Source organism: Burkholderia sp. LFS061, assembly GCF_047978125.1.
GTDB lineage: Bacteria > Pseudomonadota > Gammaproteobacteria > Burkholderiales > Burkholderiaceae > Burkholderia > Burkholderia pyrrocinia_C.
Genome location: NZ_JBFPFS010000028.1, coordinates 56,593 through 100,803, shown reverse-complemented (window position 1 = coordinate 100,803; position 44,211 = coordinate 56,593). Strand labels below are relative to the sequence as shown.

41 protein-coding genes and 1 pseudogene (1 of these 42 only partly in view) are annotated in these 44,211 nt (G+C 67.5%); 27 read left to right on the top strand and 15 right to left on the bottom strand.

Annotation, left to right across the window (positions count from 1 at the left end; translation table 11 throughout):
• The 3 genes from ACNQQL_RS23300 to ACNQQL_RS23290 form a co-directional block, all read right to left on the bottom strand.
• Positions 1 to 246, bottom strand: a 246-nt coding sequence (locus tag ACNQQL_RS23300) for an NAD(P)-binding domain-containing protein (RefSeq protein ID WP_347065985.1), incomplete at its 3' end; no start/stop codon positions are given.
• A 15-nt stretch (positions 247 to 261) separates the two neighbouring features.
• Positions 262 to 1,788 (bottom strand): CoA-acylating methylmalonate-semialdehyde dehydrogenase, encoded by a 1,527-nt coding sequence (locus ACNQQL_RS23295; RefSeq protein WP_347065983.1) that lies wholly within the window; start codon positions 1,786 to 1,788, stop codon positions 262 to 264.
• A 117-nt stretch (positions 1,789 to 1,905) separates the two neighbouring features.
• The gene (locus ACNQQL_RS23290; RefSeq protein WP_347065981.1) at positions 1,906 to 3,225 is read right to left on the bottom strand and encodes an MFS transporter; all 1,320 of its coding nucleotides are present in this window, start codon (positions 3,223 to 3,225) and stop codon (positions 1,906 to 1,908) included.
• 157 nt (positions 3,226 to 3,382) lie between these two features.
• On the opposite strand from ACNQQL_RS23290, the gene ACNQQL_RS23285 reads away from it, so the two are divergent.
• Positions 3,383 to 4,342, top strand: a complete 960-nt coding sequence (locus ACNQQL_RS23285) for a LysR family transcriptional regulator (protein WP_347065979.1) — start codon at positions 3,383 to 3,385, stop codon at positions 4,340 to 4,342.
• Positions 4,343 to 4,409: 67 nt separating this feature from the next.
• Here ACNQQL_RS23285 and ACNQQL_RS23280 read toward each other — a convergent pair whose 3' ends face one another.
• Entirely contained in the window at positions 4,410 to 5,132 is a 723-nt protein-coding gene (locus tag ACNQQL_RS23280) for a haloacid dehalogenase type II (protein ID WP_347065977.1), read from the bottom strand.
• 443 nt (positions 5,133 to 5,575) lie between these two features.
• Here ACNQQL_RS23280 and ACNQQL_RS23275 point away from each other — a divergent pair, with 443 nt between their 5' ends.
• The gene (locus ACNQQL_RS23275) at positions 5,576 to 7,825 is read left to right on the top strand and encodes a putative bifunctional diguanylate cyclase/phosphodiesterase (protein ID WP_347065975.1); all 2,250 of its coding nucleotides are present in this window, start codon (positions 5,576 to 5,578) and stop codon (positions 7,823 to 7,825) included.
• A 22-nt stretch (positions 7,826 to 7,847) separates the two neighbouring features.
• On the opposite strand, the gene ACNQQL_RS23270 is transcribed toward ACNQQL_RS23275, so the two are convergent.
• Complete coding sequence (locus tag ACNQQL_RS23270) at positions 7,848 to 8,915, bottom strand: diguanylate cyclase (protein ID WP_072436497.1); 1,068 nt, start codon at positions 8,913 to 8,915, stop codon at positions 7,848 to 7,850.
• 58 nt (positions 8,916 to 8,973) lie between these two features.
• Positions 8,974 to 9,978: a chemotaxis response regulator protein-glutamate methylesterase gene (locus ACNQQL_RS23265; RefSeq protein ID WP_347065973.1), complete on the bottom strand. Its 1,005-nt coding sequence runs from the start codon at positions 9,976 to 9,978 to the stop codon at positions 8,974 to 8,976.
• A gap of 344 nt (positions 9,979 to 10,322) precedes the next feature.
• On the opposite strand from ACNQQL_RS23265, the gene ACNQQL_RS23260 reads away from it, so the two are divergent.
• On the top strand, positions 10,323 to 10,751 hold the full coding sequence (locus tag ACNQQL_RS23260; protein WP_347065971.1) for a hypothetical protein: 429 nt from the start codon (positions 10,323 to 10,325) through the stop codon (positions 10,749 to 10,751).
• A gap of 49 nt (positions 10,752 to 10,800) precedes the next feature.
• On the opposite strand, the gene ACNQQL_RS23255 is transcribed toward ACNQQL_RS23260, so the two are convergent.
• Positions 10,801 to 11,025 (bottom strand): hypothetical protein, encoded by a 225-nt coding sequence (locus ACNQQL_RS23255; protein WP_072436500.1) that lies wholly within the window; start codon positions 11,023 to 11,025, stop codon positions 10,801 to 10,803.
• Between the two features lie 344 nt (positions 11,026 to 11,369).
• On the opposite strand from ACNQQL_RS23255, the gene ACNQQL_RS23250 reads away from it, so the two are divergent.
• The 5 genes from ACNQQL_RS23250 (at position 11,370) to ACNQQL_RS23230 (ending at position 15,847) form a co-directional block, all read left to right on the top strand.
• Positions 11,370 to 12,059 carry a DUF969 domain-containing protein gene (locus ACNQQL_RS23250; protein ID WP_034179849.1) on the top strand — a complete coding sequence of 230 codons (690 nt, stop codon included), beginning with the start codon at positions 11,370 to 11,372 and terminating at the stop codon, positions 12,057 to 12,059.
• Positions 12,056 to 13,006, top strand: coding sequence for a DUF979 domain-containing protein (locus tag ACNQQL_RS23245; protein WP_072436502.1), 951 nt, complete (start codon positions 12,056 to 12,058; stop codon positions 13,004 to 13,006). Before ACNQQL_RS23250 ends, ACNQQL_RS23245 begins: the two co-directional genes overlap by 4 nt.
• Positions 13,007 to 13,025: 19 nt before the next feature.
• Positions 13,026 to 14,048 carry a DUF2891 domain-containing protein gene (locus ACNQQL_RS23240; protein WP_347065968.1) on the top strand — a complete coding sequence of 341 codons (1,023 nt, stop codon included), beginning with the start codon at positions 13,026 to 13,028 and terminating at the stop codon, positions 14,046 to 14,048.
• Between the two features lie 121 nt (positions 14,049 to 14,169).
• Complete coding sequence (locus tag ACNQQL_RS23235) at positions 14,170 to 14,493, top strand: hypothetical protein (protein WP_347065966.1); 324 nt, start codon at positions 14,170 to 14,172, stop codon at positions 14,491 to 14,493.
• 289 nt (positions 14,494 to 14,782) lie between these two features.
• Positions 14,783 to 15,847 carry an asparaginase gene (locus ACNQQL_RS23230; protein ID WP_347065964.1) on the top strand — a complete coding sequence of 355 codons (1,065 nt, stop codon included), beginning with the start codon at positions 14,783 to 14,785 and terminating at the stop codon, positions 15,845 to 15,847.
• Positions 15,848 to 15,949: 102 nt separating this feature from the next.
• On the opposite strand, the gene ACNQQL_RS23225 is transcribed toward ACNQQL_RS23230, so the two are convergent.
• Positions 15,950 to 16,924 carry a LysR family transcriptional regulator gene (locus ACNQQL_RS23225; protein WP_347065962.1) on the bottom strand — a complete coding sequence of 325 codons (975 nt, stop codon included), beginning with the start codon at positions 16,922 to 16,924 and terminating at the stop codon, positions 15,950 to 15,952.
• A 142-nt stretch (positions 16,925 to 17,066) separates the two neighbouring features.
• Here ACNQQL_RS23225 and aspA point away from each other — a divergent pair, with 142 nt between their 5' ends.
• Together aspA and ACNQQL_RS23215 are read left to right on the top strand one after the other, a co-directional pair.
• A complete protein-coding gene (aspA, locus tag ACNQQL_RS23220; protein WP_310140171.1) occupies positions 17,067 to 18,473 on the top strand; it encodes an aspartate ammonia-lyase in 1,407 nt (468 codons plus the stop codon).
• 110 nt (positions 18,474 to 18,583) lie between these two features.
• Positions 18,584 to 20,095 (top strand): amino acid permease, encoded by a 1,512-nt coding sequence (locus ACNQQL_RS23215; protein WP_347065959.1) that lies wholly within the window; start codon positions 18,584 to 18,586, stop codon positions 20,093 to 20,095.
• A gap of 50 nt (positions 20,096 to 20,145) precedes the next feature.
• Here ACNQQL_RS23215 and ACNQQL_RS23210 read toward each other — a convergent pair whose 3' ends face one another.
• Complete coding sequence (locus ACNQQL_RS23210) at positions 20,146 to 20,829, bottom strand: phospholipase (RefSeq protein WP_347065995.1); 684 nt, start codon at positions 20,827 to 20,829, stop codon at positions 20,146 to 20,148.
• Between the two features lie 533 nt (positions 20,830 to 21,362).
• Between ACNQQL_RS23210 and ACNQQL_RS23205 the strand changes: the two genes are divergently transcribed.
• From ACNQQL_RS23205 to ACNQQL_RS23180, 6 genes are read left to right on the top strand one after another with little or no spacing between them, the layout of a single operon-like run.
• Positions 21,363 to 23,741: an MCP four helix bundle domain-containing protein gene (locus ACNQQL_RS23205; protein WP_347065957.1), complete on the top strand. Its 2,379-nt coding sequence runs from the start codon at positions 21,363 to 21,365 to the stop codon at positions 23,739 to 23,741.
• A 22-nt stretch (positions 23,742 to 23,763) separates the two neighbouring features.
• Positions 23,764 to 24,492: a methyl-accepting chemotaxis protein gene (locus ACNQQL_RS23200; RefSeq protein ID WP_347065994.1), complete on the top strand. Its 729-nt coding sequence runs from the start codon at positions 23,764 to 23,766 to the stop codon at positions 24,490 to 24,492.
• Positions 24,489 to 25,061 carry a hypothetical protein gene (locus ACNQQL_RS23195; protein ID WP_347065955.1) on the top strand — a complete coding sequence of 191 codons (573 nt, stop codon included), beginning with the start codon at positions 24,489 to 24,491 and terminating at the stop codon, positions 25,059 to 25,061. Before ACNQQL_RS23200 ends, ACNQQL_RS23195 begins: the two co-directional genes overlap by 4 nt.
• A 22-nt stretch (positions 25,062 to 25,083) precedes the next feature.
• Entirely contained in the window at positions 25,084 to 26,043 is a 960-nt protein-coding gene (locus tag ACNQQL_RS23190) for a chemotaxis protein CheX (RefSeq protein WP_347065953.1), read from the top strand.
• A 36-nt stretch (positions 26,044 to 26,079) separates the two neighbouring features.
• Complete coding sequence (locus ACNQQL_RS23185) at positions 26,080 to 26,445, top strand: response regulator (RefSeq protein WP_006486240.1); 366 nt, start codon at positions 26,080 to 26,082, stop codon at positions 26,443 to 26,445.
• A gap of 41 nt (positions 26,446 to 26,486) precedes the next feature.
• Positions 26,487 to 26,624 carry a hypothetical protein gene (locus tag ACNQQL_RS23180; RefSeq protein ID WP_347065951.1) on the top strand — a complete coding sequence of 46 codons (138 nt, stop codon included), beginning with the start codon at positions 26,487 to 26,489 and terminating at the stop codon, positions 26,622 to 26,624.
• 16 nt (positions 26,625 to 26,640) lie between these two features.
• On the opposite strand, the gene ACNQQL_RS23175 is transcribed toward ACNQQL_RS23180, so the two are convergent.
• Positions 26,641 to 27,522, bottom strand: a complete 882-nt coding sequence (locus ACNQQL_RS23175; RefSeq protein WP_347065949.1) for a LysR family transcriptional regulator — start codon at positions 27,520 to 27,522, stop codon at positions 26,641 to 26,643.
• Positions 27,523 to 27,654: 132 nt separating this feature from the next.
• Between ACNQQL_RS23175 and ACNQQL_RS23170 the strand changes: the two genes are divergently transcribed.
• The gene (locus ACNQQL_RS23170; RefSeq protein WP_347065992.1) at positions 27,655 to 29,064 is read left to right on the top strand and encodes an MFS transporter; all 1,410 of its coding nucleotides are present in this window, start codon (positions 27,655 to 27,657) and stop codon (positions 29,062 to 29,064) included.
• Between the two features lie 202 nt (positions 29,065 to 29,266).
• Entirely contained in the window at positions 29,267 to 30,061 is a 795-nt protein-coding gene (locus ACNQQL_RS23165; RefSeq protein WP_347065948.1) for an enoyl-CoA hydratase, read from the top strand.
• A 166-nt stretch (positions 30,062 to 30,227) separates the two neighbouring features.
• Here ACNQQL_RS23165 and alr read toward each other — a convergent pair whose 3' ends face one another.
• Positions 30,228 to 31,349: an alanine racemase gene (gene alr, locus ACNQQL_RS23160; protein WP_347065946.1), complete on the bottom strand. Its 1,122-nt coding sequence runs from the start codon at positions 31,347 to 31,349 to the stop codon at positions 30,228 to 30,230.
• A 301-nt stretch (positions 31,350 to 31,650) separates the two neighbouring features.
• Here alr and ACNQQL_RS23155 point away from each other — a divergent pair, with 301 nt between their 5' ends.
• Positions 31,651 to 32,022, top strand: coding sequence for an MAPEG family protein (locus ACNQQL_RS23155; protein ID WP_347065944.1), 372 nt, complete (start codon positions 31,651 to 31,653; stop codon positions 32,020 to 32,022).
• A gap of 43 nt (positions 32,023 to 32,065) precedes the next feature.
• Here ACNQQL_RS23155 and ACNQQL_RS23150 read toward each other — a convergent pair.
• Positions 32,066 to 32,308, bottom strand: a pseudogene (locus tag ACNQQL_RS23150) (LysR family transcriptional regulator); the annotation flags it as partial.
• A gap of 523 nt (positions 32,309 to 32,831) precedes the next feature.
• Between ACNQQL_RS23150 and glnH the strand changes: the two are divergent.
• The 7 genes from glnH to ACNQQL_RS23115 all read left to right on the top strand — a co-directional run bounded on the left by glnH (position 32,832) and on the right by ACNQQL_RS23115 (position 39,027).
• Positions 32,832 to 33,584 carry a glutamine ABC transporter substrate-binding protein GlnH gene (gene glnH / locus ACNQQL_RS23145; RefSeq protein ID WP_347065942.1) on the top strand — a complete coding sequence of 251 codons (753 nt, stop codon included), beginning with the start codon at positions 32,832 to 32,834 and terminating at the stop codon, positions 33,582 to 33,584.
• A 66-nt stretch (positions 33,585 to 33,650) separates the two neighbouring features.
• Complete coding sequence (gene glnP / locus ACNQQL_RS23140; RefSeq protein ID WP_175958852.1) at positions 33,651 to 34,307, top strand: glutamine ABC transporter permease GlnP; 657 nt, start codon at positions 33,651 to 33,653, stop codon at positions 34,305 to 34,307.
• Entirely contained in the window at positions 34,304 to 35,032 is a 729-nt protein-coding gene (gene glnQ / locus ACNQQL_RS23135) for a glutamine ABC transporter ATP-binding protein GlnQ (protein ID WP_048246371.1), read from the top strand. The genes glnP and glnQ overlap by 4 nt, the downstream gene beginning before the upstream one ends.
• 20 nt (positions 35,033 to 35,052) lie before the next feature.
• Positions 35,053 to 36,111 (top strand): C45 family peptidase, encoded by a 1,059-nt coding sequence (locus ACNQQL_RS23130; RefSeq protein WP_347065940.1) that lies wholly within the window; start codon positions 35,053 to 35,055, stop codon positions 36,109 to 36,111.
• A 15-nt stretch (positions 36,112 to 36,126) separates the two neighbouring features.
• The gene (locus ACNQQL_RS23125; RefSeq protein ID WP_347065938.1) at positions 36,127 to 37,461 is read left to right on the top strand and encodes an aspartate aminotransferase family protein; all 1,335 of its coding nucleotides are present in this window, start codon (positions 36,127 to 36,129) and stop codon (positions 37,459 to 37,461) included.
• Between the two features lie 35 nt (positions 37,462 to 37,496).
• Positions 37,497 to 38,051 carry a carboxymuconolactone decarboxylase family protein gene (locus ACNQQL_RS23120; RefSeq protein WP_347065936.1) on the top strand — a complete coding sequence of 185 codons (555 nt, stop codon included), beginning with the start codon at positions 37,497 to 37,499 and terminating at the stop codon, positions 38,049 to 38,051.
• 163 nt (positions 38,052 to 38,214) lie between these two features.
• Positions 38,215 to 39,027, top strand: coding sequence for an extensin (locus ACNQQL_RS23115; RefSeq protein WP_347065934.1), 813 nt, complete (start codon positions 38,215 to 38,217; stop codon positions 39,025 to 39,027).
• A gap of 76 nt (positions 39,028 to 39,103) precedes the next feature.
• Here ACNQQL_RS23115 and ACNQQL_RS23110 read toward each other — a convergent pair whose 3' ends face one another.
• Both ACNQQL_RS23110 and ACNQQL_RS23105 read right to left on the bottom strand, forming a co-directional pair.
• Positions 39,104 to 40,294 (bottom strand): M20 aminoacylase family protein, encoded by a 1,191-nt coding sequence (locus tag ACNQQL_RS23110; protein WP_347065932.1) that lies wholly within the window; start codon positions 40,292 to 40,294, stop codon positions 39,104 to 39,106.
• Between the two features lie 26 nt (positions 40,295 to 40,320).
• Complete coding sequence (locus ACNQQL_RS23105; protein WP_347065930.1) at positions 40,321 to 41,757, bottom strand: YfcC family protein; 1,437 nt, start codon at positions 41,755 to 41,757, stop codon at positions 40,321 to 40,323.
• A 169-nt stretch (positions 41,758 to 41,926) separates the two neighbouring features.
• On the opposite strand from ACNQQL_RS23105, the gene ACNQQL_RS23100 reads away from it, so the two are divergent.
• Positions 41,927 to 42,841 (top strand): LysR family transcriptional regulator, encoded by a 915-nt coding sequence (locus ACNQQL_RS23100; RefSeq protein WP_072436528.1) that lies wholly within the window; start codon positions 41,927 to 41,929, stop codon positions 42,839 to 42,841.
• Between the two features lie 128 nt (positions 42,842 to 42,969).
• On the opposite strand, the gene ahpF is transcribed toward ACNQQL_RS23100, so the two are convergent.
• Positions 42,970 to 44,211, bottom strand: partial view of an alkyl hydroperoxide reductase subunit F gene (ahpF, locus tag ACNQQL_RS23095; protein ID WP_347065929.1) — the 3' portion only. 357 nt of this gene lie beyond the right edge of the window; only the last 1,242 of its 1,599 coding nucleotides appear in the window; the start codon falls outside the window, past its right edge — the gene reads right to left on this strand; the stop codon is at positions 42,970 to 42,972.

Genomic DNA, 44,211 nt, shown 5'->3' with positions numbered 1-44,211 from the left:
GGCCAGCACGCCGTCGTCGCCGAGGTAGACGGCGCGCACGTGCTGCGCGGCCGGCAGCATCGTGATCACGACCGCCCCGCGCGCGGCCGCGTCGCGCGGCGAGCCGGCCGCCGTTGCGCCCGCGCGTACCGCGGCGTCGACCGCGTTCGCGTCGAGGTCGAACACCGTCAGCGCGTGGCCGGCCTTGAGCAGGTTGGCGGCCATGGGGCCGCCCATGTTGCCGAGCCCGATGAATGCGATTTCCATGTGCGAGTCCCTCAATCAACGCAGCGCGATCGTCGTGTTCACGCCGCCGGCCGTCGCATCGTCGTCGAACCAGCGCGCGGTGACCGTCTTCGTCTGCGTGTAGAACTGCACGACCTGCTTGCCGTACGGGCCGAGATCGCCGAGCTTCGAGCCGCGCGAGCCCGTGAAGCTGAAGTAGGGCACCGGCACCGGAATCGGGATGTTGATGCCGACCTGGCCGATGTCGATCTCGCTCTGGAACTTGCGCGCGGCCGCGCCGCTCTGCGTGAACAGCCCGACGCCGTTGCCCATCGGGTTGCGGTTGACGAGCGCGATCGCTTCGTCGAGCGTGTCGGCTTCGAGCACGATCACCACCGGCCCGAAGATTTCTTCCGTATAGATCGACATGTCGGTCGTCACGCCCGAGAAGATCGTCGGGCCGACGAAGTTGCCGCGCTCGTAGCCGGGCACCTTCACGTTGCGGCCGTCGAGTTCGAGCTTCGCCCCGGCCTTCACGCCTTCGTCGATCAGCGACAGGATGCGTTCCTTCGCGGCCTTCGATACGACCGGGCCGACGTCGGTGCCGGCTTCCGCGCCCGCATTCACCTTCAGAAGCTTCGCCTTCTCGACGAGCTCGGGCAGCCAGTCGCGCGCCTGGCCGACGAGCACGACGACCGACGTCGCCATGCAGCGCTGGCCGGCCGCGCCGAAGCCCGCGCCGACGAGCGCGTTGATCGTCTGCTCGCGGTGCGCGTCGGGCAGCACCACCGCGTGGTTCTTCGCGCCCATCATCGACTGCACGCGCTTGCCGTGCTGGCTGCCGAGGTTGTACACGTGCGTGCCGACGCGCGTCGAGCCGACGAACGAGATCGCCTTGATGTCCGGATGCGTGCACAGGCGGTCGACCGCGGTCTTGCCGCCGTGCACGACGTTCAGTACACCTTTGGGCACGCCGGCCTCGATCGCGAGTTCGACGAGCTGCATCGTCGACAGCGGGTCCTGCTCCGACGGTTTCAGCACGAACGTGTTGCCGCACACGATCGCCATCGGGAACATCCACAGCGGGATCATCCCGGGAAAGTTGAACGGCGTGATGCCCGCACACACGCCGATCGGCTGGCGCAGCGTGTAGGTATCGACGCCGCCCGCGACGTTCTCCGCGAATTCGCCTTGCTGCAGCGTGCCGATCGAGCAGGCGTGCTCGACGACTTCGAGGCCGCGGAAGATGTCGCCCTGCGCGTCGGGCAGCGTCTTGCCTTGCTCGGCCGTCAGCGTGTGCGCGATCCGTTCGAGATTGCGGCGCACGAGATCCTGGAACTTCAGCATGATGCGCAGCCGTGCGCCGATCGGCGTCGTTTTCCACGTCTGGAATGCGCGCTGCGCGGACGCGATCGCGGCGTCGATCTCGTCGAGCGTCGCATACGGCACGCGGCCGATCGTTTCCTGCGTCGCGGGGTTGACGATGTCGCCCCATTCGGCGCTTTGCGATTCGACGAACGCGCCGTCGATCAGCAGCTTGGCGGTGGGCAGGGCGAGGGTGGTCTGGGGAACTGCGGCGTTCATGGAACTCTCCGGGAAGGAAGCGGTGTTGCGATGAGAAAGGGGGCCTGTATCCGCCGCACGTGCAGGCGCGGCGGACAGCAGGACGAACTGGGTTCGGACGGATCCCGGCCGGCGTGCTCAGGCGCGCGGCGGCCGCATCAGTGCGGTACACACGAGCGCGAACATGCCGAAGCCGACGAGGTACGCGATCACGTAATGCGGCTGGCCGCCGCCGGCCTTCAGCAGCGACGTCGCGATCATCGGCGCGAAGCCGCCGCCGATCACGCCGGCGAGTTGCACCGACAGCGAGATGCCGCTGTAGCGGATTTCCGCCGGGAACTGCTGCGCGAACAGCAGCGATTCCGGCGCATAGAGGATCGGGAACACGACGCCGAGGCCGAGCACGATCGCCCACCATGCGTACGACGTCTGCTGCGTGCCGAGCATCATGAAGAACGGCGCGGCGAACGCGCACATCAGCACGAGGCCGATCGCGAACATCCGGCGCTGGCCGATGCGGTCGCTCAGGTGGCCGCACAGCGGCATCGTGACGAGCGACAGCACGGCGCCGGCCGTGATCGCGTGCAGCATCTCGGCCTTCGGCAGGTGAAGCTGCTGCGTCGCGTAAGCGAGCGCGAACGTGACGACCATGTAGAACCACGTGTTCTCGGCGGCGCGCGCGCCGACGATCGTCAGCACTTCGCGCGGATGGCGGCGCAGCGCGGCCGTCACCGGCGACTTCTCGGCCTTGCCCTGGCGCTGCATCTTCTCGAAGTCGGGCGACTCGGGCACCTTCGCGCGAATGAACCAGCCGAGGCCGACGAGCGCGATGCTCGCGAGGAACGGCACGCGCCAGCCCCACGACAGCATGTCGGCTTCCGGCAGCGCGGCCACCGCGGCCATCGCGAGCGACGACAGGATCAGGCCGAGCCCGACACCCGTCTGCGGCAGGCTGCCGAACAGCCCCTTGCGGCCCTTCGGCGCGTGTTCGACGGCCATCAGCACCGCGCCGCCCCATTCGCCGCCGACGGCCATCCCCTGCAGGAAGCGCATCGCGATCAGCAGCGCGGCCGCCCAGTAGCCGATGCTGTCGTACGACGGGATCAGCCCGATGATCATGCTCGGCACGCCCATCAGCAGCAGCGTGATCATCAGCATCGACTTGCGGCCGATCCGGTCGCCGAAGTGGCCGAACACGATGCCGCCCATCGGCCGGCCGATGAAGCCGACCGCGAACGTGCCGAACGCGGCGAGCGTGCCGACGACGGGGTCCAGCGACGGGAAGAAGATGCGGTTGAACACGAGCGCGGCGGCCGTGCCGTAGAGGAAGAAGTCGTACCACTCGATCGTCGTGCCGGCCATGCTGGCCCAGCCGGCCAGCAGGTAGTGCTTCGCGGTGCGGGCGGGAGCCGGCGTCGCGACTGTCGCATGCTCATCGAGGGTGGATCGGGTCTGCATGGTGTCTCCGTGGTGGTTGCCGCGGCTCATGGTCCGCAGGTCACGGTCGAGTATAGTTATGCGCAGATTCATGATGTACCGATAAAGAAACCGGTTGGATATGCATTTCTGCATATCGACGGCCGGCCCGGAGACTCCAGCCCTTTTTTCCACGCCGATGCGACATGCCACCGAGCCGGTTTCCGGCAACCTGAACTGGGACGACCTGCGCTTCTTCCTCGAAGTCGCGCGCACGCAGCGCGCGAGCGGCGCCGCGAAGCGGCTCGGGGTCGACTACACGACCGTCGCGCGGCGCGTCCGCGCGCTCGAGGCCGCGATGGGCACGCTGCTGTTCGACAAGTCGCGCTCCGGCGGCTTCACGCTGACGGCCGAAGGGCAGCGGCTCGTCGCGTATGCGGACGCGATGGAGACGACCGTGCAGTCCGCGTGCGACCAGGTCGCGAATACCGGCGAGGCGCTGTCGGGCCACGTGCGGATCGGGTCGACCGAGGGGTTCGGCTGTTTTTTCCTGGCGCCGCAGCTCGCGCAGTTTCGCGCCGCGCATCCGCACGTGACGGTCGATCTGCTGCCGGTCCCGCATTTCGTCAACCTGCCGAAGCGCGAGGCCGACCTGGCGATCACGCTCGAGCGGCCCGAGCGCGGGCCTTACGTGTTCACGAAGCTGTGCGACTACCAGTTGCGGCTCTACGCGACGCGCGACTATCTCGCGAACCATGCGCCGATCACGTGCACCGACGATCTCGCGCGGCACGCGTTCATCAGCTATGTCGACGATCTCGCGTTCAGCAGCGAGCTGCTGTACCTGGACCGCGCCGTGCCGGGCGCGACGGCCGGGCTGCGCACGACGAGCGTGATCGCGCAATATTTCGCGGCGCAGCAGGGCGGCGGGCTCGCGATCCTGCCGTGCTTCATGGCGGCCACGCAGCCGGCGCTGGTGCCGGTGCTGCCGGACGACGTGGTCGTCACGCGGTGCTTCTGGCTGACCTGCCGCGAGGACTTGCGCAAGCTGCGGCGCGTGACCGCGCTGTGGGATTACCTGCGGGCGGCGGCGGAGGCGAACCGGGAATTGCTGATGGGGGAGTCGGGGCGGCTCAGGTTCGTCGGCGAGCCGGATTAGCCGGTGACGGAAGCGGCGGCGATTCGCGCGGCGCCCGCGGCGAAGGGGCGAACCGCGCAGCCGGCATTCAACCCGGGCAGCCGAGCCGGTCAGCGAGTTCGTTCAGGTCCCTGACGTCGAAGTCCCACGCATCGTCGGCTTCCAGGTCGGTCGTCTGGCCGGGCCCGTGTTCGGTCGGGCGCAGCACGAACGCGGTCGACAGCCCCTGCCGGCGCGCGGCGGCGAGATCGCCGTTGTGGGCCGCGACCAGGCACAGCTCGGCCGGCGCGACGCCGAGAATCTCGACCGTGTCGCTGTACACCTGCGGCGACGGCTTGTACGCGCGGACGACTTCCGCGCCGAGGATCGCGTCCCACGGCAGCCCCGCGCGTTTCGCGACGTCGACCATCAGCCGGATGTTGCCGTTCGACAGCGGCGCGATGATGAAGCGCCGCTTCAGCCGGTGCAGCGCGGCGACGGCGTCGGGCCACGGGTCGAGGCTGTGCCACGCGAGGTTGAGCGCGTCGATGTCCGCGTCGGGCACGTCGACGATCCCGTAGCGGTCGAGCGTGCGCACGAGGTTCTCGCGATGCAGCACGTCGAGCCGCACGTAGCGGCGGCGCCCGCTGCGGATTTCTTCCATCGACGGCGAATATTCGGCGCGCCACGCATCGGCGAACGCGAACGGGTCGAGCGCCGGCGCGTGGCGTTCCAGAAAGGCGGCGGCGCCGCGTGCGACGCCGCTTCTCCAGTCGACGATCGTTCCGAAGACATCGAAAACGAGCGCCTTGATTTCGGCAGGGTTCGTCATGGTGATCCAGTGAAGGTCGTTCGATGAGGACACACATCGCCGTGCCGCCGGAATGCGCGACGCCGGTTCGATCGACATTGAATCACGGATACGAAAACGCGGCTTGGCCGGGCCGCGATGGCTTCCGGGGGCTGCCGGAACGGGGGCAAGGGCGCGGCCGCCGGCCGGAAAACACCGGCGGCCGCGCGTGGGCCTGCTGATCGACTTCCTGGCCGAGCACATCCGGAAGGATTGACGGGCGGCGCGGCAACCGCGCGTAAGCCCTGATGCGCTCGGACGCGCGGGGTGTCACGGATTGGTGTTAAATACATTTCGGCGCGCGCTGGCTCGACGCGCAAACGGGGCGCACCGGGCTCGGCGTAAACCCGGGGCGAAAAACGGCACGAAGGATCGTTAACGAATCGGGCACATCAGCCCCGGTCGGACAGACGGCAGGATTCGACTTGAATACCGAACCGCAAAGTTCTCGTTACAGCCTCGGCCTCGCGGCGGAAGTGCTCGCGTCCGAGCAAAGCGTGCTGAGGCTGATCACGCGCAACACACCGCTGCCGGAACTGTTGATCGAAGTCTGCCGGCGCGCCGAGACTTTGCTCGGCGACGGTGCATCGTGCACGATCCTGCTGCTCGATACGGACGGCGTGCACGTGCGTGTCGGCGCGGCGCCGTCGTTGCCCGCGCAGTACAGCGCCGCGATCGACGGCGCGTCGATCGGGCCGGCGGCGGGCTCATGCGGCACGGCGATGTACGAGCGCCGGATGGTCGCCGTCGAGGACATCGAAACCGATCCGCTGTGGGCCGACTACCGTTCCGTCGCGTTGCCGCTGGGCCTGCGCGCGTGCTGGTCGGTGCCGTTCCTCGACGAGGCAGGCGTCGTGCTCGGCGCGTTCGCCGTCTATCACCGCACGCCGCGCCGGCCGAGCGACGAGGAAACCGCACTGTTGCGCGATATCGGCAACAGCGTCGGCCTCGCGGTTCACCAGGACCGGATGGTGCGGCAGCTCGCGCGCAGCGAGGAACATCACCGGCTCGTCGTCAACAGCCTGAACGAAGGAATCCTCGTCGTGTCGCGCGACGGCGTCGTGGTCGCGAGCAACCCGAGCGCGAACCGGATGATGCGCGTGAAGGGCGACCTCGTCGGCCGCCGGTTGTCGACGGTGATCCTGCGCAAGCTGCGCGAGGACGGCACGCCGATCGCGCCGGACGACTGGCCGAGCCGGCTCGCGCTCGTGACGGCCACGCCGCTGCTCGGCTACACGGTCGGCTTCGGCCTCGCGGACGGCGACATCATCTGGGTGCGCGGCAACGCGGTGCCGATCGTGAAGCCGGGCGAGACGCAGGCCGACTCGGTGCTCGTGTCGTTCAACGACATCGGCCCGGTGCGCGAAGCGCAGCAGCAGTTGCGTTACATGGCGACGCGCGATGCGCTGACGGGCCTCTACAACCGCCGCTGGCTCGGCGACCGCATGCGCGAACTGTTCGGCGAGCGCGATGCGGCGGCCGGGCCCGCGCGCGTCGCGATCCTGTTCATCGATCTCGTCGGCTTCAAGAAGGTCAACGACACGGCCGGTCACGACGCGGGCGACGCGCTGCTGCGCAGCGTCGCGGCGCGGCTCGAGGCCTGCGCGGGCGGCCGGCACGCGCTCACGCGCGTCGGCGGCGACGAGTTCGTGATCCTCGTCGAGGACTGCGACGATCCCGACCGTCTCGCGGTGCTCGCGCGCGAGGTGATCGACGCGATCGCGAAGCCGTTCGCGATCGCGAACAACGAGTATTGGCTCGGCGTGTCGATCGGGATCAGCGTCGCGCCGCGCGACGGCGACGACGCCGTCACGCTGATGCGCAATGCCGATTCGGCGATGTACGACGCGAAGCAGCACGGCCGCAACCACTTCACGTTCTTCACCGCGCAGCTCAACCTGCGGCTGCAGCGCCGCTTCGCGATCGAGCAGTCGCTGCGGCGCGCGCTCGCGTCGGACATGCTGCGCCTCGCGTATCAGCCCGTCGTCGATGCGCGCAGCGGCCGCACGGTCGGCGCCGAGGCGCTGCTGCGCTGGACGAGCCCCGAACTCGGGCCGATGTCGCCGGCGGAATTCATCCCGGTCGCCGAAGATACGGGGCTGATCGTCGCGATCGGCCAGTGGGTGCTCGAAACCGCGTGCCGGCAGATGGCCGAATGGCGCCGTACGATCGCGCCGGACCTGATGCTGGCCGTGAACCTGTCGCCGCGGCAGTTCCACGAAGGGCTCGTCGAATCGGTCGGCCGCTGTCTCGCGCAAACGCGGCTCGATCCGTCCGCGCTCGAGCTCGAGATCACGGAAGGACTGCTGATGAACGACACGGACACCGTGCTGCCGATGCTCGAGGCGCTCACGGACATGAACGTGCGAATCTCGGTCGACGATTTCGGGACAGGTTATTCGTCGCTCGCGTACCTGAAGCGCTTTCCGCTGCACAACCTGAAGGTCGACCGTTCGTTCGTGTCGGGCGTGCCCGATCATCACGACTCGGTCGCGATCACGCAGGCGGTGGTCGCGATGGCGCATTCGCTCGGGATGAAGGTCACGGCCGAAGGTGTCGAGACGCAGGCGCAATCGAGGTTCCTGCAGCAGATCGGCTGCGACATGCAGCAGGGCTACCTGTTCAGCCGGCCGCTCGACGCGAACGACTACGCGCGCCGGCTCGGCGCCGCGTGAGCGCGGAGTGCGGGGTGCGGGCTCAGTCGTCGCGCGGCGCGCCGAAACCGCCGGCGCCTGGCGGCGGTGCCGACGCATCGATCTCGACGCGGTTCTTGCCTTCGTGCTTCGCGCGGTACAGCGCGCGGTCGGCGGCCTCGATCAGCACGGTCGTCGGCAGGCCGGGCGCCGGCACGATGCTCGCGCCGCCGATGCTGATCGTCACGGTGTTGCCCGTCGACGAATGCGCGTGCCGCAGCCGCAGCGCCTCGACCGCGAGACGGATCTTCTCGCCGAGCAACCGCGCGGCGCCCGGCGAAGTGGCCGGCATCACGACCGCGAATTCCTCGCCGCCGAAGCGCGCGGCGAGATCGCCCGACTGCCCGAGACAGCGCTCGATGGTCGACGCGATCTGCTTGAGCACGCTGTCGCCCGACACGTGCCCGTACGTGTCGTTGTACAGCTTGAAATTGTCGACGTCGATCATCAGCAGCGACAGCTCGCTGCGCTCGCGCGTGCCGCGCCGCCATTCGGCGGCCAGGTATTCGTCGAGATAGCGGCGGTTGGACAGCCCGGTCAGCCCGTCCGAGTGCGTGAGGCGCCGCAGTTCGAGATTGGCCTCGAGCAGCTGCTGCTGCGATTGCCGCAGCGCGCGATAGGCTTCGTCGCGCTGTAGCAGGTTCATGTACGAGCGCGAGTGGTAGCGGATGCGCGCGACGAGCTCGATGCGATCGGGCAGCTTCACGAGGTAGTCGTTCGCGCCGGCCGCGAACGCGGCGCTCTTGATCACGGGCTCTTCCTGCGTCGACAGCACGATGATCGGCACGTCGCGCGTCGCCGGATTCGCGCGGTACGTCTTCACGAGGCTCAGCCCGTCGGTGCCGGGCATCACGAGGTCCTGCAGGATCACGGTCGGCCGCGTCTCGATCGCGGTGGCCATCGCGTCGTCCGAGCGCGGGCAGTAGTGGAAGTCGATGCCTTCCTCGTCGACGAGCGCGCGTCGCACGGCTTCCGCGACGATCGTTTGATCGTCGACCAGCAACACCATTGCCGGCACGTCGACGGGCGGCGTATGCGGGCCGCCCGGCGGGCGAGTCAGGTCGCTAGTCATGATCGATGCGGGTTGTTGCAAGGGCAGGCATGGGTGTTGCGCGTGTTCATCGTCGGGATCAGATTCGCGCGAGCGCCGCCAGCTCGCCTGCGATGCGGCCGAGCGGCAGGATCGCGCGCGCCGCGCCGAGCGTCGCGGCCGCCTTCGGCATGCCGTACACGGCGCTCGTCGCCTCGTCCTGCGCGATCGTATGGTAGCCCTTCATCCGCAGCGCCTTCAGGCCGATCGCGCCGTCGCGCCCCATCCCGGTGAGCAGCACGCCGATCACGCGGCCGGGCCAGTGCTCGGTCAGGCTGTTGAAGAACACGTCGACCGACGGCCGATACGGCGTGGCGGCCGGCTCGCGCGTGTATTCGAGCGTGCCGGCGTGCGTGATGCGCAGGTGATCGTCGGTCGCGGCGAGCAGCGCGACGCCAGGTTGCGGGCGGTCGCCTTCGCGCGCGACGCGCACGGTGAGCGGCGTCTGGCCGTCGAGCCATTGCGCCATGCCTTCGGCGAATGCGCGGTCGACGTGCTGCACGATCACGATCGGCGCGCTGAAATCGGCCGGCAGGGCGCCGAGGATCGACGCGAGCGCGCCGGGGCCGCCGGCCGATGCGCCGATCGCGACCAGCGGGCCGCCGCCGGCGCGGGTGGCCGTGCCGGCAATGCGCGTGCCGCCGGGCGCATCGAGCAGGCGGCCGATCTGGTCGATCTTCGCAAGCAGTAACCTGGTCGTATCTCCGGCCGAGCCATCGCCGAGCCGCGGCGTGTCGACCGCGTCGAGCGCACCGGCGCCCATCGCTTCGTACACGCGCCACGCGTTCGCGCCGATGCAGCTCGTCACGATCAGGATTGCGCACGGTCGTTCGGATCGCATGATCCGCCGCGTCGCTTCGATGCCGTCGAATTTCGGCATGATCAGGTCCATCAGCACGACGTCGGGCGGCTGCGCGGCGCACAGTTCGACGGCCTGCGCGCCGTCGGTCGCGACCCACAGCACGCGGTGCTCGGGCCGACGCGCGATCGCGCGGCGCATCGCCTCGACGGCAAGCGGGAGGTCGTTGACGATGCCGATGTTCACAAGCGGAATTCTCCGGTCGGTTCGTAATGTTGGATATGGGCCGGGTTCATGGAGGGGGCTGCCTGTTCGGCGCCGCCGGGCGGCATCGGTGGCCGGCGGCGCGGTATTCTTTTTCGGTTGGCGACGCCCCGAATGCTGTCATGCGGCGCGGGCGGCGGCAATCGAAAAATTTGCGCATTGCGCTGTTCCAGTACGTTTCCTCTATGACGGTGCGGCGCTTCCGGCCGGTAACGGAACCGGGCCGGCGCAGTCGTGCATGCCGGGCCATGCGATCTCGGCACGGCAGGCCGCCGAAGGACGCATGTTACCGTGCCGGCTTCGACACGAAGAACGAGGAGAACCGGATGGCTGCGCCCGACACCACGCTCGTCAGCCGCGACCCATATGCGCCGGTCGTGATCGAACGCGACGGCCGGTTGCTGTACCGGATCGACATCGAGAGCGGGCACGCGTCGTTCTACCGCGAGTTTCCGGTCGAGCCCGACGCGGCGCGCGTGCTGCGCGACGACGCCGAGCGCTACTACTTCCTGTTCGCGGCGCTTCATCATCCGTACCAGTTGCGCGCGACTAACCTGTCCGACGCCGGGCGCGAACGCTACTTCAGCACGATCCTGTTTGCCGGCCGCGACGAGGTCGAAGCGTTCCTGACGCAGCTCGATCGCGACAGCAACGGCGCCGTATCGAACCTGCTGAGGATCTTCACGCGGGCCGACCACGGGCAACTGCGCGCGGGCCGGTGGTTCGGCGCGGGCGCCGGCACGCCGGCCGCATAGCGGCTCGCAACCGGGCACCCGGCCGCGCACCGGATGCGCGGCCGCGCCGTCAATGGCTGCGCGCGTACCCCTGGATCAGCGCGCGCATCATCCCTTCGACCGTCGCGTCGAGCAGGTCGGATTCCTGCTCGGCCTCCTCGACGAGCGCGGCATAGGCGGTCGCGAGCGTCACGCGGTCGACTTCATTGCGCTGTTCCATCAGCGTGACCATCCCGTCCTTCGCCAGATGAGCGGAGAACGCGCGGCTGCCGATGGTCTGGAATACGTCAATCATGGCGGCTCTCCCGTACGTTGCAGATGCTTTCCAGTTTAGTCGGCGCACCGGGGCTCCGCCACGCGCGGCGGCCCGTGCCGGCTGCCGCCGGCCGCGCGAATGCGGGGAAGCGCATGCCGCAACGCGTGCGGCCGCGCCGCCCGACCGACGATCGATTCCTCCGATGAAACACCGCCGACACATGGCCCGTGCACGGTGTCCGCACGCTTCAACGTTTACCCGAACCGGCAAATCGTCGACTTTTTATCGATAAAGTCTCGTGTTAGATTTCGCGGTCAGAGCACGGTCCAAACCGGCCAGGCGGCCGCTGCAAAGGCGCCGCGCGTCCAACACAAGGAGGAGCAATGCTGGTGCTGATTGGGGTGCCGATCGTCGTGATCGGTTTCGCGCTGCGCTTCAATGCGCTGCTGGTGGTCACGATCGCGGGGCTCGCGACGGGGCTGGCGGGCGGGCTGAATCTCGTCGACATCGTCAGCGCGTTCGGCAAGGCGTTCACCGAAAACCGCTACATGGGCCTCATCTGGCTGACGCTGCCGGTGATCGCGCTGCTCGAGCGCAACGGGCTCAAGGAGCAGGCGAAGCGGATGATCTCGCGCGTGCAGGCGGCCACCACGGGCCGCGTGCTGATGTTGTACTTCGTGCTGCGCCAGGCGACGGCCGCGCTCGGCCTCACGTCGCTCGGCGGCCATGCGCAGATGGTGCGGCCGCTGATCGCGCCGATGGCCGAGGCCGCCGCTGTCGACCGGCACGGCGAACTGCCCGAGTCGGTGCGCCAGCAGATCCGCGCGCATGCGTCGGGCGTCGACAACATCGCCGTGTTCTTCGGCGAGGACATCTTCATCGCGATCCAGTCGATCCTGCTGATCAAGGGCTTTCTCGAACAGAACGGGATCGTCGTCGAGCCGCTGCATCTGTCGGTATGGGCGATCCCGACCGCGATCGCCGCGCTGCTGATCCACTGTACGCGCCTCGCGCTACTCGACCGCCGGCTCGCGCGCGGCTGCGGCTTGCTGGCGCAGGAGGGCGCGCGATGATCGGCCTCGAATCGCTGTACACGCTCGCGGGGCTGATGTTCGCCGCGTTCGCGTGCTTCAACCTGACGGACCGCACGAACCCGCGGCGCGTCGTCAATTTCGCGTTCTGGGCGATCTACGCGGTCACGTTCCTGTTCGGCGCGCTGCTGCCGCATTTCGTGACGGGCTGCCTCGCGATCGGGCTTGCGGTGATCGCCGGCTCGGGCAAGCTCGGGCGCGGCAAGTCGGACGAAGCCGGCGAAGCGGCGGCCGTGCGGCGCGAGTCGCTCGCGCAGCGCTTCGGCAACCGGCTGTTCCTGCCCGCGCTGCTGATTCCGGTGGTCACGCTGATCGGCACGTTCGCACTGAAGCGCGTGCCGTTCGTCGACCCGAAGAGCGTGACGCTGATCTCGCTCGTGCTCGGCACGATCGTCGCGTTCGTCGTCGCGCTCGCGATGCTGCGCGATTCGCCCGTCCATGCGCTGAAGGAAGCGCGCCACACGATGGACGCGGTCGGCTGGGCCGCGATCCTGCCGCAGATGCTCGCGGCGCTCGGCGCGCTGTTCGCGCTCGCCGGTGTCGGCGGCGTGGTGTCGGGGCTCGTGAAGGACTGGGTGCCGATCGATTCGCCGTTCGCGGTGGTCGCGGCCTACACGGTCGGCATGGCGCTGTTCACGATGATCATGGGCAACGGCTTCGCCGCGTTCCCGGTGATGACGGCCGGCATCGGCCTGCCGCTGATCGTCCACCAGTTCCACGGCAACCCGGCGATCGTTGGCGCGATCGGGATGCTGAGCGGCTTCTGCGGTACGCTGATGACGCCGATGGCCGCGAACTTCAACGTCGTGCCGGCGGCGCTGCTCGAACTGAAGGACAAGAACGGCGTGATCAAGGCGCAATGGCCGACGGCCGTGCTGCTGCTGGCCGTGAACACGCTGCTGATGTATGCATTCGTATTCCGCTTCTGACTCGATGGACGAGATCCTCATGACCGATCGACTCACGCCCGAACTCGCGTCGAAATTCGCGTCGCTCGCGCTCGCGCACCTGACCCGCGAATATCCGAACAAGCTCACGCATTCGCTCGAAGGTCCGCACGACGTGCAGGGGCCGCGCGCGCTGCATCCGATCTTCTACGGCAGCTACGACTGGCACTCGTGCGTGCACGGCTACTGGCTCGTGCTGCGCGTGCTCGAACGCTATCCGGCGCTGCCGGAGGCCGAGCGCATCGTCGCGATCGTCGACGCGCACTTCACCGAAGCGAATGTCGCCGGCGAGCGCGCGTATCTCGCGCTGCCGCACAACAGCGGTTTCGAACGGCCGTACGGTTGGGCGTGGCTGCTCGCGCTGTCCGCGCAACTCGAGCGGCTCGCGCTGAAGGGCGTGCTGCCGCAGGCCGCGCGCTGGGCGAAGACGATGGCGCCGCTCACCGACCTGTTCGTGTCGCGCTTCGAGACCTTCCTGCCGAAAGCGACCTATCCGCTGCGCGTCGGCACGCACTTCAACACCGCGTTCGCGCTGGCGCTCACGCTCGACTTCGCGCGCGACACGCAGCGCGACGGGCTCGCGGCGCTGATCGTCGACACCGCGAAGCGCTGGCACCTGGACGACGTCGCGTGCCAGGCGTGGGAGCCGTCGGGCGACGAATTCCTGTCGCCCGCGCTGATGGAAGCCGAGCTGATGCGGCGCGTGCTGCCGGCAGCCGAATTCGACGGCTGGTTCGCGCGCTTTTTGCCGGATCTCGCGCGCGGCGAGCCGGCGACGCTGTTCGAGCCGGCGACGGTCAGCGACCGCAGCGACGGCAAGATCGCGCACCTCGACGGGCTGAACCTGAGCCGCGCGTGGTGCCAGCGGGCGCTCGCCGGCGCGCTGCCGGAAGGCGACGCGCGGCGCGCGAAGCTGCTCGGCGCGGCCGGCCGGCATCTCGCGAGCGCGCTCGCGCACGTGGCCGGCGATTACATGGGCGAGCACTGGGTCGCGACGTTCGCATTGCTTGCGCTGGAAGCGTAGCGCGCGCGAGCGAAACCCCGCCGGCGGCAAGGTCATCGGCGCGCGGCTATACTCGCCGCTCGGTCCGCTTCTTGCCGTATTCATCGCGCGAAGCGGCCATCCGCCAGTTCGCCTCTTCGCCATGCACAAGCTCATTTCCTACATCGCCGCGATTCACGGGTTCGCCGGCCCCGTGTCGATCGTGTCGCATGCGACGTCGCACGACCGCTGGACCGACGACGATGTCGAGGTCGTGCGCGACGAAACCGAATACCGTTTCGACAACGGGGCGATCGTGCGCCGCTCGGTCGAGCAGGACCGCGCGCCGTCCGACCTGCTGTGCGCCGAATGCTGGATCGACTACGACGTGCTCCGCCATCCCGATGCACAGCCGATCAGCCCGTCGCGGCTGACGTTCGACAACGCATGTCGCGAGACCTTCTGGCTGCGCTACCACCTCGCGTGAACGTGCGGACGGGGGCGGCCGCATCATCCTGGCGGCGCGCGGGCAGGTTCGCGTATGTCTGCGCCGTCAGGATCGGCGTGCGTCCCGGAATGGTGTGCGCAACAGAAATGAATTTGAATGATTTTGTGCTGAATCGGTCAGGTTTTGTCACAACGAGGTTGCCTTTGCGTGGGATGCAACACCGCTTTCCATTGCCCGGCCGGCGCGCGTCGGCGACGACTCGATACACTTCCGTACCGGTTGGACGGGCCCCGGCAGCCAGGCCCGAGCAAGGAGGAGGCAGGACACGATGGACATCCAACGCGCAGCGGTCGTCACGTACCGCGGCAATGCGATCGAGAACACGCACGTCGCCCATGTGGCGGTGGTGGATGCAAGCGGCAGGTTGCTGGCCCGGTTCGGCGATCCGTTCCGGATGACGCTGGCGCGCTCGGCGGCCAAGCCGGCCCAGGCGCTGTCGGTGATCGAGACGGGCGCGCCCGAGCGCTTCGGCTTCGACGACGCGGACATCGCGCTGATGTGCGCGTCGCACAGCAGCGAGGACCGGCACATCGAACGCACGCGGGCGATGCTAGCCAAGGTCGCCGCGCACGAATCGGATTTGCGGTGCGGTGGCCATCCGCCGTTGTCCGACGCGGTGTACCGGTCGTGGATCAAGCGCGACTACACGCCAACCGGCGTGTGCAGCAACTGTTCGGGCAAGCACGTCGGGATGCTGGCCGGCGCGCAGGCGATCGGCGCAGCGATGGCCGATTACCATCTGCCCGACCATCCGATGCAGGTGCGCGTGAAGCATGTCGTGGCCGATGCGTGCGGCTTGCGCGACGACGAAGTCGACTGGGCGATCGACGGGTGCAACCTGCCGACGCCTGCGTTTTCGCTGGATCGGCTGGCGCGTCTTTACGCGTCGCTGGCCGACGGCGCGGACACGGTGGAAGCGGGCGGCGGCGAGATCAGCGATCGCGTTCGCGCGCTGGCGCGCATTCATCGTGCGATGACGGCGCATCCCGAGCTGGTCGCCGGCGACGGGCGCTATTGCACGGTGCTGATGAATGCATTCGGCGGGCAGGTGGTCGGCAAGCTCGGCGCGGATGCGTGCTACGGGCTCGGCGTGCGTGCATCGGAAAATACACGGCGGCTCGGCGCCGACGGTGCGCTCGGCATCTCGGTGAAGATCGAGGACGGCAATCTCGACGTGCTCTACATGGTCGTCAGCGAGATTCTCGAGCGGCTGCAGATCGGTACGTCCGCGCAGCGCGCGCAACTGGCCGGCTTCCACCGGCCGCGGATGCTCAATACGCAGGGCGTCGAGATCGGGCACGCCACGTTTCCGTTCGAATTGCAGCCTGCCTGAGCGTCGTCCCTGCACCGATCACCGATGCCGCCGGCCCGCGAACCGGGCCGTGCGCATCGGCGCCCGCCCGCTAGCTGATCGACGCGAACGCCAACGCGGGCGCTACGCGCGCGCGCCGCGAATCTTCGCCAGCTCGACGTCCGACAGTTCGCCGATCTGCGCGAGATGTTCCGCGAGAAAATCCTTCAGCACGCGCAGCTTCGCCGAGCTGCGCCGGTTCGCCAGATACGCGATGTAGATGAATTCGCCCGTCAGCCGGTTCTGTAGCCGGTAGCGCGGCAGCACGGCTTCGAGTTGCCCGCTCGCGAGCAGGTCGCGCACCAGCCAGATCTCGAACTCCGCGATACCGAGCCCCGCGCAGGTCGCTTCGAGCAGCAGCTCCGAATGGTCGGTGACGAGATTGCCGGCCGGCAGCACGCTGTGTCGCGCGTCGCCGTGCACGAAATCCCAGCGCGGATCGCCTTCCGGGTGCACGTAGCGCAGGCAGTTGTGGTGCTTCAGGTCGTCCGGCGCCGACGGGCGCCCGTAGCGATCGAGATAGCCGGGCGCTGCGCACAGGATGCTGTCGTTGCGCGACAGCCGGTGGACGACCAGGTTGTCCAGGTAGTTCTCGCCCTCGTGAATGTCGAGATCGAAGCCGCCGGCCACGAGGTCGTTGTGGTTGTCGGTGAGCCGCACGTCGAGCTGGATCGTCGGGTAGCGCGCGAGAAACGGCGCGATCAGCGGCGCGAGGTGACGGCGCCCGAACGCGACCGGCGCGGTGAGCTTCAGCGGGCCGCTCGGCTGCGCATTCAGCTCGGCGACCACACGCAGCGTGTCGTCGAGATCGGCGATCAGCGTGATGGCGCGCTCCAGATAGATGTGGCCGGCCTCGGTCAGCGTCACGCTGTGCGTCGAACGGTGCAGCAGCGCGACGCTGAGCGTTTCCTCGATCGCCGTCACCTTGCGCGCGACGGTCGACGTCGACACGTGCATCTCCTTCGCGACCGCCGAAAAACTCCCCGTTTCGACCACTCTCACGAACGCGCGCATCGCGCCGAGGTGATCGATGCCTGTCTCTCTCATGCCTTTTTTCATCCGATTCTCGCTGTTGCGTCCCACGCAAAACCGCTTTCGATAATACAGAGGCGAGCTTGTTTTTGCAAAGGCATAGAATGCGAACCCGTCGCGTCGGGAAGCGGCGCACGACGAGCGGCACGAGACACCCAGGAGGGGCACGATGGCAGAAAACGGCTTCCGCGTCGAAGCGGATCTTTTAGGTAAGCGAAGCATTCCGGATGCGGCCTACTACGGCGTACACACGCTGCGCGCCAAAGAGAATTTCGACATTTCCGGCCGCAGTATCGCAACGCTGCCGTACCTCGTGATGGCGCTCGCGGCCGTGAAGGAAGCCGCGGCCGACGCCAACTGCGAGCTCGGGCTGCTGCCGAAGCCGTATCGCGATGCGATCGCCGCCGCGTGCGTCGAGATCCGCGAAGGGCGCCTGCACGACCAGTTCGTCGTCGACGTCATCCAGGGCGGGGCCGGCACGTCGACCAACATGAACGCGAACGAGGTGATCTGCAACCGCGCGCTCGAAATCATGGGGCACGCGCGCGGGCAGTACGAATATCTGCATCCGAACGAGCACGTCAATCTCGCGCAGAGCACGAACGACGTCTATCCGACCGCGATCCGGGTCGCCACGTGCTTCGCGGTCGAGCACCTGCTCGACGCGATGGCGCGGCTGCGCGATGCGTTCGCGGAGCGGGCCGACGCGTTCGCGGGCCTGCTGAAGCTCGGCCGCACGCAGTTGCAGGACGCGGTGCCGATGACGCTCGGCCAGGAATTCTCGACGTACGCGGTGATGCTGACGGAAGACATTGCGCGCTTGCAGGAAGCCGGCTGGTTGATCCGCGAGATCAATCTCGGCGCGACCGCGATCGGCACGGGGATCACCGCGCATCCGCAGTATGCGGAGAAGGCACTGGCGGCGCTGCGGCGCATCACCGGGCTCGACCTGAGCACCGCGCCGAACCTGATCGAGGCGACGCAGGATTGCGGCGCGTTCGTGCAGGTCTCGGGCGTGCTCAAGCGGATCGCCGTCAAGCTGTCGAAGATCTGTAACGACCTGCGGCTGCTGTCGAGCGGCCCGCGCGCGGGGTTCGGCGAGATCAACCTGCCGCCCGTGCAGGCCGGCTCGTCGATCATGCCCGGCAAGGTGAATCCGGTGATCCCGGAAGTCGTCAACCAGGTCGCGTTCGAGGTGTTCGGCAACGACCTGACCGTGACCTTCGCCGCCGAGGCCGGACAGCTTCAGCTCAACGCATTCGAGCCGGTGATCGCCAGCGCGCTGTTCCGCAGCTTCAGCCACCTGACGGCCGCATGCACGACGCTCGCGCAGCGGTGCGTGAGCGGGATCACCGCGAATCCCGAGCGGCTGCGCGAAACGATGGAGCGCTCGGTCGCGCTCGCGACCGCGCTGAACCCGTACATCGGCTACAAGCGCGCAACCGCCGTGGCCGCCGAGGCGCACGAGAGCGGCAAGTCGATCCGCGAGGTCGTGCTGGATCACCAGTTGATGACCGAAGCGCAACTGGACGACGCGCTGCAACCCGAAGCGCTGATCCGGCCGCGCGTGCTTTGACACCGGCCGCGCGGCACCGGCGCCTGCCGCCTGCCGCCGGCGGCCTGCGCGCGACCGTTCAAAAAGCGCCCCGGAGCGGGGCGCGACACATCAATAAACGGAGACTCAACATGAAACACACCAGCGAGCGGCCGGCCGATACGGCCGGCGGCGCGGATTCCCGTCATGCCGATCCCGACGCGATGTTCGCGTCGCACGAAGCCGGTTATGCGAAGCATTTGAAGCCGCGGCACGTGCAGATGATCGCGATGGGCGGTGCGATCGGCACCGGCCTCTTTCTCGGCGCGGGCGGGCGCCTGCAAAGCGCGGGGCCCGCACTGGCGCTCGTGTATCTGGTCTGCGGCGTGTTCGCGTTCCTGATCATGCGCGCGCTCGGCGAGCTCGTGATGCACCGGCCGACCAGCGGCAGCTTCGTGTCGTATGCGCGGGAGTTCATGGGCGAGCGCGCGTCGTTCGTCGCGGGCTGGATGTACTACCTGAACTGGGCGACGACCGGCATCGTCGACATCACCGCGGTCGCGATCTACATGAAGTACTGGGCCGTGTTCACGGACGTGCCGCAGTGGGTGTTCGCGCTCGGCGCGCTCGGGATCGTGTCGGTGATGAACATGATCGGCGTGAAGGTGTTCGGCGAGATGGAGTTCTGGTTCTCGCTCGTCAAGGTGGGCACGCTCGCGGTGTTCCTCGCGGTCGGCGCCGTGTTCCTCGCGAGCGGCCATCCGGTCGCCGGCCAGATGCCGGGGCTTCACCTCGTCGCGGATCACGGCGGGATCTTTCCGCACGGCATCCTGCCGGCCGTGCTGATCGTGCAGGGCGTCGTGTTCGCGTATGCGAGCATCGAGCTCGTCGGCGTCGCGGCGGGCGAGACGGCCGATGCGCGCAAGGTACTGCCGAAGGCCATCAACGGCGTGATGTGGCGCATTGCGCTGTTCTACGTCGGTTCGGTCGTGCTGTTGACGCTGCTGCTGCCGTGGACCGCATACAGCGCGCACGAAAGCCCGTTCGTGACGTTCTTCGGCAAGCTCGGCGTGCCGTACGTCGGCACGGTAATGAACGTCGTGGTGCTGACCGCCGCGCTGTCGAGCCTGAATTCGGGTCTCTATTCGACCGGGCGCGTGCTGCGCTCGCTCGCGATGGGCGGGTCGGCGCCGCGCTTCGTGTCGAGGATGAACGCGCGTGGCGTGCCGTACGGCGGGATCCTGATCACGGTCGCGATCAATGCGATCGGCGTGCCGCTGAACTACATCGTGCCGGCCCAGGCGTTCGAGATCGTGCTGAACATGGCGTCGCTCGGGATCATCACGACGTGGGGTTTCATCGTGATGAGCCAGATCCTGTTCCGCCGCGCGGTCGATCGCGGCGAGCTGAAGGCCGTGTCGTTCCGGATGCCCGGCGCGCCGTTCACTTCGTGGCTCACGCTCGCATTCCTCGTCGGCGTGCTGGTGCTGATGGCGTTCGACTACCCGGGCGGTACGTGGACCGTCGCGACGATTCCGGTTGTCGTGCTCGCGTTGGTGATCGGCTGGAAGCTCGCGAAGCGCGGTGCCGAGCGTGAGCGGGCGGTTGCCGCACCCGCACCCGCGGCCGTGCGCGTCGTCGCAGATCCTGCGCAGAACGCGTGACGGTGCGCGCCGGGGGCCGGTCCGTTCGCGGGCCGGCTTTACCGGTGCGGTCAGTTCGATCCGGTGCGTTCGCCGACCCATCGGCCGAAATCGGCGGCCATTTCCTGAGTCAGTTCGTGCCCGGCCGCATACAGCCGCGTGTCGTGTGCGACATCGAGCGCCGTGAGTTTTGCATCGGCGGTGTCGGCCCATGCGACGGGCAGCTTGTCGTCGAAGCGGCCGTGCACGATCAGCGCGTGCAACGGGCGAAGCGCATCGCGCGGCGCGATCAGCGGATCGATTTCCGGCAGGATGCGGCCGCACAGCACGGCGAACGCGGCGACGTCGGCCGGCGACGTGAGGCCGACGCTCGCGCTCATGATGCCGCCCTGGCTAAAGCCGGCGATCACGGCCGGCAACGCGGAGCCCGCGCCGTCCCGCGCGCGGAAGGCGCGCAGCAGCGCAATCAGTTGGAGGCGGCTGGCGTCCGCGCGGGCCGCGTCGATTTCGGGGCCGTTCGGGCCGAAGCGCACCGGAAACCACGCGTGCTGGTCGGGCCCGAAGGTCAGCGGGCCGCGCACGAACGCGATCTCGATGCGCGGATCGATCACATCGGCCACGTTCAGCAGGTTGGTTTCGTTGCCGCCGACGCCATGCAGCAGCAACAGGCGGGCGGCGGGGCGGCCGGCAGCCGGGCGCAGCCGGTACTGGAGGCCCGAATCGGGATCGGTGGTCAGCGGCAGGGCGTCGGTCATCGCGTGGGTCCGGAAAGGGGAACGATGCGACAGTCTAGAGCGTACGGACGTAGAGGTGAATCGCCGGGTGGCGATTGATTGTTTCCTGGCAGGAATGAATTCGGCCACGGTTCATGTCGAGGGCCAGATAGCCGATATCGCGACGCACGGCGCGGGCGATTTCGGGATGCCGGCGAACGACGCATCGATTATAAAAAGATGCCGAAACAAATCGGTTCATCGATAATGCGCAAACGTTTTGCCGATGCCCAATAAGATCGAATTGCTGGAATGCGAATAAAACAATGAATATCCGCTACTCCGCAGATTCGGCAAAGCCAGCAGCTGCATCGGCGCTGGAGCCCCGGAGTTAACGGCAAACCCGCGAAAAACTTTAGGCTTTTCCCGCTGCAATTAATCATTCCAATTTTCTCAATGATCGATTGATTAACGGTCATCGGACAGTCATACACCATCCCCGATAATTCGGCGCTCATATTCTTTCATTAGATCAATGGGCGGTCGAAGCCGGATCGCTGCGGGGAGCTGTACTCATGACCATCCGTCATCGCATTACGCTGCTAGTCGTCCTGACGTTCTTCGCGCTGTCCGCGATCGGCATCTATGCCGTGTACCAGACGCGCAAGAGCGCGTCCGAGGTGCGCCAGGTTACCCAGGGCATCGTGCCGAGCGCGCTCGCGTCGGCCGATCTCGTCGCCGATGTGAAGAACATCCAGATCGCGACGATGACGCTCGTCTACGCGCCCGACGCGAATACCGCCGCGCAGGCGCGCGACGAGCTGAAGGCGAAGCAGGCCGCGCTGCGCGCCGCACTCGACGCGCAGGCGCGATCGGCGGTCGGCCGCGCGCAGGAAGGCCTCGTCGCGCAGGCGAAGGACAGCGCCGCGAACTATTTCGCGGCGATCGACGACACGGTGAAGATGAAGGCCGATGGCAAGGCCGAGATGGCGCAGGCCTACCTGTTCGCGAACGTCGCGCAGTATCGCGACGAACTCGAAAGCATCGTCGACACGCTGCGCGTCGAGAAGAACCGCCAGAAGGACGACGCGATCAGCGCGCTGAACGGGATGCTCGCGACGACGGCAACCGCGATCGCGGGCGTCGCGGGCACGGTGATCGTGCTGTTGACCGCGCTCGGTTTCGTGCTGTATCGCCAGATCACGCGTCCGCTGATCGGGATGCAGACGATGATGAGCGAGATCGCGACGAGCCAGGATTTCACGCGCCGCGTGCCGGTGGGCCGGATGGACGAGATCGGCCATTCGATCGTCGCGTTCAACGGAATGATCGAGAAGATCCAGGAGAACGCCGCGCAGCTCAAGCAGAAGACGGCGGACATCCAGGCGATGCTGCAGAACATGCAGCAAGGGATCCTGACCGTCGTCGAAGGCGGCGTCGTGCATGCGGAGTATTCGGCGTACCTCGAAACCATCTTCGAGACGAACGACATCGCCGGCCGCGACCTGATGGCGCTCGTGTTCGACGATTCGGCGATCGGCGCCGACGCGCGCTCGCAGGTCGATGCGGCCGTGCACGCGTGCCTCGGCGAAGACAGCATGAACTTCGAATTCAACGCGCACCTGCTCGTCAACGAAGTCGCGAAGCGGATGCCGGACGGCCGCGAGAAATGGCTCGACCTGAGCTGGTCGGCGATCACCGACGAGACCGATACGGTCGTGCGCCTGATGCTGTGCGTGCGCGACGTGACCGAGATTCGCGAGCTGACCGCGCAGGCCGGCGAGCAGCAGCGCCGCCTCGAGATGATCGGCGAGATCCTGTCGATCAGCCAGGACAAGTTCCACGACTTCGTGCACAGCGCGAAGGGCTTCCTCAGCGAGAACGAACGGATGATCCGCCAGCACGAGCGCGCCGATCACTCGATCGTCGCGGCGCTGTTCCGCAACATGCATACGATCAAGGGCAATGCGCGCACGTACAGCCTGCAGCACCTGACGAACATCGTCCACGAAGCGGAACAGGCGTACGAATCGCTGCGCCGCGCGGACGGCGGCCCCGAGTGGAACCGCGACGCGCTGATGGAAGACCTGGCCCGCGTGCGCGAGGCCGTCGAACGCTACGCGACGATCAACGCGGTCACGCTCGGCCGCAGCGGCGAACCGGCGCACGGCGGTGCCGATTACCTGATGGTCGAACGCGCGCACATCAGCGAGAGCCTGCGCGTGCTCGACGGTGCCGATCCGGCGAACGCGAACGACTGGCAGGCGGCACGCGATGCCGTGCGCCGCATGCTGAGCCAGCTCGGCACGCAGGGCATCGGCGACGCGCTCGGCGGCGTGATCGAGTCGCTGCCGTCGCTCGCGGCCGAACTCGGCAAGCCGGCGCCCGTCGTGCATATCGACAGCCACGGCCATCGCGTGCGCAGCGAGATCGGCGCGACGCTGAAGAACGTGTTCATGCACCTGCTGCGCAATTCGATCGACCACGGGATCGAATCGTCCGAAGAGCGCCGCGCGGCCGGCAAGGCGGCGTCCGGCACGATCGACATCGCGGTCGGCGTCGGCGGCGGCGAGTTGTGGTTCGTGTTGAGCGACGACGGCCGCGGCCTCGCGCTCGACCGGATTCGCGGCATCGCGCGCGAGCGCGGGTGGATCGATGGCGGCAACGAAGCGGCGCTCACCGACGAAGCGGTGGTCGAGCTGATCTTCCGGCCGGGCTTCTCGACCGCGCACGCGGTAACCGAGGTGTCGGGGCGCGGCGTCGGCATGGACGCGGTGCGCAACTTCCTGAAGCGCGACGGCGGCGACATCGCGCTGCGCTTCACCGACGATCGCGTCGGCGCGCCGTATCGCGCGTTCGAGACGATCGTGTCGCTGCCGGCGCGCTTCGCGGCGGACGGTGCCGGTCACGGCGCCGCGCACGAACGCATTGCAGACGTCGGCGCAGCGGAGTGATGGCGTGATCGTGCAGGCGTGGATGATCCCGATTGCCGCCGCGCTGGCGGGCGGCTTCGTCGTCGCGGTGGCGGCGGCGGTCGTGTTTCGCGTGATGCGCAAGCGGCTTGTCGCGGCGATGGCACGTGACGCGCATGCGTTGCGCGGCGCGCTCGATGCGGCCGACGCGAAGGCGGCAGAAGCGGCGTCGGCACATGCCGAAGCCGCCGACGCATGGGCGCAACGCGAGGCGCGGCTCGAGGATGCGCTGGCGCGCGAGGCGTCCGCGGCCGGCACGCAGCGCGACGCGCTGCAGGCGCTGTCGGCGGACCGCGCCGCGCTTGCGCAGCATGCGATGAAGATCGCCGACGAAGCCGCGCGCCTGCGCGGGCTCGCCGGCACGTTCGAGCGCTGGCACGAGCAGATGATCTCGCTGACCACGCAGAACCAGGACATGCGCACGAAGAACCAGGAGCTGTCGGCGATCGTCGCGCACGTGTCGATCGTGTCGCTGAACGCGTCGATCGAGGCCGCGCGCGCGGGGACGGCCGGGCGCGGCTTCTCGATCGTCGCGAGCGAGGTGCGCGGGCTGGCCGCACGCTCGCAGCAGCTGTCGAACAGCTATCGCGACAGCCTGAACCGCAACGATCTCGTGACGGCCGCGACGTTCCAGGACATCCAGGCTGGCGGCAAGATGATCACGGCCGCGCTCGCGACCGTCGAGACGCTGGCCGGGCAACTGCACGCGCGGATCGAAGGAGCGGCGGCGTGATCGGCGCGCAGGCGAAAGCCGGCTTCGAGCGGATTTTTTTCGACGCGGCGCGCACGCGGCTCGCGTCCGGCGGCGCGTGCGACATCCGGCCGTCGGCCGGCGATGCGCACGATCCCGCGTGCATGAAGTCGCGATCGAAACCGAAGGTGCCCGAGTACGTCGTGGTGCTGACGATCTCGGCGCTGCATTTCCGCCTGCTGCTCGCGCTGCGCTTCGGCGACGACGATGCGACGCGTCGCCATTTCGCCGGCGCGACGGCGGGCACGAGCGGCCAGCGGCCGCTGCCCGAAGCGATCATGGAAGTCGCGAACCTGTGCTGCGGCGCGATCAACCAGGCGCTGACAGTGCCGTTTCCCGATCTCGGGATGTCGACGCCTTCCCTGCTGAGCGGCGCGAGCATCGACTGGCTGCCCGCGCTCGCACCCGATTACGTGGCCGCATACGACCTGACGCTCGACGGCGACGTGCGCGTCGGCGCGACGCTGTGCGTATGCGCGAACGCGCCGGTCGATTTCCATGTGCCGGAAACGGCCGCGGTGGATACCGGCGGCGAACTCGAACTGTTCTGATCGACCATGAGGAACCCTTGAGATGACCGAAGACCAACCTGTCAGCAAGGTGCTCGTGCTCGACGACAGCCGCACGCATGCCGATGCGATCAAGCGTTTCTGCGACGAGCACAACCTGGTCGGCCTGACCGTGCGGCGCAGCCGGCTGCTGAAGGTGCTGCGCTCGAATATCGATCTCGGTGCGATCCTGCTGGCCGAGGATTACGGCGGCTCACCGGTCGAGAGCGCGATCATCGCGACGCAGATCGACGCGCTGCGGCCCGAGCTGCCGATCATCCTGCGCCGCGAATCGCTCGCATCGCGCGACGGGCTGCCCGACGCGCTTGCGCGGGTGGCATGCGCGGCCTACGCCGCGGACGACATGACGCCGCTCAAGCGCGCGATCGACGAATACCTGTTCGGCCGCGACTATCCGAACGCGCTCGTGCGCGGCATCTCGGAGATCACCGAGGCGCGCATCGACAGCTTGTTTCCGGGCATGACGATCGAGCACGAAACGCCGTGCATCGTCCGCGACCAGATCATCTTTGGCGAGGTGTTCAGCCTGATCGCGCTCGAAAGTGCATGGTGCCGCGGCTACATGCTGCTGCAGACGAGCGAGCAGCCGCTGCTGGACATGATCGGCGGCACGCGCGACGACGGCCGCGCGCCGGATTTCCGCGACGTGAACACCGTGCTCGGCGAGCTGACCAACCTCGTGTGGGGCGCGTTCAAGAACCGCTATCTCGGCGATGCGGAGGCGCTCGCGCGCCATCCGGTGCAGGTGCCGCTCGTCGTCAATCACAAGCAGAAGTTCATCTCGTTCGGCGGCGACTGTCCGCAGCTCTGCTTCAAGTACCGGATGACCGACCCGGCATCGGGGCGGTCCGTGTGTCTCGACCAGCGTTTCGTGTTCAGCCTGAGCTGGTCGCCGGAGGATTTCCGCGAATCGGTGCCGGACGTGGGGCCGATGGTCGAATCGGGCGAACTCGAACTGTTTTGAATGTTGAAGTCCGAAATAAAGGAAGGGGAATACGACATGGCAAAGATTCTGGTGGTCGACGATTCGGGCACGGTGCGCGACGAGGTCGCGGGGTTCCTGCGCAATCACGGGCTCGACGTCGCGACGGCCGTCGACGGCAAGGACGGGCTCGCGAAGCTCAAGGCGACGCCCGGCGTGCGCCTCGTGATCAGCGACGTGAACATGCCGAACATGGACGGCCTGACGATGGTCGAGAAGATCCGCGGCGAACTGGCGAACACGGCGGTCAACGTCGTGATGCTGACGACCGAAAGCAGCCCGGCGATGAAGGAGCGCGGCAAGGCGGCCGGCGTGAAGGGCTGGATCGTGAAGCCGTTCAAGGGCGACGCGGTGCTCGACGCGCTGAAGAAGCTCGCGGGCTGACGCGCATTTGGCTGGAGCAGGGGGCCGCAATGACCGCGCGAATGAATACGTTCGGCGCGATCCGGGGCGGCGTGCTGACCTTGGGCTTCATGGGCGCCGTCGTTTTCCTGGCCGGCATCGGGCACCGGTGGTCGGGCGTGCGCGCGCGGCGCAGCGGGCTGATACCGGTCCCGCGCTGAAGCCGTAGCGCGTTCGTTACCGGCCCGAGGGCGCGACGCTCGCGAATTCGTCGACGACGGCTTCGATCACCGCCTGCACGCGTGCGGTCTTGTACAGATCGGCATGCGCGACGAGCCACACGTCGAAATGATTGCATCGTCGAGGCATGAGGCGCACCAGTTCCGGCTCGGTTTCGGCGCGGAAGCACGGCAGCTCCGCGATGCCGAGCCCGGCAAGCGCGGCTTCGACCAGCATCATCGTCGACGATGTCTGGAACATCACGCGGCCGCGCGACGTCGATTCGCCGCACAGGGCATCCCACATCGTCGGCACCACCGGCTGCTGGTACATCACCAGATCGTGTCCTTCGAACGCGCTGCCCGCGGCCGGTTCGCCACGTTCGGCCAGGTAGCGGCGCGATGCGTAGATGCCCGTTTCGAGATGCCCGAGCCGCCTGACGATCAGGTCCGGCGATTCCGGCCGCAACGTGCGAATTGCGAGATCCGCTTCGCGGCGCGTGAGATTGGCGATTTCGGCCGACGTCACGCACACGACATCGATGCCGGCATGCCTGCGCCGCAAGTTGGCGATGGCGGGAATCACGAAGCGCTTGCCGAGCGTGTCGGTCGTGGCGATGCGCACGGACCCGGCGAGCTGCTCGTCGAGGCCCATCACGCGCCGCTCGATCGTGAGCGACGCCCGTTCCATCGCTTCGGCGGGTTCGAGCAACGCTTCGCCGGCGGTCGTCAGCACATAGAGGGCCGGCGTTCGGAGAAACAGGCGGGCCGAGAGTTCGTCTTCGAGCGCGGCGATCCGACGCCCCACCGTCGCCTGATCGACGTTCAGTTGCGCCGCGGCGCCGCGCAGCGTGCCGGTGCGCGCGAGGGCCAGGAAAAAGCGGGCGTTGTCCCAGTTCATGCGGGTCGGCAGTGTCATCGGGCAGGGTGGCGGCGGGTTTGGGGATGCATATCTGCATCAGGCAAATGCGAAATTATCACTTTTCTGCATCGCGTGCCGTTTCTAGACTCCCGGCATCTGCCTGGAGGTTTCATGCCCGATTGCAATCCTGTTTCCCTTCCCGCATCCATCACGGCAGCGTGCGGCCCGACGGCCCGAGAACGCCGCTTCACGCTTGCGCTCGTCGCGATCGGAATGTTCATGGCGGTGCTCGATACGACGATCGTCAACGTTGCGCTGCCCGCGATGCGAGCGAGTCTCGGTGCGACGGTCGCGGAGCTCGCATGGATCGTCGACGCGTACACGCTCAGCTTCGCCGCGCTGATTCTCGCGGGCGGCGCGCTGTCCGACCGGTTCGGCGCCAAGCACGTCTACCTCGCGGGGCTGGCGCTGTTCGTCGCCGCATCGGCGGGATGCGGCTTCGCATCGTCCGTGGCCATTCTCGTGGCCGCGCGATTCGTGCAGGGCATGGGCGCCGCGCTCTTTTTGCCTGCGTCTCTCGCGGTCGTGCGCAGCACCTTCGACGTGCCTGCCGAGCGCGCGCGGGCGATTGCGGTATGGGCGGGCATCGCGTCGGTTGCGGTGGCCGTAGGGCCGGTGCTGGGCGGCATCCTCGTCGACGATTTCGGCTGGCGCAGCGCGTTCCTGATCAATGTGCCGACCGGCGCGGTCGCGTTTGCCGGGGCGGCCGTGCTCGTCCGGGCGTCGGTCGCGCGGCAAACGCGCCACTTCGAGTGGGCCGGCCAGTGTGTCGGTGCGATGGCGCTCGGCGCGCTGTGTTTCGCCGTGATCGAACTGCCGACACGCGGCCTGGGTGCGGCGGAAGTCCGGTGCGCGCTACTGGTCGCCGGACTCGCTGCAGGCGCGCTGATCGTCATCGAGCGGCGTGCTCGCGATCCGATGGTTCCGCTGGCGTGGTTTCGCAATCGCACCTTCGTCGCGATGAACCTGATGGGCAGCCTCGTGTATGTCGGCTACTTCGGCTTGCTGTTCGTGCTGAGCCTGTACCTGCACGGGCAGTTCGGCATGAGCGCGCGGCAGACGGGGCTGACGCTGTTGCCGTTCGCGCTGAGCCTGTCGCTCGGCAATCTGTTGTCCGGAAAATTGCAGGGCCGGGTGCACCCGGTCCGGCTGATGGCGAACGGTCTCGGGGTGGCGGCGCTGGCCATTCCGGCACTCGCGGCCGCGCTGACGCTGCGCGCGCCGTGGCCGGTGGCCTGGACGGCGATGGCCGCATTCGGCACGGGGACAGCGCTGTCCGTGGCGCCGATGATCGCGACCGTACTCGAACAGGTGCCCGCGGACGCGGCGGGTGTGGCGTCAGGATTCCTCAATGCGGCGCGACAGGCAGGAAGCCTGTTCGGTGTGGCCATCGCCAGCGCCGCGACGATGCTGTTGCCGAATCCGACCGCCGCGCTGTGGGCGATCGCGGTGGTCGGTGGTGTCGCCTATGCGACGGCCGCCCTTGCCGCGCGGACGGCAGGCACGGCGAAAACCGCGTAGCGGCACCGCTGACGCGCGAATCGCGTGGTCCGCACGGTGGTACGGCGGCACGCAGGCCACCGCGCAGGCACGTGCGGCCGCGCGACTGGACGCCGCGCGGAATGTGGAGGACCATTTCATCGACATGCCGCGAACGCGCGTGCGTCATCGCCGCCCGTTCGTGCCGCACCGAATCCTGCCGAACCCCGTCGAGCGAAACGTCATGGAACCCGATCAAGAGACTGCCGAGCCGATCCTGTTGCGCGAGGTGCGCGACGGCGTCGTCACGCTGCGGCTGAACCGGCCGCAGCAGTTCAACGCGTTGTCCGAAGCGATGCTCGCGAGCCTGCACGACGCGTTCGGTGCGCTGGCGGCCGATCCGCACGTGCGCTGCGTCGTGCTGGCCGCGCAAGGCAAGGCGTTCTGCGCCGGCCACGACCTGCGGCAGATGCGCGGCAAGCCGGAACTCGACTACTACCGCTCGCTGTTCGCGCAGTGCAGCCGCGTGATGCTCGCGATGCGCGCATTGCCGGTGCCGGTGATCGCGCGTGTGCACGGCATCGCGACGGCCGCCGGCTGCCAGCTCGTCGCCGCGTGCGACCTGGCCATCGCGGCCGACACTGCGCGCTTCGCGGTATCGGGCATCAACGTCGGGCTGTTCTGTTCGACGCCGGCCGTCGCGTTGAGCCGCAACGTCACGGCGAAGCGCGCGTTCGACATGCTCGTGACCGGGCGCTTCGTCGATGCGGCGACGGCCGCCGCGTGGGGGCTCGTCAACGAGGCCGTGCCCGAGGACGCGCTCGACGCGGCCGTCGCGCGCAAGGTCGCGGAGATCGTCGCGAAGAGCCCGGCCGCGGTGCGCTACGGCAAGCAGATGTTCTATCGCCAGCGCGAATTGCCGCTCGACGAAGCGTATGCGTATGCGGGCGACGTGATGGCGCGCAACATGATGGAAGAGGATGCCGGCGAAGGGATCGACGCGTTCCTCGAGAAGCGGAAGCCGATGTGGCGCTCGTAGTACGCCGCCGGATAGGCAGGTCGAGCGGAGCGGAAGGGCTGTAACAAACGCGTATTCTCCGGCTCCGGTTTCCCGTCCGCCGGAACGTAAACGGACCGCCCGAGGCGGCCCGCAAGTGAAGCGGCACGCGCGGCGGCGCGGTAGTGCGCCGCAGCATCGACCGCGGTCAGCGCCCGTAGCTCCCGGTCCGCAGCGCCGGCTGCGCGGTCGACGCGCCGGGCGGCACGATCACGACCGGCACGCGGCGCGCGAGCGCGCACATCAGCTCGTAGCCGATCGTGCCGCTGGCTTGCGCGACATCATCCACCTTCACCTGGTCGCCCCACAGCTCGACGCGCGACCCGATGCCCGCGTTCGGGCACGGCGTCAGGTCGACGGTCAGCATGTCCATCGACACGCGGCCGACGACGCGCGTCATCACGCCGTCCACCGCGATCGGCGTGCCGGTCGGCGCATGGCGCGGATAGCCGTCCGCGTAGCCGCACGCGACGACGCCGATCCGCATCGGCCGGTCGGCCGTGAAGCGGCGGCCGTAGCCGACGGTTTCGTCCGGCGACAGCGTCTGCACGCCGATGATCCTGCTCGTCAGTGTCATCGCGGCCATCAGCGGCGTGTCGGCGATATGCCGCGCCGCACCGGTCGGCGACGCGCCGTACAGGATCGTGCCGGGCCGCACCCAGTCGCGGTGCGCGCGCGGATGCCACAGCACGGCCGCCGAATTCGATACCGAGCGCTCGCCCGGAATCCCGGCCGTGGTCGCGTCGAATAAATCGAGCTGCCAGTCGACCTCGCCTTCGTCCGCGTTCGCGAAATGCATCATCAACGTGATCCTGCCGATCGACGGCGCGCTCGCCGCGCGTTCCCACGCGGCGCGGAACGCGGGGGGCCGGTAGCCGAGCCGGTTCATCCCGGAATTCATCTTGAGCTGGATGTCGATCGGCTGCCGCGGCTTCGCGGCGATCAGCAGGTCGAGCTGCTCGTCGCAGTGCACGGCCACCGTCAGCCGGTGGCGATCGGCCAGTTCGACGTCGTCCGGCTCGAAGATCCCTTCGAGCAGCAGCACGGGCTTGTCCCAGCCGAGCTCGCGCACGCGCACGGCTTCGTCGAGGTCGAGTAGCGCGATGCCGTCGGCGGCCGCGAGGCCCGGGTAGATCCGCTCGATGCCGTGGCCGTATGCGTTGGCCTTGATCACGGCCCACACGCGCGATTGCGCGGCGGTGCGGCGGATGAAATCGAGGTTGTGACGGACGGCGTCGGGGCGGATATGGGCGACGATGGGACGGGGCATGGCGATGGCTCGGATCGGATGTCGTTCGGCACGCGGCGGCGCGCCCGGGTCGGCAGGCTGGCGCGGTTACGCGTCAAGCTAGTGTCGAGCGCTATCTTATTGGTGTTCGACCAGTTTTAATTAACGTATTTGTCGACGATTTGGTGGAAATTTTGGTGGTGGACCACGCCGGCCGCGGCCGGCGGCGGCACGTGCAGCCGAGTCTCCCGTCTAGAAAACCGGTGCGCGAACAGCACGGCGCAATGCTAAGCTCTCGGCGATCTTGTCATTGAGCAATGTAATCATAAAGGAGGAGACTTTGATGACGACGTCCCAGCTGTGCCTGTTCATCGTGGCGCTGTTACCGTTCCCGCTGACGTTCCTGGCCAAGGCTCGCAAGGGCTACGACAACCGTACGCCGCGCGATTACCTCGCGAAACTCGAAGGCTGGCGCGCGCGGGCGCAGGCCGCGCACCAGAATGCGTGGGAAGCGCTTGCGCTGTTCACGGCCGCGCTGGTGGTCGCGTGGCACAACGGCGCGAACGCGCATCACGTCGACCAGCTCGCGATGGGTTTCGTCGCGATCCGCGTCGTCTATACGCTGATGTACCTGCTGAACTGGGCGTCGCTGCGTTCGCTCGTGTGGTTCGCCGGGATGGCGTGCGTCGTCGCGCTGTTCTTTGCCGCGCCCTGAGCGGCCGGTGAACAGGCGGTGCCGGCTTCGCGTGCCGGCGCCGCTAGGCGCCGCCCGCACCGCGTGCGTGACTGTCGTTGGATGCGGGCGCAACGATCTTCGCGACGAACGGCGGCGCGTCCGCTTCGCGGCGCAGGAACGCGATCAGCGGATCGAGCAGCCGGTGCCGCGTCGACGGATGGCGGCGCAGCACGAAGCGCCATGATGCATCGCGCTCGTTGCGCAGGATACCTATCTGTTCAACGACACGCTCGAAGCGAACATCCGGCTCGGCGTGATCGACGCGGCATTGGTGTGCCGCCGGTCGGTGTTTGCGCGCAAATCCCGCACCGTTCGTTGAGCCGCGCCGGCGTATGCCGGCTTCGCGCGCACGGCCGCCCCGGCACGCCGCCGCGTTGAAACGCCGCTGACACGCGGCACGAACGAGCGTGCGGACCGTGGCGAATGCGTTCGCGGTTGCGCTGCCGTCATCCCGCCGCACCCGTTGCTCGGGATGGCAAACCTGGCGGCCCGCACCGAGCATCGCCATCCTCTTTTCACGTCCAGCTGTCCGCCCGCGCGGCGCGATCCGGCCCGGGAGCCTCGCCCCGGCCATCTCTCCGTTTCCTCCGATCTATCCGGCCCACGCGGCTCGGGTTTGTCTCGATGAAATTCCCCGTTGCGCACTTTTTTGTTGTCGTAGTATCGCCGTTGACAACACATGTTGCACTAATGTCTAATTTGACATCGCATGTTGCGGTGCTGCTTGATGTCGTCGTTCCCGCCGGCCGGCTGGCCGGCTACATCGCTCAATCATGCGGAGAGAAACCATGAGTCGCCGTTCCTTCCTGAAAGCCGTCGCGGTCGTTGCCGCGCTCGGCGCAAGCCTCGCGCACGCGGATACCAGGACGCTCGTCGTCGGGACCGATACGTCGTTCATGCCGTTCGAGTTCAAGCAGGGCGACAAGTACGTCGGCTTCGATCTCGATCTGTGGGCGGAGATCGCGAAGGACCAGGGCTGGAAATACACGATCCAGCCGATGGATTTCGCGGGCCTGATCCCGGCGCTGCAGACGCAGAACATCGACGTCGCGCTGTCGGGGATGACGATCAAGGAGGAGCGCAAGAAGGCGATCGACTTCTCCGCGCCGTACTACGACAGCGGCCTCGCGGCGATGGTGCAGGTCGGCAACACGACGATCAAGTCGATCGACGACCTGAACGGCAAGGTGATCGCCGCGAAGACGGGTACCGCGACGATCGACTGGATCAAGGCGCACCTGAAGCCGAAGGAGATCCGCCAGTTCCCGAACATCGACCAGGCCTACCTCGCGCTTGAAGCCGGCCGTGTCGACGCGGCGATGCACGACACGCCGAACGTCCTGTTCTTCGTGAACAACGAAGGCAAGGGCAAGGTGCAGGTCGCGGGCCAGCCGGTCAGCGGCGACAAGTACGGGATGGGTTTCCCGAAGGGCAGCGCGCTCGTGCCGAAGGTCAACGCGTCGCTCGTGAAGATCAAGGCCGACGGCCGCTACGCGCAGATCTACAAGAAGTGGTTCGGCGCCGAGCCGCCGAAGATGTGAGCGTGACGGCGCAACAGCGCGCGGCCGTGCGGCCGCGCCGGTCTTGAATCGAACGGGGAGCGACAAGTGAATTTCGATTGGTCGGCGATCTGGGCGGCGTTGCCGGACCTGATGGACGGGGTCCGGTTGACGGTGTTCATCGCACTTTTCGGGCTGGTGGGCGGCTTCATCGTCGGGATGATCGCGGGCATGTTCCGCGCATACGGACCGAAGGCGATGAACGTGCTCGCACAGGTCTATATTGAACTGATTCGCGGCACGCCGATCGTCGTGCAGGTGATGTTCCTGTATTTCGCGCTGCCGTTGCTCGCGCATATCCGCATCGACGGCCTGACGGCCGCGATCATCGCGATCACGGTGAATTCCGGCGCATATCTCGCTGAAGTGGTGCGCGGCGCGCTGCTGTCGATCCCGAAGGGGCTGACGGAAGCGGGGCTCGCGATGGGCTTGTCGATGCCGCGCGTGCTGCTGAAGGTGGTCGGGCCGCTGGCGTTCCGGCGGCTGATCCCGCCGCTCGGCAACCAGTGCATCGTGAGCCTGAAGGACACGTCGCTGTTCATCGTGATCGGCGTCGGCGAACTGACGCGCAAGGGGCAGGAAATCATCGCGGGCAATTTCCAGGCGGTCGAGATCTGGAGCGCGGTGGCTGTCATCTACCTGATGCTGACCGGTGCGATGACGCTGACGCTGCGGCTCGTCGAAAAGCGGATGAGGATCCTGTGAGCATGATCGAATTCCAGAACGTGTCGAAGAGCTTCGGCCACGTGCCGGTGCTGAAGCACATCGACCTGAAGATCGACGCGGGCGAGGTGGTCGTCGTGATCGGCCCGTCGGGCTCGGGCAAATCGACGATGCTGCGCTGTATCAACGCGCTCGAGAAAATCACCGGCGGCGAACTGCTCGTCGACGGCCAGAGCGTGCGCGGCAACGCGACCACGATCCGCAACATCCGGCTCGAAGCCGGCATGGTGTTCCAGCAGTTCAACCTGTTTCCGCAAATGACCGCGCTCGAGAACGTGATGTTCGGGCCGACCCAGGTGCGCGGCGCATCGCGCGCCGACGCGCGCGACCAGGCGATGGCGCTGCTCGACAAGGTCGGCCTCGAATCGCGCGCGAATCATTACCCGTCCGAGCTGTCGGGCGGCCAGCAGCAGCGCGTCGCGATCGCGCGCGCGCTCGCGATCCGGCCGCGGCTGATGCTGTTCGACGAGCCGACGTCGGCGCTCGATCCGGAATTGCGCCACGAAGTGCTGAAAGTGATGCAGGATCTTGCAACCGAAGGGATGACGATGATCGTCGTCACGCACGAGATCGGCTTCGCGAAGCGGGTCGGCACGCGCCTGCTGTTCATGGATCAGGGCGGGATTGCCGAGGACGGCCATCCGGTCGACCTGATCGACCGGCCGCCGACGCCGCGCCTGAAGGAGTTCCTGAAACACGTGTCCTGAACGAAACCGATACATTCGACATGCCGCTTTCCCTTTCCCCCGTCATCGCCGGCGCGCCGTTCGATATCGGCGTGCGCCTCGGCGAACTCGCCCGTCCCGTGTTCGATGCGTACATGCAGCAGAGCAGCGCGTGGCAGGCCGTGCGCCGCTGGCGCGGCCATCCGTTCGTCGGCGCGCTGCGGCAGGCCGCGCTGGCCGCATACCCCGATCTCGTCGCGGAACTGGACGGGATCGCGGCGGGCATCGGCTGGCCGGCCGAGGACATCTTCCTGTGGAATTGCCGCGGCGAGCTGATCCACAACGCGCCGGACGGCTGCACGACGCTCGCCGCGCGCGACGCGGACGGCACGCGCTGGATCGCGCACAACGAGGACGGCGACCCGTTCCTGCGCGAGCGCTGCCTGCTCGTCGACGTGCAGCCGGCAGGCAAGCCGGGCTTCATCAGTTTCTATTACCCCGGTTCGCTGCCGGGCCATACGTTTGCCGCGAACCGCGCGGGCATCGCGCAGGCGATCAACAACCTGCGGATTCGCACGCCGGCACCGGGCGTGCCGCGGATGATCCTCGCGCGTGCCGTGCTCGACGCGACGTCGCTCGACGCGGCGGCCGACGTGCTGCGCCTGCATGCCCGCGCGAGCGGTTTTCATCACACGCTCGGCGCGACCGGCGATGCGCGGCTGCTGAGCATCGAAGCGAGCGCCGCGCGCTGTTCGGTGATCGACGTCGCACGGCTCGCGGGCCATGCGAACCATCTCGTGCATCCCGGCTGCGCAACGCACGCTCAGGAAGCGCAGATCGTCACGCAATCGTCGGCCGACCGCCAGCGGCGCGTCGATGCGCTGACGCCCGGCATCGACGCGATCGACGAAGCCGCGCTGCTGCGCGTGCTCGGCGATCGCGCGCCGGAAGGACTGCCGATCTACCGCGACGACCCGGCCGACCCCGACGACGAGAACACGCTCGCGACCGCGGTGTTCGCGATCGGCGCGGCGGCGATCGATTTCACCATTCACCAGCACGGCACGCAGCGCTTCGCGACGCGCATCGTGCCGTCCGGGCGCGCGCACGGCGCGTCCTGATTCATGAGGCAACGCATGACGACCGTTTTTCATCGCGCCCCGCGCGCCAGCTTGCCCGTCGCCGTCGCAGGCGACGGCATCGAGATCATCGACTCGACCGGCAAACGCTATATCGACGCATGCGGCGGCGCGGCCGTCTCGTGTCTCGGCCACAGCAACCAGCGTGTGATCGACGCGATCAAGCGCCAAGCGCAGCAACTGCCGTACGCGCATACGTCGTTCTTCACGACCGACGTGGCCGAGGAACTGGCCGACCGGCTCGTCGACGCCGCACCGGCCGGCCTCGAACACGTGTATTTCGTATCGGGCGGCTCCGAGGCGATCGAGGCCGCGCTGAAGCTCGCGCGCCAGTATTTCGTCGAGAAGGGCGAGCCGCAGCGCCGCCATTTCATCGCACGGCGCCAGAGCTATCACGGCAACACACTCGGCGCGCTCGCGATCGGCGGCAACGCGTGGCGACGCGAGCCGTTCCTGCCGCTGCTGATCGAAGCGCATCACGTGAGCCCGTGTTATGCGTATCGCGACCAGCAGGCGGGCGAAACCGACGAAGCGTATGCGCAGCGCCTGGCGGACGAGCTCGAGCAGAAGATCGTCGAACTCGGCGCGGAAAACGTCGCGGCATTCGTTGCGGAAACGGTGGTGGGCGCAACGGCCGGCGCGGTGCCGCCGGTGCGCACGTACCTGAAGAAGATTCGCGCGGTGTGCGACAAGTACGGTGTACTGTTGATTCTCGACGAGATCATGTCGGGGATGGGGCGCACGGGCTACCTGTACGCGTGCGATGAAGACGGCGTCGCGCCCGATCTGCTGACGATCGCGAAAGGGCTCGGCGCGGGCTACCAGCCGATCGGTGCGACGCTCGTCAGCGACCGCATCTACCGGACGATCGTCGACGGGTCGGGTTTCTTCCAGCACGGCCACACGTACCTCGGCCACGCGACCGCATGCGCGGCCGCGCTCGAAGTGCAGCGCGTGATCGCCGAAGAGAAGCTGCTCGACAACGTGAAGGCGCGCGGCGAGCAGTTGCGCGCATCTTTGCGCAAGCATTACGGCGCACATCCGCATATCGGCGACGTGCGCGGCCGCGGGCTGTTCGTCGGCGTCGAGCTCGTGCGCGATCGCGACAGCAAGGCGACGTTCGATCCCGCGCTGAAGCTGCACGCGGTAGTCAAGCGCGAAGCGATGCAGCGCGGCTTGATGGTGTATCCGATGGGCGGGACGATCGACGGCGTCCACGGCGATCACATCCTGATCGCGCCGCCGTTCATCTGCACCGCGCAGCAGATCGATACGATCGTCGAGCGGCTGTCGGGCGCGATTGCCGCGGCGCTTGCTGCGGCCGGCGCGTGACGGCATCGATGCACTGAACCCTTACCGGAATCACCATGACAGACAGACTGCCACCCTTCGACCCTGCGTCGGCCACCGACGCACAGAAAGCCGTGCTGGCCGACATTCTCAGCGGCCCGCGCGGCAACCTGAACGGGCCGTTTCTCGGCTGGATCGCGAGCCCCGAGCTGGCCCAGCACGCGCAGAAGCTCGGCGCGTTCTGCCGCTATCGCACGGGCCTGCCGCTGCGGCTGTCGGAACTCGCGATTCTCGTGACGGCCGCGCGCTGGCGCTCGCAGGCCGAGTGGCACATCCACCATCCGATCGCGCTCGACGCGGGTGTACCGGCCGCGACGGCCGATGCGATCCGGCGCGGCGTCGAACCCGCATTCGAGTCGGACGACGACGCGCTGATCCATGCGTTCGCGAGCGAGCTGTACGATACGCGGCGCGTCAGCGACGCGACGTTCGCGCGTGCGGAAGCGCGCTTCGGCCACGAAATCGTCGTGAATCTCGTTGCGCTGCTCGGCTACTACGCGCTCGTCGCGATGACGCTGAACACGTTCGGCATGCGTGCGGACGGGCAAACCGATTTGCCGTTTCCGGAGTAATCGCCGTGCAAGTGGCCGCGCATTGATCGTGCCGGAACAGCGGGCGCGAAACGTCTGACGATCGCGCCGCCGGCATCAATGCAACCAAATGTATTCATGCGGGATCAACGGCCGATGGCCGCGTATCATGGCTTGTTCACGTCGATATGATCGGTGAGCAAGCATGACGAGTACCCGCAAGACCTTGATGATCGCCGGAGGGCTCCTGGTAGCCGCTGCCGGCACTGGATACGTGATGCTCCTGCGTGCGGACCACCGTGCGATCGAAGACGCCGGCATCGGCGATTCGGCCGCGCCGGTTGCCACGGCGCCCGTGAGCAATGATCACGCAGTGCAGGGCACCATCGCGCCGCCGGCACCAGCGCCGGCACCAGCGCCGGCTGCCGCGACGGCGGCCCACGCCGGTTCGGCGCAGAAACAGGCGGCTGTTCCGCCGCCGCCATCCGCACCAGTGATCGCACCGGCGCCCGCACCGGCAGCACCCGCGCGCGTCAGCGCCGCGCCTGCATCTGTCCCCGCCGTTCCGGTTGTCAGCGAGAAAGCGCAGCCGGTGACGAAACCGAGCGCGCCGCCGCCGAAGGTCAACGTCGTGACGGTCGATGCGCAGGATTCGACCCCGCCGGCTGCACAGCAGGCGCAACCGGCTCAGCCGGCCGTGCCGGCGCAGGTCACGCAACGCGCACCGCGCAAGCGCGACGGCCTCGAACGCCACGCGGCCGCAGCGCCTGCCGCAACGAAATCCGCAACCAAATCCGAAACGCCGGAGACGGCCGCGCTCGTCAGGGAATCGGCGAAGCTCGACCCGTCGTTGCCGCCACCACCGGTGTCGTCGATGTCGGCGAGTTCCGGTTCGACTCGGCAGGGCGGTTCGTCGTCGGGCGCGAACCCGGTGGCCGCCGCGATGACCGAGCAACTGGTCAGGCAGTCGAGCAGTCTCAATTCGCCGACCGGCAACCCGGCTGCCAACGCGAAGTGATGTCGGCGGCGGTGTGGAAAGGGGGCGGGACGACGGGCCGTCGCGCGAGCGGTCCCGCGCGGCTGCCATGGATCGTTCATGCGACGGGTAGATATCGTTCCACCAGTCTGGCCCAGAAAGCGGAACCGACGACCAGGTTTTCGTCGTTGAAGTCGTAGGTCGCGCTATGCAGCGTGTTCCCGCCGTCGGTCGGTCCATTGCCGATCCGCAGGAATGCGCCGGGGCAGGCCTGTAACATGTAGGCAAAGTCCTCGCTGCCCATCAACGGAGCCATCTGTTCCGTCACGCGCGCCTCGCCAACCAGCTCTTTCGCGACTTCGATCGCAAGCTCGGTTTCGGCTTCGGCGTTCGTCACTACCGGGTAGCCTTCCACATAATCGACGACGGCACGGAGGCCGTAACCGTCGGCCTGCGCGTGCACGAGCGCGGTGATTCTTTCCTTCAGCATCCGGCGGACATCCGCGTCGAACGACCGGACGCTGATGCTCAACTCGACTTCGCCCGGAATCACGTTCGGGGCCGATCCTCCTGCGATCTTGCCGATCGTCACGACCGCGGACTGCGTCGGATCGACGTTGCGCGAAACGACGGTCTGCAATGCCATCACGATACTGCCAGCCGCGACGATCGGATCGTTGGCCAGGTGCGGGCGGGCAGCGTGCCCGCCCTTGCCGATGACCTTCACGAAGACGCGGTCGCCCGCGGCCATGAAATGCCCCTTGCGGAACATGAACGTGCCCGCCGGCGCGCCCGGATGGTTGTGCATGGCGAACACCGCGTCGCAGGGAAAGCGCGTGAAGAGCCCTTGCTCGACCATGCGCTTGGCCCCACTGTCGAATCCGCGTTCCTCGGCCGGCTGGAAGATCAGATGCACGGTGCCGTCGAATCGTCCGCGTTGTGCGAGGTGTCGGGCCGCGCCGAGCAACATCGCGGTATGACCGTCGTGGCCGCACGCATGCATTCGTCCCGGGTGGAGGCTCTTGTGACCGAACGTATTGCGTTCGTCGATCGGCAGCGCGTCCATGTCGGCGCGGATTCCGATACGACGTTCGCTCGAACCCCGCCGCAGCGTGCCGACCACGCCGGTGCCGGCAATCCCTGTCGCGACCGAATAGCCATATTCCTTCAGGCGACTTGCGACGATTTCTGCTGTCTGCACTTCCTCGAATGCCAGTTCGGGGCAGCAATGCAGCGTATAGCGCAGCCTGCGCATGTCGTCGGCAAGCGGCTGCAGATCGTGGATGGAACTGAGGTCGGGTAATAGCATGTGCGGTCCAGGAAAAATGCGGCTGACTAGAAGGGGCCCCAATGCATCGCGACGCCGGTCGCGATGGCGACGATGCAGATGGCGAACCAGGCAATCAGCAGCGGCATGACGAAACGTACCCACTTGAAGTACGGGATGCCGGACGTTGCGAGGACAGCCATCAGGACACCGGAAGTCGGGTTGAAGCAGTTGATGAAGCCTTCGCCGAGCAGCACCGCCTGCACCGTGACCTGTCGGGTCAGGTGCAACGTGTCGCCAAGCGGCGCGAAGATCGGGACGAGCACCGCCGATTCGCCGGACCCGGACGAGATGCCGACATGTATCAGCGCGGCGCTCAGGAACATGCAGATCGCGGCCAGTGTGGAATCGAGGGGTGCGAGCATGCCGGCGAGCGTGTTGACGATCGGGTCCATGATTCTGCCGTCGCCGAGCACGATCGAGATGGCCCGCGCCATGCCGACCACGAGCGCGCCCTTGACGAGCCCGCCGCAGCCGTGGAGGAACGTGTCCGCGATCGAGCCCGGGCGCATGCCGCTCACGATCCCGGCGGCGATCGCCATGACGAGAAACATCGCGATCATTTCGATCTCTGCCCAGTTGCGCGTGGACGAACCGTAGACGAAAACCGCCAGGCAGACGAGCACGATGCCGACGACGGCGAGTTGCCGGGCGTCGAATCGTCGCGTGGATAGGGGCGACGGGGCGCCGGCCGCCCGGATCGCCGGGGCGGGAACCGTCGCGTCGTTCATTCGACAGGCACGGATGCGTGCGACGAGGAAAATGACGGTGGCCGCCAGAAACGCGACATAGATGCACACCCGGAACGTCATGCCGGAAAACATCGGCAGGCCGGCCAGGCGCTGCGACAATCCGGTCGTTACCGGATTGAGGATGCCCGTGTTGAAGCCGGCATACGTGCCGAGATAGATCATGCCGGCGCCGGTTTCTTTCGGCAATTGCATCGACTCCGCGAGCAGCAGTCCGAGCGGGACGAACGCGACGACCGAATTCGTCACCACGCCGAGTGTGCCGAGCAGCGAGAAAATGCAGCAAGCGACGACGACGGCGACGTACGATCGTGCGCGCTCCCCCGGTGCGACCAGCGCGAGTGCGCTGCGGACGGCGCCCGTCGATTCGAGTACGGCCAGTGCGCCGCCGGTGAACAGGATGAGGAAGATGATGGGCGCGGAAGTCGTCATCCCCTTGGCCAGCGCGACGAACATCTCGCCCGGCATCACGCCGTGCCGGGCAACCGGTTTCAGGCTGTTCGGAACGACGAAGCTGATACCGTTGCTGACCGTTCGCGCAAACTCGCCTGACGGCACGACCCAGGTCGCGATGGCGGCCGCCACCAGCATGACGAACAGCAGCACATAGGGGCTGATCGGCTCCTTGCCCTCGCGCGCGCGGGTGGGCTGGCGCGGTTGCCGCGTGCCGTCGATCGGCCGGCTGGCGTCGTTCATGTTGCTCCTCCGTTGATGTGCTCGAGTGGTAAGCCACCCTGTTTTCGGTCCGGCGCGGCTGTCTGCTTGCCCGGGCCGGCTCCGGGGCGGAGTATCGGCGAAATTCCGTCTGGAAAGTTGCTTCCATCGCTGCGAAAATGTTGCATTGAAGGCAACACTGGAGCCGGCATTGGATACGGTAGAACGGAGTCTTTCGGAGCGCACGCTGCAATATCTGGTCGCGATCGCAACGTACGGCGGAATGCGTCAGGCAGCGCTCGGTCTGGACGTGAACGTGTCGACGATCAGTCGGCAGGTTGCCCTTGCCGAGCGCGAGCTCAGGCTGTCGCTGGTGACCCGTCGCGGGCGAAAAATGGAGTTGACGGAAGCGGGGCAGATGGCGGTCGATTATTTCCGCGACTGCGAACGCAGCGCCCGCCGGTTTCGTGCGCAGCTCGACGAATATCGCGGCCTCAAACGGGGGCAGGTCACGATCGCCGCCGGCGAAGGGGCGGTTGCGAGCCTGGTCTCGATGGTCCTCAAGCCTTTCCTGGAAAAATATCCGGGTATCACCGTGGCGTTGCGCACCGGTTCACTTCCGCAGCTCTTGTCGATGACCCGGGAGGATCAGGTCGATATCTGCGTATCGATCGGTGCCACGACGGATCCGACATTGAACGCGCGCCTGTTCCAGAGCGAGCCCATCTGCGCGATCTTCTCGGTAGATCATCCGATGGCGTCGCGCAAATCGGTGAAGATGGAAGCGCTCGCCAACGAGCGCCTGGTCTTCATGCCCGCCGAGTTCGGGCTGCAGGCCCATGTCGATGCGATCCTCGCCGATATCGGGCGCACGTATGTGCCTGCATTCCGCTGCGACCGGTTTTCGACGGCAGTCGCGATTGCGGCGCAGAATCTCGCCGTTGCGTTCATGACACGCGGGGCGGCCCAGGAGAGGATCGCGGCGGGCCAGGTCGCCGCGGTGCCGCTCGATCATCCGATCGCACGCTCGTTCGATCGCTATGTGGTCACGCGTGCGGGGCGGCGACTCGGTCCGGCCGCGAACTATCTGCGGCGGGAAATCGTGAGGTTGATGTCGACCGTGTAGCGACGAAAGGGGGCTTTGACCTGCGTTCCACCGCCACTCGACGAAGATGCAAAAAAAGGACCCCGCATGCCGACCAAGGCATGCGGGGCCAAGAGAGACAAACCGTTGCGCCGATGCGCCGAGGTGCGTTACGCGGCGACTGTTTCTTCAGCTTGCGGCTGAGCGGCTGCCGCCGGCGTCACGTCCTGCCGGATCAGGTGGTCGAACGCGCCGAGCGATGCTTTCGCGCCTTCGCCGACCGCGATCACGATCTGCTTGAACGGCACCGTCGTCACGTCGCCGGCCGCGAACACGCCCGGCACCGACGTCGCGCCGCGCGCATCGACGACGATCTCGCCGTGCTTCGACAGTTCGACCGTGCCTTTCAGCCATTCGGTGTTCGGCACGAGACCGATCTGCACGAACACGCCTTCGAGATCGATGCGCTGCGTTTCGCCCGAGCGCAGATCCTTGTAGACGAGCCCGTTCAGCTTGCTGCCGTCGCCGGTCAGCTCGGTCGTCTGCGCCTGCGTGACGATCGTCACGTTCGGCAGGCTGCGCAGCTTGCGCTGCAGCACTTCGTCCGCGCGCAATTGCGCGCCGTATTCGATCAGCGTGACTTCCTTCACGATGCCGGCGAGGTCGATCGCGGCCTCGACGCCCGAGTTGCCGCCGCCGACCACCGCGACGCGCTTGCCCTTGAACAGCGGGCCGTCGCAGTGCGGGCAGTACGCGACACCGCGATTGCGGTATTCGCGCTCGCCCGGCACGTTGATTTCGCGCCAGCGCGCGCCGGTGGCGAGCACGATCGTCTTTGCCTTCAGCACCGCGCCGTTCGCGAGGCGGATCTGGTGCACGTCGCCGGGGATCAGCGCGTCGGCGCGCTGCACGTCCATGATGTCGACGTCGTATTGCTTCACGTGCTGCTCGAGCGCGGTCGCGAATTTCGGCCCTTCGGTTTCCTGCACCGACACGAAGTTCTCGATCGCCATCGTGTCGAGCACCTGGCCGCCGAAACGCTCGGCGACGACGCCCGTCGCGATGCCCTTGCGCGCCGAGTAGATGGCCGCGGCCGCGCCTGCCGGGCCGCCGCCGACGATCAGCGTATCGAACACCGGCTTGTTCTCGAGCGACTTCGCGGCACGCTCGCTCGCGCCCGTATCGAGCTTCGCGAGGATTTCCTTCACGCTGCTGCGGCCCTGGCCGAAAGATGCGCCGTTCAGGAACATCGTCGGTACGGCCATGATCTGGCGCGACTCGACTTCATTCTGGAACAGCGCGCCGTCGATCGCGACGTGGCGGATGCGCGGGTTGATCAGCGACATCACGTTCAGCGCCTGCACGACTTCCGGGCAGTTCTGGCACGACAGCGAGAAATACGTCTCGAACGC

Excerpts from the sequence above, each read along its gene's own strand:
- ACNQQL_RS23230 (WP_347065964.1), top strand. The coding sequence starts at position 14,783 with ATGGACATCCAACGCGCAGCGGTCGTCACGTACCGCGGCAATGCGATC.
- ACNQQL_RS23205 (WP_347065957.1), top strand. The coding sequence starts at position 21,363 with ATGACCATCCGTCATCGCATTACGCTGCTAGTCGTCCTGACGTTCTTC.
- ACNQQL_RS23260 (WP_347065971.1), top strand. The coding sequence starts at position 10,323 with ATGGCTGCGCCCGACACCACGCTCGTCAGCCGCGACCCATATGCGCCG.
- ACNQQL_RS23250 (WP_034179849.1), top strand. The coding sequence starts at position 11,370 with ATGCTGGTGCTGATTGGGGTGCCGATCGTCGTGATCGGTTTCGCGCTG.
- ACNQQL_RS23105 (WP_347065930.1), bottom strand. The coding sequence starts at position 41,757 with ATGAACGACGCCAGCCGGCCGATCGACGGCACGCGGCAACCGCGCCAG.
- ACNQQL_RS23255 (WP_072436500.1), bottom strand. The coding sequence starts at position 11,025 with ATGATTGACGTATTCCAGACCATCGGCAGCCGCGCGTTCTCCGCTCAT.
- ACNQQL_RS23180 (WP_347065951.1), top strand. The coding sequence starts at position 26,487 with ATGAATACGTTCGGCGCGATCCGGGGCGGCGTGCTGACCTTGGGCTTC.
- ACNQQL_RS23200 (WP_347065994.1), top strand. The coding sequence starts at position 23,764 with ATGATCCCGATTGCCGCCGCGCTGGCGGGCGGCTTCGTCGTCGCGGTG.
- ACNQQL_RS23190 (WP_347065953.1), top strand. The coding sequence starts at position 25,084 with ATGACCGAAGACCAACCTGTCAGCAAGGTGCTCGTGCTCGACGACAGC.
- ACNQQL_RS23290 (WP_347065981.1), bottom strand. The coding sequence starts at position 3,225 with ATGCAGACCCGATCCACCCTCGATGAGCATGCGACAGTCGCGACGCCG.
- ACNQQL_RS23240 (WP_347065968.1), top strand. The coding sequence starts at position 13,026 with ATGACCGATCGACTCACGCCCGAACTCGCGTCGAAATTCGCGTCGCTC.
- ACNQQL_RS23115 (WP_347065934.1), top strand. The coding sequence starts at position 38,215 with ATGACGAGTACCCGCAAGACCTTGATGATCGCCGGAGGGCTCCTGGTA.
- ACNQQL_RS23270 (WP_072436497.1), bottom strand. The coding sequence starts at position 8,915 with ATGACTAGCGACCTGACTCGCCCGCCGGGCGGCCCGCATACGCCGCCC.
- ACNQQL_RS23235 (WP_347065966.1), top strand. The coding sequence starts at position 14,170 with ATGCACAAGCTCATTTCCTACATCGCCGCGATTCACGGGTTCGCCGGC.
- aspA (WP_310140171.1), top strand. The coding sequence starts at position 17,067 with ATGGCAGAAAACGGCTTCCGCGTCGAAGCGGATCTTTTAGGTAAGCGA.
- glnH (WP_347065942.1), top strand. The coding sequence starts at position 32,832 with ATGAGTCGCCGTTCCTTCCTGAAAGCCGTCGCGGTCGTTGCCGCGCTC.
- ACNQQL_RS23245 (WP_072436502.1), top strand. The coding sequence starts at position 12,056 with ATGATCGGCCTCGAATCGCTGTACACGCTCGCGGGGCTGATGTTCGCC.
- ACNQQL_RS23280 (WP_347065977.1), bottom strand. The coding sequence starts at position 5,132 with ATGACGAACCCTGCCGAAATCAAGGCGCTCGTTTTCGATGTCTTCGGA.
- ACNQQL_RS23225 (WP_347065962.1), bottom strand. The coding sequence starts at position 16,924 with ATGAAAAAAGGCATGAGAGAGACAGGCATCGATCACCTCGGCGCGATG.
- ACNQQL_RS23175 (WP_347065949.1), bottom strand. The coding sequence starts at position 27,522 with ATGAACTGGGACAACGCCCGCTTTTTCCTGGCCCTCGCGCGCACCGGC.
- ACNQQL_RS23155 (WP_347065944.1), top strand. The coding sequence starts at position 31,651 with ATGACGACGTCCCAGCTGTGCCTGTTCATCGTGGCGCTGTTACCGTTC.
- ACNQQL_RS23295 (WP_347065983.1), bottom strand. The coding sequence starts at position 1,788 with ATGAACGCCGCAGTTCCCCAGACCACCCTCGCCCTGCCCACCGCCAAG.
- ACNQQL_RS23130 (WP_347065940.1), top strand. The coding sequence starts at position 35,053 with ATGCCGCTTTCCCTTTCCCCCGTCATCGCCGGCGCGCCGTTCGATATC.
- alr (WP_347065946.1), bottom strand. The coding sequence starts at position 31,349 with ATGCCCCGTCCCATCGTCGCCCATATCCGCCCCGACGCCGTCCGTCAC.
- ACNQQL_RS23210 (WP_347065995.1), bottom strand. The coding sequence starts at position 20,829 with ATGACCGACGCCCTGCCGCTGACCACCGATCCCGATTCGGGCCTCCAG.
- ACNQQL_RS23215 (WP_347065959.1), top strand. The coding sequence starts at position 18,584 with ATGAAACACACCAGCGAGCGGCCGGCCGATACGGCCGGCGGCGCGGAT.
- ACNQQL_RS23185 (WP_006486240.1), top strand. The coding sequence starts at position 26,080 with ATGGCAAAGATTCTGGTGGTCGACGATTCGGGCACGGTGCGCGACGAG.
- ACNQQL_RS23120 (WP_347065936.1), top strand. The coding sequence starts at position 37,497 with ATGACAGACAGACTGCCACCCTTCGACCCTGCGTCGGCCACCGACGCA.
- ACNQQL_RS23125 (WP_347065938.1), top strand. The coding sequence starts at position 36,127 with ATGACGACCGTTTTTCATCGCGCCCCGCGCGCCAGCTTGCCCGTCGCC.
- ACNQQL_RS23170 (WP_347065992.1), top strand. The coding sequence starts at position 27,655 with ATGCCCGATTGCAATCCTGTTTCCCTTCCCGCATCCATCACGGCAGCG.
- ACNQQL_RS23285 (WP_347065979.1), top strand. The coding sequence starts at position 3,383 with ATGCGACATGCCACCGAGCCGGTTTCCGGCAACCTGAACTGGGACGAC.
- ACNQQL_RS23165 (WP_347065948.1), top strand. The coding sequence starts at position 29,267 with ATGGAACCCGATCAAGAGACTGCCGAGCCGATCCTGTTGCGCGAGGTG.
- ACNQQL_RS23110 (WP_347065932.1), bottom strand. The coding sequence starts at position 40,294 with ATGCTATTACCCGACCTCAGTTCCATCCACGATCTGCAGCCGCTTGCC.